A 41,710-nucleotide genomic window follows, 5' to 3' on the forward strand; every position below is an offset into this window, starting at 1 on the left:
GCCAATAGGACTTACTCGTCTAGCCGCCGCGGGCGGCGAGCGCGGCGCCCATCGCCTCGACGATGCGCACGAGCACCGGCTCCGGGGTGGCGACGTTGAGCCGCACCGCGCCGCGGCCGGCGTCGCCGCACCGGGCGCCGTCGACCAGCGCCACGCCGGCCCGCTGGAGGAAGAGGTCGCCGGGCTGGTCGACGCCGAGGCCCTCCAGCCAGGCCAGGTAGGTGCCCTCCGGCGGGGTGTACCGGACGCCGGGCAGGTGCTCGCCGACCAGGCCGGACAGCCGCCGGCGGTTGCCGTCGAGGACGGCGAGGGCGTCGTCGAGCCAGGGGCCGCCCTCGGTGTAGGCGGCGACGTTCGCGACGACGCCGAGGGTCGACGCGCCGTGTTCGGCGTGCCCGCCCACCCGGGCCCACCGCTCGGCGTCGGCGTCGTTCGACAGCACGAGCTGGGCGCACTTGAGGCCCGGTAGGTCCCAGGCCTTGGACGCCGACGTCGCGGTGACCGTGTGCCCGGCCGTGAGCTCACCCAGGGAGGCGTAGGGCACGTGCCGGTGCGGGCCGAACACCAGCGGCGCGTGGATCTCGTCGGCGAACACCCGGCCGCCGTGCCGGTCGACCACCTCGGCGACGGCGAGCATCTCCGCGGGTCCCAGCACCCGGCCGATCGGGTTGTGCGGGTTGCAGAGCACCATCAGCTCGCCGCCGGCGGCGAAGGCGGCGTCGAGCGCGTCGAGGTCGTAGACGAACCGGTCGCCGTCGCGGGCCATGGGCACCTGGAGGACCTCGCGGCCGAGCGTCGGAGGCAGTTCGAGGAAGGGCATGTACGCAGGCGTGGGCAGGACGACCGGCGAGCCCGGCGTCGTGAACCAGGTGATCGCCGCCTCCAGGCCCGCGAGGACGTCGGCCAGCGGGCGCACCCGCTCGGGCGGCACGTCCCAGCCGTAGCGGCCGCGGGCGAAGTGCACCCACGCCCGGGCCAGGTCCGCGGCCAGCCAGTCGGGCAGGTAGCCGAGCAGGCCGCGGTCGACGGCGTCGTGCAGCGCGCGGGTGATCGCCGGGGCGTGGCCGAGGTCCATCTCGGCCACCCACGCGCCGAGCGCGCCGGGGTACCGCGTCCACTTGAGCCCGCCGCGCGCCCGCAGCTCCTCCACGATCCCGTCGGCCCCGTCGTCCGCCACGTGCCACCTCCGCCGGTCCCCCGATCGGGTCCGATCCTGCCTGGCCCACGGCCGGCCTGCGACGATCCGGCCGTGCGGGTGCTCGTGGTGGTCAACCGGTCGGCCGGCACGGCGGGCGACGGCGCGCTGGCCACGGTCCTGGACGTGCTCCGCGACGGTGCCGACGTCGAGGTGGCCGCGACGGCCGGGATCGCCGAGCTCGAGCGGGCCGTGGCCGGGCGCGGCGACCGCAGGCCGGTGGTGGTCGGTGGCGACGGCTCGGTGCACGCGGCCGTCGCCGCCCTCGACCGCGCCGGCGGCCTCGACCCGGACCAGCCGATCGGCCTCGTCCCGCTGGGGACGGGCAACGACCTGGCGCGCGCTCTCGGGCTGCCGCTGGAGCCCGTGGCGGCCGCGCGCGCGGTCCTGTCCGGGGTGCCGCGGGCGCTGGACCTGCTGCGCGACGACGCGGGCGGGGTCGTCGTCAACGCCGTCCACGCCGGCGTCGGGGCGCAGGCAGGGCTGCAGGCCGAGCGGCTCAAGGACCGGCTGGGGGTGGCGGCCTACCCCGTCGGGGCCGCCGTCGCCGGGATGACCACCGCCGGGTGGCGGCTGCGGGTGACCGTCGACGGGACGGCGGTCAGCTCGCCGACGGGCTGGACCGCCGACGGGGACACCGGCGTGCTGATGGCCGGCGTCTGCAACGGCCCCACGATCGGCGGGGGCACCGCGCTCGCGCCGGGTGCCCGGCCCGACGACGGCCTCGCCGACGTCGTCGTCTGCACCGCGACGGGCCCGGCGGCACGGGCCGCCTTCGCCGCGGCCCTGGTGGCGGGGCGGCACACCGAGCGCGACGACGTCGCGGTGGTGCGGGGGCGGGAGGTGTCGGTGTCGGGCGACCCGGTCGAGTTCGACGCCGACGGGGAGCTGCAGTCCGCGGTGGCGGCGCGCACCTGGCGGGTCGAGCCCGGCGCCTGGTCGGTCCTGGTCCCCGGCTGATCCGCGTCCCCGGGTGATCCGCCGTCAGCCCCGGGGCGACCAGCCGAGCCGTGGGCCGAGGCGTTCGGCCGTGTCGGTGAGGATCTGCCGGTAGTCCTCGTCGGCGAAGCTGAACGGCAGCGCGAAGACCACCTCGGTCACCTCGCGGAAGCCGGCGTGGGCGTACAGCGCCTCGGCGATCCGCTCGGACGTCCCCAGCAGGTCGCGGGCGAACAGCAGCCGCGCCGGGCCCTGCGGGCTGCGGGTGCGCGGGGTGCGCGCCTCGACGTAGGCCGCGTACCTCGCCTGCTGGTCAGCGGTCGCGGTGTCGGTGGGGATGACCACGAGTCCCTGGCTCACCCGCCCGGCGGGGTTGGCCGCCCGGAAGGCCTGGACCTGCTCGGCCTGGATCGCCGCGAAGTCGGCCGGGTCGCCCTCGGCCTTCACCACGCTGCTGGTCAGGAAGTTCATGCCGGCCTGCCCGGCCCACTGCGCCGAGCGCAGGCTCGCCCCGCCGTACCAGAGCCGGGCGCGCAGGCCGGGGGAGTGCGGCTGCACCCGGTCGGAGAACTCCTCGACGACGCCCTCGCGGCCGGCGAAGGTGCTGGCCCGCTCGCCGGCGACCAGCCGCAGCAGCCGCTCGACGCGGGTGTAGGAGAAGTCCTCCACCTCTGCGGTGTCGGGGTAGAGGGCCTCCCGCACGTCGTCCCAGCGCATCGGCGGGCCGACGCTGACGCCGGGGTTGAGCCGGCCGCCGGAGAGGACGTCGACGGTGGCGAGGTCCTCGGCCAGCCGCAGCGGGTTCTCCCACGCCAGCGGGGTGACCGCGGTGCCCAGGGCGATCCGCGACGTGCGCTGGGTCAGCGCGGCCAGGACGGCGACCGGCGAGGAGATGCCGTACTGCAGGTGCCGGTGGCGCAGCCACGCGCTGTCGAACCCGAGCCGCTCGCCGAGCTCCACCACCCGCAGCGTGGTCTCGTGGCCGGGCCCGGGGTCGGCCGGGTCGAACGTCCCGATGGTCAGGAAGCCGAGCTGCTCCAGGGGCGTGCCGGGGGCGGGCATGCGCCGATCCTGCCCGCAGCCCGGTACAGCCCGGCTCAGCGGGGGAGGCGGCCCAGCAGGTGGAACTCCGGGTTGGGCGGGATGGCGGCGAAGTGCGCGAGCCGGTTGGAGAGGGCGAAGAAGGAGGTGATCGCGCCGACGTCCCACACGTCGTCCTCGGTCAGGCCGTGGGCGCGCAGCCGGTCGAGGTCCTCGGCGGTGACCGCCGCGGGGTCGGTGGCCAGGCGGACGGCGACGTCGAGGACGGCGTGCTGACGCGGGTCGAGCGGGGCCTTGCGCCAGTCGACGGCGACGAGGTCGGCCAGGTGCGGGTCGCGGGTGCGGATGCGGGCGATGGCGCCGTGCGCGACGACGCAGTAGGCGCAGTCGTTGGCCGCGCTGGTGGCGACGACGATGAGCTCGCGGTCGCCGGTGGACAGGCCGGGGGTGTCCTTGTCCATCAGTGCGTCGTGCATGGCGAAGAAGGCGCGTGCCTCGGCCGGCCGCCACGCCAGGGCGGCGAAGACGTTGGGGAGGAAGCCGGACCGCTCCTGGACGTCGGCGTAGCGGTCGGCGAGGTCGTCGGGCAGGTCGGCCGGGTCGGCGACGGGGAAGCGGCTGACCGGGGTCGGCTGGGGCGTGTCGGTGGTCACGGGGGCAGCCTGCCGCGCGGGCGGCCGTCGCGGCAGCCCGGCGCGGCGTCGGTGCATTCGGCCGGGGATGCGGCCCGCCGCAGGGATCCCGGCGGCGGGCACGGGTCCAGGGCACGGGCCGGCTCCAGCACCGGCCCCTCACCCCGGCCCGTGGGTGTCCACCCGCGGAGGACCGGCACTGCGTGACGATCATGGAGCTGGATCGGCGACACGCCGTGGGCGATCGGCGTGTCGCCACCACGGCTCCGTGATCGCCGGGACGTCCCCGCGGGACGAGAACGGCCGGACGCTCCAGGAGAGCGGTGGCCGGCACGGCCGGGGCCCGAGAGGCGCCGGCCCCTCCGAGGGGACGAGCAGCGGTGTCGGCCGCGCCCCTGCCCACCGCCGTCCTGCGGGTCGGCCGGGTGACCGGGCGACGCGGCGCGCGAGCACGTCCTGGGCGGTCACGGCGTCGGCCGCGACGCCTCCTCGGGCGTCCGGACGGGACGGCCCGGGGCTACGCGCCGGAGGGTGCGGTACGCACCGACAGGGTCACCCCGTCGGCCAGCCGGTAGGGCGCGGTCCCGACCAGGTCGCCGACCACCCGGCGCAGCCGGGACACCTCGGCGCGGGCGGACACGACGTGCTGGTCGTCGCCGAACAGCCCGCGGCTCAGCGCGCCGGCCGACAGTCCGCCCCGGCCGGCGGCGGAGACCAGGACCAGCACCTGCGCCTGCCGCCGGGTCAGCGCGGCCGACCACGGCTGCCCGCCGGCGGACACCCGCAGGACGGGGGAGCCGGTGAGGTCCAGCTCGGCGGTCACCGGCGCCCGCGGGCCGCGCGGGCGCACCAGCCAGCCCTCGGCCAGCCGCTCCGGCGTGCAGAGCCCCAGCCCGGCGACGGCCATCACCCGGTCGGTCCGGGGTGCGGCCAGCCGCGCGGGCGCGGAGACACCCGAGGCGGAGGCCACCCAGCCGTCGTCGTCGAGGAGCAGCGACGGCCCCCGGACGCCGGCCAGGACGGGGTCGGCGCTGCGCCGCAACCGCTCCAGCCGCTGCTCGTGCCGCCACGCCAGCCGCGACTCGGCCAGCCGTACGGAGGTCTCCACCAGCGCGCCGATGGCCGGGTGCAGGGTCAGCGCCGGCCCGCTGACGTCGACGACACCGAGCAGCTCCCCGGTGACCGGCGAGTGGATCGGCGCGGCCGAGCAGTACCACGGGTGCTGCGCCTGCTCGAAGTGCTCGGCGGAGAACAACTGCACCGGCGCGGCCTCCGCCAGCGCCGTCCCGATGGCGTTGGTGCCCACGGCCGCCTCGGTCCACGTCGCGCCCTCGGCGAAGCCGAGCCGGTCGGCGCGCAGCCGGGTGGCCGCCGCGCCCTCCCGCCACAGGACGACGCCCTCGGCGTCGGTGACCACCACGAGGAAGTGGGAGGCGTCGGCGACGCTGACCAGCACCTGGCGCAGCTCGTCGACCACCAGCGACAGCGCCGAGTGCCGCCGCCGGGCCTCGACGGCGTCCAGCGGCAGCGGGTCGCGGGCGTTGGGGCGGCCGGGGTCCAGCCCCATGCCGAGCACCCGCGACCACGAGCGCTGCACCACCTGGCGGGGGGCGACCGGCGGGGGGCTGCCGCCGATGACCGCGTCGTGCACCCGGGTGAGGACGCGGGCGTGCCGGCTCAGGTCCGTCCCGGGCGAGACCGCCGACCAGCCGGCCACCAGCACCTCCGTGCAATCCGCTGCAACGCTCCCGCCCGCGGCCGTGGTGCGCTGTGCTCTCCATCACACCATGCGCACCACCGCATGTCAGGGACGACGGCGAGGAGCCCTCCATGACGCAGACCCTCGACGCACCACCGCACGGCGCCGCCCAGCGGGCACAGGACTGGTTCACCGGCTTCGAGGAGGCGCTGCGCACCCGCGACGTCGACCGGGCCGCCGGGATGTTCGCGCGCACCAGCTTCTGGCGCGACCTCGTGGCGTTCAGCTGGAACATCACCACGGTCGAGGACCCCGCCGGCGTCACCGACCTGCTCACCGCCACGCTCGACCGCACCGACCCGTCGGGCTTCACGGTCAGCGAGGAGCCCGAGGAGGCCGACGGCGTCACCTCCGCCTGGTTCACCTTCGAGACGGCGGTCGGCCGCGGCAAGGGCCTGGTCCGGCTCGTCGAGGAGGACGGGCAGCCGCGGGCGTGGACGTTCCTCACCACGCTGTACGAGCTGAAGGGACACGAGGAGCCGCGCGGCCCCGCCCGGCCCAAGGGCGCCGAGCACGGGGTCAACCGCGAGCGGCTGACCTGGGCCGAGCGCCGGGCGCGTGAGGACGCCGAGCTCGGCCGCACCACGCAGCCGTTCGTGCTCGTCGTCGGCGGCGGGCAGGGCGGCGTCGCGCTGGGCGCGCGGCTGCGGCAGCTCGACGTGCCGGCGCTCGTCGTCGACCGGCACGCCCGGCCCGGTGACCAGTGGCGCAGCCGCTACAAGTCGCTGTGCCTGCACGACCCGGTCTGGTACGACCACCTGCCCTACCTGCCGTTCCCCGACAACTGGCCGGTGTTCGCGCCCAAGGACAAGATCGGCGACTGGCTCGAGTCGTACGTGCGGGTCATGGAGATCCCGTACTGGGGCAGCACCGAGGTGCGCAGCGCCACGTACTCGCCGGAGGACGGCGAGTGGACCGTCGAGGTCGTCCGCGACGGCGAGCCGCTGACCCTGCGCCCGAAGCACCTGGTGATGGCCACAGGGATGAGCGGCAAGCCCAACGTGCCCGAGATCCCCGGCCAGGACGTGTTCCGCGGCGAGCAGCACCACTCCTCGGCGCACCCCGGCCCCGACGACTACACCGGCAAGCGGGTGGTCGTCGTCGGCAGCAACAACTCCGCCTTCGACATCTGCGGCGCGCTGTGGGAGCACGGCGCCGACGTGACGATGGTGCAGCGCTCCTCGACGCACATCGTCAGGAGCGACAGCCTCATGGACATCGGCCTGGGCGCCCTCTACTCCGAGCAGGCGGTGGCCGCCGGCGTCACCACGGAGAAGGCCGACCTCACCTTCGCGTCCATCCCCTACCGGGTCATGCACGAGTTCCAGGTCCCGCTGTACGAGCAGATGAGGGAGCGCGACGCCGACTTCTACGACCGGCTCGAGAAGGCCGGCTTCTGGCTCGACTGGGGTGACGACGGCTCCGGCCTGTTCATGAAGTACCTGCGCCGCGGCTCGGGCTACTACATCGACGTGGGCGCCGCCGACCTGGTGGCCAACGGCGACGTGCGGTTGGTGCACGGGCAGGTCGACCACCTCACCGAGGACGCCGTCGTCCTGGACGACGGCACCGAGCTGCCGGCCGACCTGGTCGTCTACGCCACCGGCTACGGGTCGATGAACGGGTGGGCCGCCGACCTGATCAGCCAGGAGGTCGCCGACACGGTGGGCAAGGTGTGGGGGCTGGGGTCGGACACCACCAAGGACCCCGGCCCCTGGGAGGGCGAGCAGCGCAACATGTGGAAGCCCACCCAGCAGGAGGCGCTGTGGTTCCACGGCGGCAACCTGCACCAGTCGCGGCACTACTCGCTCTACCTGGCGCTGCAGCTCAAGGCCCGGCAGGCCGGCATCCCGACGCCGGTGTACGGCCTGCAGGAGGTGCACCACCTGCGCTGAGCCGCCGTGACCGCCCGGCGCCGGGGACGCCTCGTGCTCCCCGGTGTCGGTGCTCGTCCGCCGGCGCCCGCACGAGCTGACCCGGGTGGGGGCGTCCGGTCAGCCACCGAGGTGCAGCACCGTGAGGGTCCCGTCGTCGAGGTTGGTCACGTAACCGCGTGAGCCGTCGGGCAGCACCGCGACCGACGTCGGGGTCTTGCCCATGGGGAGCGTCGTCGTGACGCTCCAGTCGTCGGCGGCGATCACCGAGAGCGTGTGCGCGTCGACGTTGGTCACGTAGGCGAAGTGACCGTCGGCCGACCAGGTGATGTCCTGCGGGCCGTCCCCGACCGGGATGCTGGTGGTGACCGTGTTGCTGTTCGTGTCGATCACCGTGACCGTGCTGGCTTCGTAGTTGACGTTGGCCACCAGCGGCCGGTCCGGGTGCACCGCCACTCGATGCGGACCCGCGTCGACCGGCACCTCCTGGAGCACGGTGTCCGTCGTGGTGTCGATGACCGAGACGACGTCGGAGGTGTGGTCGGCGAGGTAGCCGCGTGCGCCGTCGGGGGTGAACTCGATGGAGTGCGGCAGGGGCGCCGCCGGGATCTCGGTGAGGACCTCGTAGGTCCTGGTGTCGATGACCGCAACCGCGTTCGGGTCCTCGACGGGCAGGTAGACCCGCTCCCCGTCACGGGTGACCGCGGGCGACCACGGCTTGCCGTCCAGGGGAACGGTCTTCACGATCTCCCGCGTCCTGGTGTCGAGGACGCCGAACGCCCCGACGTCAGTCTCCGGGTCGTACAGGCTCAGGTACGCCGTCCGGCCGTCCGGGGAGAACGCCACGAACTGCGGCGGGCCCACCGGCACGTCGAAGTGCCCGGTCACCTGGTTGAGTCCGACGTCGACGACCGTGATCACGCGAGCCCCACGGTTGGCGACGTAGAGCTGACGCCCGCTCGGCGTGGCCACCACGTAGCCCGGGGTCTCCCCCACGGGGATGGCCGGACCGACGGCGGGGATCGGCACGCTCGGGGACACGGGCGGCGGGCCGGGGCTGGTGGGCTCGGCAGGCCCCGGAGTCTCGCTGTCGGACGCCACCGGCGCGGGCCGGTCGTCCGGCCCACCGGGCTGTTGCCGGTCGGTCACCCACAGGACGGCCGAGGCGACCAGGCCGACCAGGAGCACGACCGCGGCGACGACCAGCAGGAACCTCCGCGACGGCCGGCGAGCCGGCGTGGGCGGGGTCGCCCCCGTCGGCGGGAGGAGCGGCGGGGAGGGCGGCGACGCGGACGAGGACCCCTGGCCCGAGGCAGCCGCGCCGGTCCCGGCCGCAGGGACGCCGGGCGGAGCAGCCCGGGTCGTCCCGGCCGGCTTGTGCCGGGTGGACGTCCGGGGTGCTGCCGGCGCGGCCCCGCCAGCACCCTCTCCTCCGGCCGGCCTCCCCTGTGCACGGGTGCGCGGTGCCGCCGTCTTGCGTGGGCGTCCGGGTTGCGGGGTCGTGGCCGCCGCGGAATGGCGGGAGGGCGCCCCGTCCCCGGGCCGGCGCCGCTCGCCCGGCCGACGCGCAGGAGGGGGTGCCTCGTCGTCGCTGCGGTCGTGCTGCGTGCCGCTCGGCGGGTCCCCGCCCACGTGCGCAGGTGGGCCGGGGGCGGCGGGGCTCCCGGGCTCCGCTCGCGCCGGAACGGGAGGTCGCACCGCGTGGGGCGGTAGTCCGACGTCTGGCCCCGCGCCGGAGGGGTCCCCGAGGACGGGCTGGTGGGCGGTCCCGGGGGCAACGGGGACGTCCCCTGTGACCGGTGCGCTCCCGGCGGTGTCCGGCGGGTCGGCGACGTCGAAGACGCGCCCGTCCGGGGCGCGCAGGTACAGCACCGGGGTCCCCCACTCGACCTCGTTCGGCTGGAGCCGGATCGCCTTGCGGGCCTCGGCGATCGCCGCGTCGAGGGGGTAGCCGTCCGCGACGGCCTCGTAGAACCCGCGGGTGAAGACGATGGCGGCACGGTCGGTGATCTCGAACTGCATCGCGACCACGGCGGGGATGCCCTGGTGGACCAGGCTCTGCGCGGTCCCCGAGTAGGGGTCGGTGCGGCCGCCCCGGGCACCTTCGCACGAGTTGAGCAGGGCCAGGCGCAGGGTGCGGTGGTCGTGCAGGAGGGCGCCGAGGTCGGAGCCGCTGATGGGCTGGGCCCGACCGGTCGGGCCCTCCATGGCCAGCTGACCGTCCCCGAGCTCGGCGTCGTACCGTCCGTGGCCGATGTAGTGGAAGACGTGGTGCTGGCCCCGGCGCAGCTGCCGTTGGAGGAGGCCCAGGGTCCCGCTGGGCACCCGCTCGAGGACCACCCGCCCGGCGCGTTGCAGCTCACCGAGCGCCTCCTCCAGCCGGCCCCACTCGGCCTCCACGTCCAGGGGCGGGAAGTCGGTGGGGCTGGCGACCAGCACCAGGACCCGCAGCGGCGGCTGCACGGGCAGCGGGCGGATGCGGCCGGGCAGGTCGAGGTAGCGCACCACCGGCGTCCACTCCGACAGCGCCAGGAACCGTCGGGCGTCACCGTCGTAGAGGTACTCCCAGGGCAGGTCGGCCAGCTCGGGCGAGTCGGTCAGCCGCAGCCGCACCCGCAGTCCGGCGTCCCGGCCCTCCGCCTGGTCGAGGCTCGCCGTCAGAGCGCTGTGCACCTGGTCGTGGAAGACGGCCTCGAACAGCCGGGCACCGAAGTCGCGGACCGCGGTGGCCTCCGGCGCTCCCTCGCTGCGCACCAGGTGCCGACGCGGCCGGCCGATGCGCAGCAGGAAGTTCTCCACCTCGAGGTCGGAGAACGGGATCGTGACCGGCACCGGACGGGTCTCGCCCACCGGGGAGTTCAGCACCCGCGCCCGGTAGCTGCCCGGCGACGCGGGTTCGAGCAGCACGTCGAAGTCCAGATAGGTCCGCTCGGTCACCCGGTCGCTCCGCCCGCCGCGGTGCGGTCCTCGACCGGCACCAGCGCGGTGCCGCCGCTCTCCAGCGGGAGACCCCCCAACCGCTCGACCATGACCGATCACCCATCCGCCGGCCGGGACGCCGCCGCCCTCGGTCCCTGAGCTCCGGAGAGGCGCCCCTGACACGCCGCTGCGGGATCCGGCCGTGCGTCGACGTAGGCGTGGTCCTCCCCGCTGACACCGACTGCGGGCACGACCACGGGTGACACGTCTCCCCTTCCGGATCACATCCGTCCGAATGACACACCGACGACGCTAGGGAGGTCCCCGGTGGTCGTCCAGCGAATTGACGCGTGGGGACACGCTGCGTGATGGGAGTCGACGCACCACTCCACGGCGCCGCCAGCGGGTGTTGGTCCGCCCGCGCCCGCACGTACTGACTCGGGGAGGGGTGTCGCCCTACGCTCCCCGTGCACGCGGTACCCGTGAGGAGAACCGGGGGGTCTCGCCATGCCGCTGCTCGCCGTGCACCTGCGCTGGGAGGACGTCGGCCCGTCGGCGGCCGACCGCCTCCGCCGCCTCCTGGCCGCCGGCCGGGGCCGCGCCGTCGGGGTCTGCCTCGCCGCCGAGACGCGGTCGGTCGGGGACGACCTGTACTGCACCGAGACCTGGGCGGACGACGACGCGGCGCGGGTCCGGCTCGCCGAGCTCCCGGCCCTGTCGGCCGCGGCGGGGCTGGACGCGCCGACCGCCGTGGTCGTGGTCTGGCCGGCCGCCGGCGGGGACCGGGCCGTCCCCTCCGCCGCTCGACCGGTGCGGTCGGCTCCCCGCCGCTAGGGTCGGGCCGTCCAGGCGGCCGGGGACCGGGGGTGAGTCGTCCCGCATGAACCTCGAGAAGGTGGTCTTCGGGTTCTTCGTGGTGCTCGCCGCCACGCTGAACTTCGGCTTCTTCCTCGGCGACATCGACGACCCCGTGCTGCACAACGTCTACGAGCTGTTCGCCGCGGTGGTGGTGAACCTGATCGCCACGGTGCTCAAGTTCGGCGACCGGACGCAGATCGGCGCCGTCCACCTGTCCACCAGCCTGGTGGCCGACCTGCAGCTGATCGCGGCCTCGCTCACCTGGGCCTGGGCCGCCTACATCTCCAGCGACGGGCTGACCGCCGGTGCGACGGCCAGCATGGTCTCGCTGTCGGGGGGCGCTCTGCTGGCCAACCTCGTCTCCATCGTCCTGCTGGTCGTGGAGACCGTCTCCTTCCAGCGGCACTGACGATGGCCAGCGCAGCCAGCGGGAGGGCGCCCGGCCGGCGCGGGCGGCGGCGGATGCCGGTCGTGCCCCGGGCGGAGGGATCGGCGACGGTCTTCGTGGTCCTGCGGCGCATGCGCGTCCCGCTGATCACGCTCATCACGATCTTCGCGATCAGCGTGCTCGGTCTCTCGCTGGTGCCCGGGCAGGACGCGAACGGGCAGCCGGCGCGGATGAGCATCTTCGACGCCTTCTACGTCATGAGCTACACGGCGACGACGATCGGTTTCGGCGAGATCCCGAACGCGTTCACCTACGCCCAGCGGATGTGGGTCACCGGAGCGATCTACCTGACCGTCATCGGCTGGGCCTACGCGATCGGCGCCCTGCTCGCGCTGCTGCAGGACCGGGCGTTCCGGCAGGCGCTGGCGCTGCGGCACGTCTCGCGCAAGGTGTCGGCCCTGCGCGAGCCGTTCCTGCTCATCGCCGGTTACGGGCAGACCGGCGAGACACTGGGGCGCTCCTTCGACACGCTCGGCCGCCGCTTCACCGTCGTCGACATCGCCGACGCCCGCATCGACGCCCTCGAGCTCAACACCTCCCACGCCGACGTCCCCGGGCTGGTCGGGGACGCGCGCGACCCGCACGTGCTCGGCGTCGCCGGCCTCGGGCACCCCTACTGCGAGGGCGTGCTGGCCCTCACCAACGACGACGAGGCGAACCTGGCGGTCACGATGGCGGCTGCGCTGCTGCGCCCCGACCTGACCGTGGTCACCCGCACGACCTCGTCGGTGGTGGCCGAGCGGATGGGCACCTTCGGCGCCCCGACGGTCATCAACCCCTTCGACCGCTTCGGCGACCACCTGCGGCTGGCCCTGCGCGCCCCGTCGTCCTACCAGCTGACCACCTGGCTGGAGAGCGGCCCCGGCGCCGCGCTGCCCCCGCGGGCCGACGCCCCGGCCCCCGGCCGGTGGGTGGTGGTCGGCTACGGCCGGTTCGGCCGGCAGTTCGCCGCCGACCTGCGCGCCGAGGGCCTGGAGGTGACCACCGTCGACCCGAACGACGACGAGGCGACGATCGTCGGTGACGCGTCGGACCCGGAGGTCATCCGGCGGGCCGACCTCCCGGCCGCGGTCGGCCTGGTCGCCGGCACGGACAACGACACGACGAACCTCTCGCTGATCGCCGAGGCACGGCGGGCCAACCCGGACCTGTTCATCGCCGCCCGGCAGAACCAGCCGACCAACGCGGCGCTGTTCACGACCATGGAGCCCGACGCGCTGCTCGTCCCCACCGACGTCGTGGCACACGACGCCTACGCCCGGCTGAGCACGCCGCTGCTGTGGCGCTTCCTCCGCGAGCTGCCGCAGCAGACCGACGAGTGGGCGGGCGGCGTCGTCGACCGGCTGGTCGACGCCTGCGGCCACCACCTCGAGGCGCTGTGGAAGCTCCGGCTCACCGACACCGAGGCGCCGGCGCTGCAGCCCTGGCTGGCCGCCGGCCGGTTGGAGCTCGGTTCGCTGCTGCGCAGCCCGGCGCGCCGGGACGAGCGGCTGGCCGTGGTGCCCCTGCTCGTGCTGCGCGGCGAGGAGGCGCTGGTCGGCCCGGGCGACGACCTGGTGCTCGCACCCGGCGACCAGCTGCTGTGCGCCGGGCGGGCCGGCATGCGCCACGCGCTGGAGACGACGCTGCTGGTCGACGGGATCGCCGAGTACCTGGTCACCGGCCGCCAGGTGCCGACCAGCTGGATCTGGCGGCGGCTGTCGCGGCCGACACCGGTCCCGGAGCCGACCGCCGCACCCTGAGCCTCCCGGAGCGTGGCGGCGCGTCGCCGCGTGGACCGCCGCGGTCGCGGGTAGGGGCGGGTCTGGTACGGGGGTACCCGCGACTGGGGGAGACACGTGGCTGACCGAGGGCTCGCCCGACGGGTGATGGACGTCCTCCCCGGCCGGGGCGACGCGGTCCGGGCGCCGGAGCTGCGCAGCGACGAAGGCCGCTCCGCCTCGCGCCTGGAGCTCTTCTTCGACCTGGCCTTCGTCCTGGTCGTGGCGGAGCTGGCGATCGCGCTGCGCGAGGACGTGACCTGGCACGGCTACACGGTCTTCGCCGGGCTGTTCGCCACGGTCTGGTGGTCGTGGATCAGCTCGACCCTCTACGCCAACCGCTTCGACCACGACGACGTCGTCTACCGGCTCTACAAGCTGGGCAGCATGGCCGCCGTCGTCGGGCTGGCGGCCTCGGCGTCGGAGGCGACCGGCAAGCGGTTCGCCGTCTTCGTGGTGTGTCACCTCCTGCTGCGCCTGATGCTGATGCTGCAGTACCACCGCGCCTACCGGCACGTGGTCGAGGCGCGGCCGCTGACCCGGCTCTACCTGGCCGGCGCGGCCGCGGGCGCGGTGCTCTGGGCGGTGTCGCTGGCGGTGCCGCGGCCGGCCGCGTTCGCGCTGTGGGCCGCCGCGATCCTGGTCGAGGCGCTGGTGCCGCTGCTGGCCACGCGGTCCTCGGCCGACGTGCCGCTGCACGTCGAGCACCTGCCCGAGCGGTTCGCGCTGTTCACCATCCTCGTCCTCGGCGAGCCCATCGCCGGGGTCGCGCACGGGCTCTACGACGCCGAGTGGTCGGGCCCGGCGCTGCCGGTGGCGGTGCTGGCGTTCGTCCTCGCGGCGGCCCTCTGGTGGACCTACTTCGACCTCGCCGGTGCGCGGGCCAAGCGGCTGCTCAGCGAGGCCGGGGAGTCCAACGGAGCGCACTCGCACGACGTCTACGTCTTCGGGCACCTGCCGCTGACCCTCGCGCTGGCCACCGTCGGCGCAGGGGTCGAGCTCGCCGTCGTCGAGGCCGCGGCCGGTGAGGTCCCGACGGGGACCCGGCTGCTGCTGGCCGGCGGGGTGGCGCTGTTCCTGGTCTCGGCGAGCGTCACGACGTCGGCCATGACCAGCTCCCGCCGCGGCTGGTGGTGGCCGGTGCTGGCCGCGGGGGTCGCGCTGCTCGACGTGCTGCTCGAGCTACCGGCCGTCGTCGTGGTCGGCGCCCTGGCCGGGCTGGTCGTCGTCGTGGTGGTGGCCGGCTCGGTGCAGCGGTCGGCGGGCGAGCTGACCACCGAGGAGGTCTGAGCCCGCTCACCCGATGAGCACCGCTCCGTCCCGGCTGCCGGAGCGGCGGGCTGCACCTCCGACCCTCGCGGGTCGCGCGTTCGTCGGGGGCCGGCGGGGGCATGCTCCGGGCAGGGACGGCCCCACGGACGACGGGAGGGTGGCATGGACCAGCAGGAGTGGACCCGGGTCGTGGAGGCCGCCACGCGGGCGCCGTCGATCCACAACACCCAGCCCTGGCTCTTCCGGGTGGACGGGGACCGGCTGGCGGTGCGGACCGACCCCTCGCGGGCGCTGGCCACCCTGGATCCCAGCGGCCGGCAGCGGGTCCTCAGCTGCGGGGTGGCCGTGGAGTTCGCCGTCGTCGCGCTGACCGCGGCCGGGTACGCCACCGAGGTCGACGTGCTCCCCGACGCCGGCGACCCCGACCTGCTGGCCACCGTGGCCGTCCCCGGCCGGTACGAGCCGGACGAGGAGGACGGGGTGCTCGGGCAGGCCATCGCCGCCCGGCACACCGAGCGGGCGCCCTTCCTGCCGCGGGCCGTGCCGGGCGAGCTCGTCGACCGGCTGCAGGCGACCGCCGGGGCCTTCCGCGTGTGGCTCCGCCCGATCAGCGGAGCCGACGAGGAGGTGGCCACGGTGTTCCTGCTCTCCCGCGCCGAGGAGATCGAGCAGGGCGAGCCGGAGTACCTGGCCGAGCTGGAGCGGTGGATGCGCACCGACCCCACGGCCGTCGACGGGATCCCGGTCGGCGCCGTGCCGGGCGAGGACCCGGCGACCCGGCCGTCGAACTGGCTGGTCCGGGACTTCGTCGTCGGTTCGCGCCCGGCCGGCCGGAGGCACGGGCTGGACCCCGACGCGCCGCCGCCGGAGGTGGAGCGCCCGGCCGTCGTGCTCCTCGGCACGGACGGCGACGACCGGCAGGCCTGGCTGACCGCCGGCCGGGCGCTGGGCCGGGTGCTGCTGGAGGCCACGGCCGCCGGGCTGGCGGCGTCCCCGCTCACCCAGGCGCTGGACTGGCCGGCGACGCGGGCGCAGCTGCGCTCCCGGCTCTCGCTCGGCGGGCACCCGCAGATGCTGCTGCGGCTGGGCTACCCGGCCGGCGACCGGGCCCCGTCGACCAACCGGCGCCCCGTGCCCGACGTCCTCACCTTCGCCGGGTGACGGCGCGGGCCCGGTCGGGGACCTCGGACCCTTCCGCGCAGTGGGCCTCCCGGGTGGGATGAGGGCAACCGGCCGCGCGGACCGGCGAGGAGGTGCGCCGTGGACCCGACGCCGCGGACGCCGCCGCAGGGTGGCGTCGTCGTGGGGGTGGACGGCTCGGCGTGCGCGCGGGCGGCGCTGGCCTGGGCCGGCCGCATGGCCGCGCGCGGTGGCCTGCCGCTGACCGTGGTACGGGCGTGGAGCATCCCGACGGCGCCGCGACCGGACTGCTGGGAGCCGGGCTACGTGCCGCCGGTCTGGGAGTACGAGCGCGCGGTGCGGGCGGCCCTGGCCGACGACGTCGCCGCGGCCGGCCTGCCCGAGGGGCTCGCCGTCGACTGCCGCGCCGAGCACTGCGCCCCGGTCGACGCGCTCGTCGCCGCCTCGTCCGGCGCCGACCTGCTGGTCGTGGGCGCGCGGGGCCGGGGTGGTGCACACGGGCGGCTGCTGGGGTCGGTCGGCTCGTCGGTGCTGCGGGCGGCGCACTGCCCGGTGACCGTCGTCCGCTCGGGTACCGCGCAGCGGCCGGGCTGGGCGGAGCGGGTGCGCGCCTAGACGGGGCGGCCCGCGCGGCCGCCGTCGGTACCGAGGACGCCCGGGCCGGTGCCCGGGCCGGGCGAGAGGAGAGGGACATGGACCCGTCGGAGTCCCGTGGGCCACGGGAGGGCGCGTGGGAGATGACGCCCGGGGAGAAGCTCATGGCGCAGTGGGAGGCGCAGCACGACGTCGCCGCCCGCGGGCACCGCTGCGACCCGCTCGGCGTCCAGCACCAGCTCAGCCGCGCCCGGGTCGCGGAGCGGACCCACGCCCACGCGCCGCACCCCCGCCGCACCGGTTCGACGGCGGCCGGGTCGACGCCGGGCACGCCCGCGGTGGGGACCGTGTCCGGGACCGCCGCGGCGACCCGGCCCCCGGAGGTCGCGTCCGCACACGAGACCCCCGCACACGAGACCCCCGCACACGGGGACCCTCGGCACGAGACCCCTCGGCAGACCCCTCGGCACGAGGCCCCTCGGCACGAGGCTCCCCGGCACGAGGCTCCCCGGCACGAGGCCCCGATCGAACGGCGGCACCCGTGGCTGCACCGGCTGACGCGTCGCGGTGGTCGCCCGTGACGTGACCGGCGTCGTCAGGGGCGGTCGTCCCGGCCAGGTGGCCGGCGGCCGGCTCACTCCCGACCCGGCCGCCGGGGCGCAGCCCGCGGCCGGCCGAGCACCGCCGCGGCGCGGGTGCCGCCGAGCCGGGCAGCCGTCCGCAGCAGGTGCGCGCGCTGGGCCGGCGGCAGGGCGGTGAACGTGCGGGCCATCGCCGCGGCCACCGCGGCGGGGGAGGAGCCGACGTCGAGGTAGGCCGCCCAGGTCCGCTCGGGCAGGGTGAAGAAGGCGGCGAAGAACGCGTCGGTGGCCGCGGTGTCCAGCGGCAGCAGCACCTCCAGGCCCAGCCCGAGCAGCCCGGCCGTCGTCCGGGGGCGGGCAGCCCGCACGGCCCCCCGAGCGGCCGGGGCCCCGCCGTCCGCCAGCGCCGCGGCGACCCGCGGGCCCAGCCGCAGCGAGGACGCGACGCTGTAGCCGGTGGCCGGGTGCACCAGCCCGGCCGCCGCGCCCACCGGCGTGCCGGCGCCGCCGGCCCGGGGCGGGGCGTCGAGCGGGATGGCCACCCGCTCGGGTCCGCCGGCGGGCCGCAGGCCGTGCGCGCCGAGCAGGGCGGTCAGCCGGGCACGGAGGTCGGCCAGCGGCACCGGCGGGCGGGCGGCCAGCGAGGTCGCCTCCAGCAGGACGGTCCCGTCGTCGAGCGGGAGGCCGTAGAGGAACGCCGGCGGCGCGGCCGGGTCGGCCAGCGCCGCCCAGTCCATGAGCAGCGCCCCGCCGGGCGGCACGAGGTCCTCGACCGGGCCGGCCACCACCTCGCCCCAGGCCCGCTGCTGCGCGGTGCCGGGGCCGCCGCCGCGCGCGTCGAGCACCAGGCCGGCGGCCAGCTCGCGCCCGTCGGCCAGGACGGCGACCTCGCGCCCGCCCTCGGCGCGCAGCCCCGTCACCCGGCCGGGCACGAGCTCCCCGCCGGACCCCTGCAACCGGTCGAGCAGGGCGGCGTGGACGACGTCGTTGCGCAGCCGCGCGTACCGCCGGGTCAGCCGCCGCTCCCCGCCCGCGGCGGTGCGCACCACGGTGGGGGAGTACGCCGCCGCGACGGCGGCCGGGTCGAGCCCGAGCCCGGGCGCCGCCGACTCCAGCTCGTCGGCCCACAGGCAGTAGGTGGCCGGCCAGGGCGACAGCGACCCGGCGACGACGGCGGTGCGCAACCCGGCGGCGGCGCAGGCGGCCGCGGCCGACAGCCCGGCCGGCCCGGCTCCCGCGACGACGACGTCGTGGTGGGGTGCGGGCACCGCCGCAGCCGACCACACGCGCCCGGGTCGCGCACCAGCGACCCCTCGACGCGACGGTGCCCGCCGCCCCCAGCGAGGGGACGACGGGCACCGTGCCGAGCGGGAGGAGGTCAGTGGGTGGAGCCCGCCGCCGCCTTGCGCAGCGCATCGCCGGCGTCGCGCTGGCCGGGGCCGGCGTTGGTCGCGTCGGCCGGCAGCTCGTCGTCGGACGGGCCGTCGTGGTCGTCGATCATGGTCGCCTCGTCGAACGGGGAGTCGCCCGACAGCGCCGCGGACAGCTGCTCGCGGTCGAGCTCCTTGGTCCACGTGGCGATCAGGACCGTGGCGATCGCGTTGCCGGCGAAGTTGGTCACCGCGCGCGCCTCGGACATGAACCGGTCGATGCCGACGATCAGGCCGACGCCGTCGAGCAGGTCCGGACGGTGGGCCGAGAGCCCGCCGGCCAGCGTGGCCAGGCCCGCACCGGTGACGCCGGCGGCGCCCTTCGATGCGATGATCATGAAGACCAGCAGGCCGATCTGCTCGCCGACCGTCAGCGGGTCGCCCAGCGCCTCGGCGATGAACAGCGAGGCCATCGTCAGGTAGATGGCGGTGCCGTCGAGGTTGAAGGAGTAGCCCGTCGGGACGACGATGCCCGCGACCGGCGCGCTGACACCGGCGTGCTCCATCTTGGCGATCAGGCGCGGCAGGGCGGTCTCCGACGACGAGGTGGAGACGATCAGCAGGAACTCGCGGCCCAGGTACTTCAGCAGCGAGAAGACGTTGATCTTGGCGACCACGCGCAGGATCAGGCCGAGGATGACGAACACGAACACCGCGCAGGTCGCGTAGAAGCCCAGCATGATGATCGCGAGGCTCTTCAGCGCGTCGATCCCGGTCTCGCCGACGACCGCGGCGATCGCACCGAAGGCGCCGATCGGGGCGACCCACATGACCATCGCGAGGATGCGGAAGACCAGCTTCTGGAAGTGGCCGATGCCGCGCAGGAGCGGATCGCCGGCGCGCCCCATGGCCTGGATCGCGAAGCCGGTGAGCAAGGCGACCAGCAGCGCCTGCAGCACCGAGCCCTCGGTCAGCGCCGACACCAGGGTGGTCGGGATCAGGCCGAGGATGAAGTCGGTCGTGCCGCCGGACTCCTCGGCCGTGCCGGCCAGCTCGGCACCCGCGCCGCGCAGCTCGTCGGACAGCTGCAGCCCGTCACCGGGGTGCAGGATGTTGCCCACGACCAGGCCGATCGCCAGGGCGACGGTCGACATGAGCACGAAGTAGCCGAGCGCCAGGCCACCGATGCGGCCGACCTTGGCCGCCTGCCGGATGGCGCCGATGCCCAGCACGATCGTGCAGAAGATGACCGGCGCGATGAGCATCTTGATCAGGCCCACGAACGCGGTGCCGAGCCACTTGAGCGAGACGGCGAACTCGGGGAACGCGAAGCCGACCGCGATGCCGAGGACGACGGCGGCGATGACGGCGATGTAGAGCCAGTGCGTGCGATCACGCTTGCCGGCCGCTGTGCCAGCTGCCATGAGTGCTCCTGGTGAGTCGAGACGGCGCCCGGGGCCGGGCGGTGGTCGCTCCCAGTGGGCCGGACGCCGTGACGGGGGTCACGCATGCGTTCATTGCGTTCACGAGGTGGACCCCGGCGACCGAGGCCTCCGTGTCGGGCCGCCGGGCGGGGACACTGCGGAGCGTGCCGATCCTCCCCCGCCGGACGCGGGCCCGCAGGGGGACGAGCCTGGCCCGGCAGTTGCTGTGGCTGCAGGCGCTCGTCCTGCTCGCCGTGGTGGCGACGGCGACGGTGGTCGCCTACCTCGACGCCCGCGCGGCCGTGCAGCGCGCCGCCGAGCAGCGCACGACCGCCGTGGTCGAGAGCCTGGCCGACTCGCCGCTGGTGGTGGACGCCGTCACCGCCGCGGACCCGACCGCGGTCCTGCAGCCCTTCGTCGAGCAGGTGCGCACCGACACCGGGCTGTCCTTCATCACCGTGATGGCGCCCGACCGCACCCGCTTCACCCACCCGGACCCGACGCAGATCGGCCGGCCCTTCGTCGGCACGATCACGCGCGCGCTGGCCGGCGACACCTTCACCGAGACCTACACCGGCACGCTCGGCCCCTCGGTGCGCACCACCGGCCCGGTCCTGGACGCCGACGGCGCCGTGGTGGCGCTGGTGTCGGCCGGCATCACCGTCGACGTCGTCGGGGCCGACCTCGCGACCGCCGTCCCGGGGATCCTCGGCACCGCGGCGGTGACGCTGGCGGTCGGCGCGCTGGGCAGCTGGGCGGTCAGCCGCCGGCTGCGCCGGCAGACCGGCGGCCTCGACGCGACGACGATGGCCGCGATGCTCGAGCACCACGAGGCGGTGCTGCACGCCGTCCGCGAGGGGCTGCTGCTCCTGGACGGCGAGCAGCGCGTGCGGCTGGCCAACGACGAGGCGCGGCGGCTGCTCGACCTCGACGGCGACCCCGCCGGGCGCCGGGTCGACGAGCTGGGCCTGCCGGCCGAGCTGGCGCAGGCGCTGGCCCGGCCCCAGCGCGGCGTCGACGAGGTGCACCTGACCGACACCCGCGTGCTGCTGGTCAACCGCTCGCCCACGCGCGCCTCCGGCCGGGACGCGGGCTCGGTGGTCACCCTGCGGGACCACACCGAGCTGCAGGCGCTCACCGGCGAGCGCGACAGCGTGCGGGCCTTCGCCGAGTCGCTGCGCGCCCAGGCGCACGAGGCGGCCAACCGGCTGCACGCCACCGTGTCGCTGGTGGAGCTCGGCCGCAGCCGGGAGGCGGTCGAGTTCGCCACCGCGCAGCTGGCCTCGGCGCAGCAGCTCACCGACCGGGTGGTGGGCGCGGTCGAGGAGCCGGTGCTCGCCGCGCTGCTGCTCGGCAAGGCCGCCACTGCCGCCGAGCGCGGGGTCCACCTCGACGTCGACCCCGGCACGGCGGTGGGTGTCACCGGCATCCCGGGGGGCGACCTGGTCACCGTCGTCGGCAACCTGCTCGACAACGCCATCGACGCCGCCCTCGCCGGCGAGCCGCCGCGCGAGGTGCAGATCGGCGTCTGGGAGGACGGCGACCGGCTGGAGGTCCGCGTGGAGGACAGCGGTCCCGGGCTGACCGAGGAGGAGGCCCGGCTGGCGTTCCGGCGCGGCTGGTCGACCAAGACCCACCCGGACGGCGCCCCGGCCGGCCTGGGCCGCGGGCTGGGCCTGGCCCTGGTCGAGCAGGTGGTCCGCCGGCACGGGGGCACGGTGGCGGTGCGGCCGGGCCCGGGCGCGGAGTTCCGGGTGTCGCTGCCGCTGGCCGCGCCGGCGCAGGTGCGCGAGCGGGTGACCCCGTGATCAGCGTGCTCGTCGTCGAGGACGAGCCGGTCGCCGCCGAGGCCCACCGCGCCTACGTCGACCGCACCGACGGGTTCACCACGGTCGGCGTCGCCGGCACGGGCGCGGCGGCCCTCGCCGCGCTGACCCGGACGACGGTCGATCTGGTCCTGCTCGACCTGCACCTGCCCGACGCCTCCGGCCTGGACCTGTGCCGGCGGATCCGGGCGGTGGGCGCCGACGTCGACGTCCTCGCCGTCACCTCGGCGCGGGAGCTGGCCACCGTGCGGGCCGCGGCGGTGCACGGCGTCGTCGGCTACCTGCTCAAGCCGTTCACCTACCCCGCACTGCGGGACCGGCTGGTGGCCTACGCCGAGTACCGCGCGCGGCTGACCGCGGGCGGGGACGCCGCCGGGCAGGCCGAGATCGACCGGGTGCTGGGCACCGTCCGCCCGGCCCGCGCGGCGCCGCTGCCCAAGGGCATGGGCCGCGAGACGCTGGACGCCGTGGTCGCCGTCGTCCGGCAGGGAGCGGCGGTGTCGGCGGCGGAGACCGCGGAGCTCATCGGCGCCTCGCGGATCACCGCCCGCCGCTACCTGGAGTACCTCGCCGAGGCGGGGCTGGTCGACCGCGTGCCCCGCTACGGCGGCGCGGGCCGCCCGGAGCTGGAGTACCGCTGGCGGTGAGGAGGCGGCATGGATCCCGCACCGGTCGCAGTGCCCGTCCCCGGGGCCGTCCTCCCCGGGGACCTCGCCGTGCCGGCGGCCGCCCGCGGGGTGGTGCTCTTCGCCCACGGCAGCGGCAGCAGCCGGCAGAGCCCGCGCAACCGCCAGGTCGCCGAGGCACTGCGGGGGGCGGGCTTCGGCACCCTGCTGCTCGACCTGCTCACGGCCGCCGAGGAGGAGGTCGACGACCGCACCCGGGAGCTGCGCTTCGAGGTCGGGCTGCTCGCCGGCCGGCTGACCGCGGCGGCCGACTGGCTGTCCGGCGCCGCGGCCGGCCTGCCGCTGGCGGTCTTCGGCGCGAGCACGGGGGCGGCCGCCGCCCTGGTCACCGCGGCCGACCGGCCCGAGCGGGTGCGGGCGGTCGTGTCCCGCGGCGGCCGGCCCGACCTCGCCGCCGACGCGCTCGACCGGGTGCGGGCGCCGACGCTGCTGGTCGTGGGCGGCGCCGACGAGCAGGTGCTCGCGCTCAACCGCGCGGCCGCCGCCCGGCTGGCGGGGCGGTGGGAGGTCGCGGTCGTGCCGGGCGCGACCCACCTGTTCCCCGAGCCGGGCGCCCTGGAGCAGGTCGTCGACCTCACGACGGGCTGGCTGTCCCGGTGGCTGCCGGCGGAGCGGCCGACCGGTCAGGCGGGGTCGCCGTCCACGTAGACCCAGCAGCCGTCCACCCGGCGGAACCGGCTGTGCTCGGCCTGCAGGTGGTCCGCGCCGCCGGCGCGGGCGTGCGCGCGGAAGGTGACCGTGTCCTCGGCGTCGAACAGGCCGCCGCCGGTGGTGGCCAGCACCTCCAGCCCCGTCCAGCGCACCGCCGGGTCGAGCTCCAGCGACCGCGGCCGGGTGCCCGGGTCCCAGGTGGCGAGCAGGTACGCGGGGTCGCCGACGGCGAAGGCGCTGTACCGCGAGCGCATCAGCTGCTCGGCGGCGGCGGCCGCCGTCCCGTCGTGCAGCCGCCCGCAGCACTCGCCGTAGGGCAGACCGGTGCCGCAGGGGCAGCGCTTCGGGGTCACTCGGTCAGTGTGGACCTGTGCTGGGGGGCGGGATCGGGGGTGCCCGTCAAGGCGTCTCGAATCTGTTGACAGCCGCCTGACCCGCGGGTTCGGGGTCGTGCACCGCCCTACTGATCCACGCTCCGATGGCGGCGAGGTCTCGATGGATCACGATCCTGGTGGTGACCGCCTGAGTCGTACCCGTGAACCGGAACTCGGGAGGTCACATGCGGGTATGGCTTGGGTCGGTGGTGTGGGCAGCCGTAGGTGTCGCAGTGAGCATCGTCGGCCCCGTCGCCGATCGGCCGCTGTGGCCATGCGTGGCACTGGCTGGCGCTTCTCTGTTCGGGGCCGTCCTGATGCTGCCGCTTCGCGAGCCTGACGGGGGCCCCATCCAGCACCTTCATCACAGGGGACGCGGACGGCTCGACGTTCAGCCGAGTGGACGCTCAGGCGGACATCTTCATCGACGGGTCGGCCCGGCGTACGCGCCTGTTCGACGTGATCTCCCGGCCGCCGACACGGCGGCGACCCTGATGCCGATCCGTTCCTCTCGCTGCCGGGCGTGTGGTCCAACCGCCGAGACGACTCGCTCCATCGCGAAGCGCGACGACATCGCCCTGTGCGGCTGCGGTGCGTGGCAGCGGCGACAGATCGATGCGACGGCGGGGTTGCTCCGTAGCGGGGCCACTCGATGTGACGCTGACCAACCTCGACACCGTCAATTGCGCTACTGCCATCCGCATGGACGGCGGGCATGCGGTGGTTCGTGGACTGCGGGTCCTGGAGACACCGATCGCCGACGCGGACATGGTGGACCTCTGTAGCGGGTGCCCCGTGCCGGGGCGCTCAGTCCTCCGCGAGCCAGACGGCGGTGTCGGGCGGCAGGGCCACCGAGCGGCCGGGGGCGTGCACGCCGGCGCCGGAGGTCAGCAGCACCTCGCCGCGCGAGCGGACGAGCGCGGTGCCGGTGCCCATGTTGACCACGCAGCGCACCGTCCGTCCGCCGCCGGTGCAGCGGACGGTGAGGACGTCGCCGCGGGTGCTCACCGTCGCCTCGCCGGTGCCCAGCGCGGGGTGCTCGGCGCGGATGGCGAGGGCCTCCCGGTACAGGTGCAGCACCGAGCTCGAGTCACGGGTCTGCCGCGACACCGCGTGCTGCCGCCAGGCCGCCGGCACGGGAAGCCACGGGCGGGCCGCGCCGGCGGGGGAGAAGCCCACCCCGGCCGAGGCGTTCCACGGCATCGGCACGCGGCAGCCGTCGCGGCCGGCGCGCTCGCCGTTGCTGCGGAAGAAGATCGGGTCGCGCTTGGCCTCGTCGGGCACGTCGGCCTGCGGCAGGCCGAGCTCGTCGCCGGCGTAGACGTAGGCCGAGCCCGGCAGGGACAGCAGCAGCAGCGCGGCCGCGCGGGCCCGGGCCAGGCCGGTCTCGCCGCCGCCGAAGCGGCTCACCATGCGGTCCTTGTCGTGGTTGCCCAGCACCCAGGAGACCGGCGCGCCCACGCGGCCGAAGGCGTCGAGGGCGCTGCCGATGGCCTCGGCGAAGGCCGGCGTCGACCAGGAGGACTTGAGCAGCCGGAACGACAGTGACTGGTGCAGCTCGTCGGGCCGGGAGTAGAGGGCCACCTCGTCGAGGTCGGCCAGGCAGACCTCGCCGACCAGCATGGTGCCGGTGTACTCGTCGCAGACCGACCGCCACCGGCGCCACACGTCGTGCACCTCGGGCTGGTTCCAGGTCATGGCCTGCTCGGGACCGTGGCCGAACAGGGTGGGGGAGTAGCTGCCCGGGTTGTCGCGCAGGCCGGCGTCCTTGTACAGCCCGTAGGCGACGTCGACGCGGAAGCCGCTCACGCCGCGGTCGAGCCAGAAGCGCAGGGTCCGCTCGAAGTCGTCGGCCACGACGGGGTCGCGCCAGTTGAGGTCGGGCTGCTCGGGTGCGAACAGGTGCAGGTACCACCGGCCGTCCGGGGTGCGCGACCAGGCCGGGCCGCCGAACAGCGAGCGCCAGTTGTTCGGCGGCTCCTCCGACGGCGGGGCGAAGTGGTAGCGCGACGCCTCGGGGCAGCCGGGGTCGGCCAGCGCCGCCTGGAACCAGGGGTGCCGGTCGGAGGTGTGGTTGGGGACGACGTCGAGCACCACGCGCAGACCCAGCTGCCGGGCGTCGGCCACCAGCGCCTCGACGTCGGACACGTCGCCGTACTCGGGGTCCACCGCGCGGTAGTCGACGACGTCGTAGCCGCCGTCGGCACCGCCCGAGGGGTAGTGCGGGTTGATCCACAGCGCGTCGACGCCGAGCCAGGCCAGGTAGGGCAGGCGGGCCCGCAGTCCGGCGAGGTCGCCGATGCCGTCGCCGTTGCCGTCGGCGAACGAGCGCAGGTAGACCTGGTAGACGACGGCCGAGCGCCACCACGGGTCCTCGGCCGACTGCGCCGGGGACGAAGGCCAGACCACCTGCTGCGTACCGGCAGCGGCGCCGGCGGCGACGAGTCGAGCGGACATGACCCTCTGATCGGCAGGCGGCCGGCTCCTGCTGCGGGGCGGGAGTCGACGAAAGCCACGCCCGTGGTTGGCAGATGTGCACCATGTCGGGTGCCCGAGGGTGCGACGTCCTGCCGGGGGGTCCGGCCCGCCCTACGCTCCCGCCGACCACCGAGCGAGGGGGACCCGTGCGTCAGCTGTTCACGAACTTCAGGAACTTCGCCTTCTCCGGCAGCCTCGTCGACCTCGCCGTCGGCCTGGCGATCGGCGCCGCGTTCGCGAGCGTGGTCGCGTCGCTGGTCGGCGACGTGATCCTGCCGCTGGTGGCCGCGCTGTTCGGGCAGCCGGACTTCGACGCGCTCGTGCTGACCGTGAACGGCTCGCAGATCCGCTACGGCTCGTTCCTCACCGCGCTCGTGTCGTTCCTGCTGCTGGCCGTGACGATCATGTTCCTCGTGCAGGCGATCCGGCGGGCGACCGGCCGGGAGACCGCCGGCGCCCAGGGCAGCCGCGAGTGCGACCACTGCAAGAGCTTCATCCCGGTGGACGCCTCGGTCTGCATGTTCTGCACCCGCGACGTGCAGCCGCTGGCCGGGTGACCCGGGTGTGCCGACCGCGACGGGGCTCACCCCGCCGGCCGGATGGCCGGACGGGCGGACGGCGTTGCACCAGCGCACGGAAGTCACGAGTCGCCGACGAGGCGGCAGGGAGCACCACACCATGAGCCACGCGCTGTCCACCCGCCCGACCACCTGTCTGCGTCACCCCCGGCACGTCTGGATCGCCAGCTGTGCCGACTGCACCGCCTGGTACCTCGCCGGCCTCAAGGCCGGTCGCGGGGAGCAGGCCCCGGTGTCCGGTCCGCGTCCCGGCGGGGAGCCCGCCGGGCAGACCGCGTCCGTGGCCTGAGCAGGGACCCGCTGCCCCCACCGCTCGCGGTGGGGACCGGTCCGCTCGGCGGCGTCGCCGGCCCCGGTCCCCACCCCGCAGTGGATCCCGCCTGCCCGGGGAGCGGGCTCGTCCCGGCCTGGTTCACTGGCCGTTGAACGTTTGACGACAGGCGGGCGTCCCCCGCCGACGATCCGGAGGGAGACCGCCGTGCACCTCGGCGTCGACAGCTTCGTGGCGGCGGTGACCGACCCCTCGACGGGGCACGTCGTCGGCCCCGCGGAGCGCATGGAGCACCTGCTCGAGGAGATCGAGCTGGCCGACCGGGTGGGGCTGTACTCCTTCGGCATCGGCGAGCACCACCGGCCCGAGTACTACGACTCGGCGCCGCCGGTGATCCTCGCCGCGGCGGCCGCCCGCACCTCCCGCATCCGGCTGGGTAGCGCCGTGGCCGTGTTGAGCGCCGCCGACCCGGTCCGGGTGTTCCAGCAGTTCGCCACGCTCGACCTGATCGCCAAGGGCCGCATCGACCTGGTGGTCGGTCGCGGCTCGTTCACCGAGGCGTTCCCGCTCTTCGGGCTGTCGTTGGCCGACTACGACGAGCTCTTCGACGAGAAGCTCGACCTGCTGTTGCGCATCCGGGCCTCGGAGGAAGTCACGTGGTCGGGGCGGCACCGGCCGGCGCTGACCGGGCAGGGCGTCTACCCCCGCCCGGTCCAGGACCCGCTGCCGATCTGGGTCGGCGTGGGCGGCTCGCCGGAGTCCTTCGTCCGCGCCGGGCTGCTCGGCCTGCCGCTCATGGTCGCGATCATCGGCGGCGAGCCGCGGCAGTTCGCGCCCCTGGTCGACCTCTACCGCCGTGCCGGCGCCCAGGCCGGGCACGCGCCCGAGGCGCTGCAGGTCGGGCTGCACGTGTTCGGCTACGTCGCCGAGAGCACGCGGGCCGCGGCCGACACCATCTACCCGGGCTGGCACGAGATGTTCGCCAAGATCTCCCGCGAGCGTGGCTTCGCCCAGCCCAGCCGTGCCCAGTTCGACGCCACGAGCGGCCCGAACGGCGCCTTCTTCATGGGCGACCCCGACTCCATCGCGGCGAAGCTGCAGCGGGTCTCCGAGCAGCTGGGCGGGGTGCAGCGCATCTCGCTGCAGATGACCAACCCACGCCTGGCGCACGCCGACCTGCTGCGCGGCATCGAGCTGCTCGGCACCGAGGTCGCCCCGCAGGTCGCCGACAGCTGACGGTCCGGTGGGGCCCGCTCAGGGCCCGACCGGGCGGCGACCGGTGAGGGCCAGCAGCCGCTCCTGGGCGGTGCTGCCCTCGTCGGTGGGCAGCGCCGCGGCGTACATGCCCGTCTGTGCCAGCTGTTCGCCGAGCGCGCGCACGCCGCGCAGGGTCACCTCGGCCGTCTCGGGGTCGAGGTCCGTGGCGCCGCCGACCGCGGTGGCCAGGTCCCAGCCGTGCAGCAGGGGCTCGATGACGGCGGTGTCGAGCAGAGCCGGCAGGGGGAGCTCGCCCAGGGGCGTGCGCAGGACCGCGTCGTCGGTCACCGCGGCCAGCGCGGCAGCCACCTCCTGCCGGGCCCGCCGCCAGGCCGCCGCGGGGTCGGGGTCTGCGGGGCCTGCGGTCCCGGGCCGGGGAGGTGCGCCCCGGAGCATCGCGGTCACCTGCGCCTGACCGTCGGCCAGGTGGCCCAGCAGCTCGCGCACGTCCCAGTCGGGGCACGGTGTGGCGAGCCCCCACTGCGCGGGCCGGATGCCGGCGACGACGTCGTCCACGCGGTCCAGTGCCCGCAGGTACCGGTCGCGGGCCGTGCTCACGCGTCCACCCGCAGGTGCGCGCGGAGCGCGTGCCAGGCCGCGTCGGCGACGACCGCGGCCACCGCGCCGGCGGGCTCCTCGCCACCGGCGGTCAGCCAGCCCCGCGCGACGTCGTTGGCCGGCCCCAGCCACAGCGCGTTGACGACGGGCAAGGCGGGCTGCCCGCTCCACCCGTGCCGTCGCAACCAGGCCGCCACCTCGGCGAAGAAGCGCCGGCTGTCCTCGACCACCTCCGGAGGGACCGCGGCCCGCAGTGCAGGCGGCCGGGCGGAGAGCAGCAGCACCGCGACCCGCGGGTTCTCCCGCACCCAGGCCAGGTGGCGGACGACGACGCCCCGCACCCCCTCGCGCGCGCCCGTCGACATGCGCAGCTCCACCAGCAGTGCGCCGTCGTGCTCGACGAGACCGGCGGCGACCACGGCCGACTCGAGGTCCTGCCGGGTGGGGAAGTGGTGGAACAGGCTGCCGTTGCTCACCCCGGCGCGCAGCCGGACCTCCTGCATCGAGATCTCCTCCCACCCGCGGTCACGGGCGCCAGCCAGTGCCGCCCGGACGATCGCGTCCCTGCTGGTCGAGCCCCTCGCGTTCACGGAGTAGCACTCTAGAGCAACGCTCTACCAGGAGGAAGGTGTCAGCTCCCGGCGAGCAGCCCCCGGACGGCGTCGAGGTCGTCGGCCTCGGCCGGGGTCTTGTCCGGCCGGTAGCGCACGACGCGGGCGAACCGCAGCGCCACCCCGCCCGGGTAGCGGGGACTGCGCTGGACGCCGTCGAGGGCGACCTCGACCACCAGCTCCGGCCGCAGCCGCACGCCCCACGCCGGCGTCTCGGCGGCGAGGCCGGGGAAGGTCGCCGTCTGCCAGTCGAGCAGCTCGTCGGTCATGCCCTTGAACGTCTTGCCGACCATCACCGGCTCGCCGCCGTCGGGGTCGCGGGCGCCGAGGGAGATGTTCGACAGCTTCCCGGTGCGGCGGCCGTAGCCCCACTCGGCGGCCAGCACGACCAGGTCGAGGGTGTGCACCGGCTTGACCTTCTGCCACGCCCGGCCGCGCCGGCCAGCGGCGTAGGGCGCGTCCAGTGCCTTGACGACGACGCCCTCGTGGCCGGCGGCCAGCGCGCCGTCGAGCACGCCGGCGGCCTGCTCCTGCGTCGGCCGGCGGACGCCGGGCATCCGCAGCGGGGCGTGCTCGTCGGCGGCCAGCAGCCCGGCGAGCGCGTCGAGGCGGACGGCCAGCGGTTCGTCGACGAGGTCGCGGCCGTCGAGGTGCAGCACGTCGAAGAGGAACGGGCTCAGCAGCACCGCGGCAGTCCCGTCCCCACCCGTCCCGGCGCTGCCGAAGCGGCTCATCGTGTCCTGGAACGCCCGCGGGGCGCCGTCGTCGTCCAGTGCGAGCGTCTCGCCGTCGAGGACGGCCCGCTCGCACGGCAGGGCACGGACGCGCTCGGCCAGCTCGGGGACGGCGCCGGTGACCTCGCGCAGCGTGCGCGTCCACACCCGGACGTCGTCCCCGTCGCGGTGCACCTGGATGCGCGCTCCGTCGAGCTTGTACTCGACCGTGACGTCGGCGCCGAGATCGGCGAGCACGGCGTCCAGCGAGGAGCCGGGGCCGGCCAGCATGGGCCGCACCGGGCGGCCGACCTCCAGCCGCACCTCCGCCAGCGCACCGGCGCCGCCGGTCAGGGCGGTGGCCGCCGTCCCCGGCAGGGAGCCCGACAGCATCGCGGCCCGGCGGACGAGTCCGGCGGGGACGCCGGCCGCCGCGGCCACCGCGTCGAGGACCACGCCCTCGAGCGCCCCCTGCCGCAGCTCCCCGGCGAGCAGGCGGACGAGGAAGCGCTGCTCGTCGGCGGTCGCGGCGGTCATCAACCCGGACAGCGCGGTCTCGCGGCGGGCGGCGGACCCGGCGCCGCCCTCGGCGGCGAGCGCGGTGAGGGCGGCGTCGACGTCGGCCACGGTGAGCGCCGGCGCGGACGCGGGGTCGGACGTGAGCCGGGTGAGCGTCCGCCAGCCGACACCCAGGCGCCCCTGCAGCGTGTCACCGGCCAGCCAGGCGGTCACCGGCGCCACCTCACCGGGCTCAGCCCTGCGCAGGACGTCGGCGATCGCCCGCGCCTTGGCCGTGCGCGCGCGGGTGGCCGCCACCGCGGCGGAGGCGGCGACGACGTCGGCGAGCAGCACGCGAGCACTCTCGCACCCGGGGCCGACACGAGCCCGGGTCCGTGCACTTCCGCGGATGTGCACGGTCGTCGTCCCCGAGCGAGGGGTCAGCGGCGTGGCAGGGCGAGCGCGGCGACCAGGCCGGCGGCCACCACCGCCGTGCTGGCCGCGAACGCGACCTGGTACGAGGCCACGTCGGTGAGCCAGCCGGCCACCAGCGGACCGGCCACGGCCCCGAGGTCGGCCGACATCTGGAACACCGCCACCACCCGGCCGCCCCGGACCGGGCTCACGTCGCCGACCAGGGCCGCGGGCACGCTGGCGAGCAGCGCGGCGGCCAGGCCGTAGGTCGCCATCGACAGCAGGAACACACCGGTCGCCGGGGGCAGTGCCAGGAGCGCCAGCGCGGCCGTGCCGGTCGCCGTCCCGAGGAGCAGGCTCGGCCGCCGTCCCCAGGTGTCGGCCAGCCGGCCCGAGCGCAGCAGCGCCAGCGCCTGTGCCGCCGAGCCGGCCAGCAGGCCGGCGCCGGCCCAGGCCGCGCTGCGGCCCAGTTCCTCGGTGACGTAGATCGGGACCAGCGAGTTGCGGACGCCGAACAGGACCCAGCCGACGCCGAGGTTGGTGACCAGGGCCGCGACGTAGGCGCGCGAGCGCAGGGCCGACCGCAGCGGTACCGGGCCGGAGGCGGGGTCGCCGGGGACCCCGGCGGGTGCCGCGGCCCGCTCGGTCGCCGACGGGCGCAGCAGGACCAGCGCCACCACGCCGGCGACCAGCAGGGCCACCGCGTAGAGGAAGAAGGGCAGGCGTGGCGACACCTCGGTGAGCAGGCCACCGGCCGCGGGTCCGGCGATGCCGCCCAGGATGAAGCCGCCCTGGTAGGTGGCGGCGGCCCGGCCGCGGGAGGCGGCGGGCGCCACCCGCAGCAGCAGCGCCAGCGCGGCCACGGTGAACATCGCGCTGCCGACCCCTCCGGCGGCGCGCAGCCACAGGAAGACGGGGAACGAGGTGGCCAGCCCGGCCAGGCCGGTGGTGACCGCCACGACCGCCAGCCCGGTGGCGAGGACGACGCGCTCCCCGAGGCGCTCGACCAGCGAGCCGCCGCCGAACGCGGAGACGAACCGGAAGAACGCGAAGGCGCTCACCGCGAGGCCGACCGCGGTCGTCCCGACGCCGAAGGACCGGGCGAACAGCGGGATGGCCGGGGCGACGATGCCGAACCCGAGGGCGACGACGAAGGCGACGACGGCGAGGACACCGACCTCGCGGGGGAGCCCGTCCACCCCCCGTCCCCGCACGGGCCGATGCTCGCAGGCGGTGCCGACGCCCCGGCGGGCGGTCCGGCCACGGGGCGGTCACGGTCCGGCGTGGTCACGGCCCCGGGACCCGGGTAGGGCGGAGCCGTGGACGTGCGCAGACTCGTGCTCGGTGACTGGACGCCCGTGGTCAGGGACGGCATCGACGTCCTGCGGCTCGTGATCCTGGGCGGCGCGGTCGCCTACGCCGTGGCGGGCCGGACGGGCGCCGCGGCGGTGCTGCTGGTCATGGGGGCGGTCACCGTCGTCGCGCGGCTGGTGAACCTGCCGCGGGTCTACGACCTCGCGGTGACGGCGGGGATGGCACTGCAGGGGTTCGGCGAGACGCTGGGGCTCTACGACCGGTTCGTCCGCTTCGACGACCTCGTGCACTTCACGCTGCCCATGCTCACCGCGCCCGTCGTCTACATCGCCCTCGCCCGCCTCGACGTCGTCCCCGACCCCCGGGACGAGACGCACCTGCGGCACTACGTGGGCATCGCCGTCGTGACCGCGGCCCTCGGCGTCACGGTCGGGGCGCTGTGGGAGGTCTACGAGTGGCGCTCCGACGCGTGGCTGGGCACCCAGCTCTCCGAGGGCAACGACGACACGAACGGCGACCTGGTGCGCGACACCCTGGGCTCGCTGGCCGGCGCGGCGCTGCTGGTCGTCTGGGCACGCTTCGGCTGGGGCTCGGTCCGGCGGATCCCCGGCGTGAACACCCACGAGGAGGTCAGCGCCTGACGGGCGGGTACGGGGGAGCCGTGCTCACCCGTCGTGACCTGCTGATCGCGGCCGGCCGGGTCGCCGGCGCCGGACTGCTGGCCGGGTGCGGGGTGCAGGTGCCGGGCGCCCCGCCCCGGACCGGGGACGCGGCCACCCTGACCGCACGCCCGGGAGCCGCACCCGACGTGCCGGCCCCGCCTCCGGGCACCCACCCGCTCGGCCTCGAGCAGACCCGGGACCCGCTGCTGCACGTGCCGGCGACGGGGGTGGCCGGGCCGGTGCCGCTGGTCGTCGTCCTGCACGGCGCGGGAGGGGATGCCGAGTCCGGGCTCGCGCTGCTGCGCTCACTCGCCGACGAGCGGGGGCTGCTCCTCCTGGCCCCCGCGTCCCGCGAGTCGAGCTGGGACGCCGTCGTCCGGGGCTACGGACCCGACGTGGCCGTGGTCGACCGGGCGCTGACGGAGGTCTTCGCCACCGTCCCGGTCGACGCCGGGCGGGTGGCCGTCGCCGGCTTCTCCGACGGCGCGACCTACGCCCTCGGCCTGGGACTGGCGAACGGCGAGCTGTTCCGACGGGTCGTCGCCTTCTCCCCGGGGTTCGTCCCCCCGGCACCGCGCGCCGGGCGACCGACCGTCTTCGTCTCCCACGGGACCGACGACGACGTCCTGCCGATCGACCGCACGAGCCGCGAGGTCGTCCCCGCCCTGCGCGACGACGGGTACGACGTCACCTACCGGGAGTTCGGGGGCGGCCACGTGGTGCCGCCGGAGGTGGCCCGGGAGGCGGTCGACTGGCTCGGGAGCAGCCGGGACTGACGCAGCGCTCAGCCGACCTCCTCGGCGAGCCGGCGGACCGGGGCGGACCAGGCGGCGGGCGCGGTCCAGACGAAGCTGTGCGCCCCGGGCACGGACCCGAACCGGCCGTCGCGGGCGAGGCCGGCCAGCGAGCGGGCCCACTCCTCGGTGCACAGCAGGTCGTCCTCGCCGTGCAGCACCAGCACGGGGACCGGGACCTGTGGGACGACGTCCTCGAGCCGGTCGGTCAGGTGGACCCGCACGGCGTGGACGACCCGGCGCATCCCGGCCCGCTGCCGCTCCGGCCGGTGGGCCTCGTCGAGGTCCGAGGGCTCGAGCCGGTGGTTCCGGTACCAGGCCCGCAGCACCCCGCCGAGGGTCCGGAACCGCGGGTCGACCGTCGGGCTGGCCAGCACCAGGGCCCGCACGCCCGGGGGACGCCGGAGCGTGGCCCGCGCGGCGACCTGGGTGCCGCCGGAGTGCCCGGCCAGCACCACGCGGCCCGGCCCCGCAGCCGCGAGCCAGGACACCACGGCGTCGCCGAACTCGACGACGTCGAGCTCGTGCGGCGGCTCGCCGCTGCCCGAGAAGCCCGGCAGCTCCACCAGGTGGGCGCGGGTCCAGGTCCCCAGCGCCCGCAGCCCGGGGACGAGGTAGTCGGCCACCCCGATGCCCTGGACCAGCACGACCTCGGCGACCCCGTCGCGGGGCCGGCCCACCGACCGGCTGCGCACCCGCCCGTACGGCGTCTCCCGTTCAGTCGTGTCCAGCTCCGTCGACAGCGGGCACCTCCAGCGGGCCGAGTGGGGCGCGGCGTGCGTGCCGGGACGGCGCGCACCGACGGCCAGTGTGGCCGCTGTCGGGCACCGGGTGCGCGGCGAGCGTGTGCCTGGTTGGCTGCCGACGGCGGCTCAGCAGACCGGCCGCCGGGGTCACCGAGGGGAGCAGCCCGTGGCCAGGACCATCGCAGGCATGTCCAAGCAGACGCTGGCGCGGGCACTGGGCGGCGCCGGAGCGGCGTTCGGGGCGGTCAGTGTCGTCGCCCCCCGAGTGGTGGCCACCGGGTACGGCGTCCCGCCGACGCCGCAGGGACTGCAGCTGCAGCGCCTGTTCGGCAGCCGGGCGCTCGCCCTCTCCGTCTCGGCGCTGACCGCGCGCACCGCGGAGGAGGTCGACCGGGGACTGGCCCTGGTCGCCGCCGCGAACCTCCTCGACGTGCTCACCGCGCTGGGGGCGGCCCGCGGGTCGGGCCGGGCCACCACGGTGCGGGCGGTGGCCAGTTCGGCCGTGTACGGCGCGGCCGCGCTGGCGGTCCGGGCGATGGAGGACTGACCGCGGGACCTGGACGCTGCCCGGTCAGGCCACCGCCGGTGGGCTGGCGACGGCCGCAGCGGTCACGACCGTCGGAACACCCGCCCAGGACGGACGGCGCACTCGGCCGCGTGGCTGCGCGCGAGGCTCGCCAGGGGTGATCGGGCGAGACCGCACGGTTGCGCAGGGTCACCGACAGGCGGTGCCGAGCAGGTGCGGCCGGTCCGCCCGGGGAACGCCGGGGTAGGTGGTCGGCTCCGTACACACCTCTCACCAGGAGTGACACATGGCAGAGCAGCCAGCGACGACGAACGTCTCCCAGCCGGTCACCGACGACAGCATCAAGGTCCGCCAGCTGAGCCACTACCAGTTCTCCTGGACCGCCCAGGAGCCCGGCTCACCGGGCGTCTACACCCTGCAGCTGGTGCTCGACCAGGGCGCCTGGGAAGAGGTCCTCACCCTCTCGCCCGACGACGCGGACGCCCTGCAGGACATGCTCCGCGACAGCGGCGTCGTCCACTACGACGTCGGCCGCCGGGTGCTGATGTTCGGCACGACCCCGGTCTCCGGCTGACCCGACCGGGCGGTCACCGCTCGTCCGGGTAGGGCGGGGCGCTGTCGGCGACGACGGCGCCCCGCTCGCCCAGCGGCCGCTCGGGCCCGACCGTGGAGTCCCGGGACGTCTGCCGTTCGGCCTCGGCGTTGACCACCGCGCCCAGGACGACGAGGAACACGCTGAGCCACAGCCACGCCATGCTGATCGCCACGCCGGCCAGCGAGCCGTAGGTGGCCTGGTAGTTGCCGAGGCTCTGCACGTAGGCGAACAGCGCGGCCGACGTCGCCAGCCACAGCACCGTCGTGAGCACCGCGCCGCCGCTGATCCACCGCCAGCGCGCGTCCTTCCGGTCCGGCGCGCACCGGTAGAGCACGGCGAGCACCGTCGTCATCAGCAGGGCCAGTCCCAGCCAGACGGCCGCCGGCGTGACGGCGCGGACCGGGCCGGGTGCGCCGTCGAGCGTCTCCGACACCAGGCCCGCCACGGTGATCACCGCGCCGAGCAGCACCGCCCCGCCGAGCACCAGCACGAGCCCGAGCCCGCTGCGGCGCAGGAAGCTGCGGGTCTCCTCCTCGTGGTAGGCGAGGGTCAGCGCGTCGACGAGGTAGGTGGCCGCGGTGGTCGCCGTCCACAGCGCCGCGGCAAGTCCGCCGAGGCCCCGCCAGGTGAGCACCTGGCCGGAGGCGGCCGTGATGGTGGTCAGCTGCTCGGCGACCAGGGGCTCCAGGTCCGTGGGGAGCATGCCGGCCACCGCCGACAGCTGCTCGAGCGCCTCCGCGGGAGTGGTGACCGCGCCGTAGATCGACAGCGCCGTCACCAGCACCGGGGCGATCGACAGGATGGCGAAGAAGGCGACCGCGGCGATCAGCGCCATGAGCCGCTCGTCGAACGAGTGCCGGACGGCGCGCCGCACCACCCGCCACCAGCCCCGCGGCGGGATGTGGTGCGGCGAGACCGCGTCGTGCGGGCCCACCTGGTGCGGCACCGCGCCGCCGGTCACCGCGCCGTCCGGCCGGGGACCTGCCGACCCCACCGGTGTGCCCGTCCCGGCCCCGACGCCGCGCGCCTCCGCCATGGGGGGAGTGTGCTCCGGCTCCCGGTCCCCGGCACGCTCCCGACCGGTCCTCCCCACAGGGGATCCCCGGACCGGTACCCCGGCCCGGGACCGGGGTCGGTTCCGGGCGCTCCCCGATGTGCCGGGGCACCCGCTCCCGGCAGGCTTCCTGCCATGACATCGACCCCGTTCCCCACCCCCGAGACCGTTCCCCCGCAGGCCGTCCCGCCGCAGACCGTCCCCCCGCAGACCGGGCGGCCCCAGCTCCGGCGCAGCCGCACCGACGCGGTGCTCGGCGGCGTCAGCGGCGGCCTGGCGGCGCACACCGGCACCGACCCCGTGCTCTGGCGGGTGGCGTTCGTCGGGCTCACCGTCGCCGGTGGCGTCGGCGCCCTGCTGTACCTGCTGCTGTGGGTCCTCGTGCCGCAGGAGCCGCTCGGCCCCGGCGAGACCGCCCGCCCGGTCGACCGCTTCGTCGACGACCTGCACGTGCGACTCGCCGGCCCCACGGCCCGGCGGGACTGACCGGTCGCTCAGCCGGCCAGGTGCGCCTGCTTGGGCGCCAGCCCCTGCAGCGCCTCGGCGGCCACCCGGTCCCGGGACGCGCCGGAGGCGGCGACCACCGCGGCACCGACCAGGCCCTCGACCAGCGGCGCGGGGGAGAGCACCACCCGCGCCCGCTGGTCGTCGTCGAGGAACTCCAGCGCCGTCTCGGCCGACAGGACGGCGCTGCCGAGGTCCATGAGCACGACGACGCCGTCCCCGCCGTCCACGGCGGTGACCGCGTCGGCGATCGCGGTCGCGTCGGTGCCCAACCCGCCGTCGACGTCGCCGGCCGCGATGCCCACGGCGAGCTCGCGGCCGGGCAGCATGCCGCGCGCCAGCTCGACCGCCGCCTCGGCCAGCGCACGGCTGTGCGAGACGACCACCAAGCCGACGGTCACGAGCCGCCGGCCAGCGCGGTCGCGGCGGCCTGCACCAGCAGCGCCGCCGAGGTGGCGCCCGGGTCGGCGTGGCCGGCGCTGCGCTCGCCCAGGTAGCTCGCCCGGCCCTTCCGGGCGACCAGCGGCACGGTCGCGTCCCGTCCGCCCGCGGCCGCCTCCGCGGCGGCCCGCAGCGCGTCGGGCAGGTCGCGGCCCTCGGCCAGCGCGGCGTCGAGTGCGTCGCAGGCGGGCGTGAGCGCGTCGAGCATCGTCTTGTCGCCGGGCTCGGCCTTGCCGCGGGCGGCCACGCCGTCGAGCCCGGCCCGGACCGCGGCGGCGAAGGCGGAGGCGTCCCCGCCGTCGAGCGCGCCGGCGGCCCGGAGGAAGAACGTGCCGTACAGCGGGCCGCTGGCGCCGCCGACCGTCTTGATCAGCGTCGTCGCCACCGTCTTGAGGACGGCGGCGGCGTCGTCGGCCGGCCCGCCCTCCAGCGCGGCGACCACCGCGGTCATGCCGCGGTCGAGGTTGGCACCGTGGTCGGCGTCGCCGATGGCGGCGTCGAGGCGGGTCAGCTCGTCGCGCTGCTCGTGCACCAGCCGGGCGAACTCGGTGACCCAGGCGGTCAGGCCCGCGGCGTCGACGGCTGCTCCCGCGGCTCCGGCCACGCTCAGCCGCCCCAGCGCAGCGCCGGGGTGCGCACCGGGGCGTCCCACAGCCGCAGCAGCTCGTCGTCGGCCCGCAGCAGGGTGACCGAGCAGCCGGCCATGTCCAGGCTGGTCATGTAGGAGCCGACCAGGTTGCGCGCGATGCCGACGCCGGCCTTCTCCAGCACGGCGGCGACCTCGGCGTACATCAGGTACAGCTCCAGCAGCGGGGTGGCGCCCATGCCGTTGACGAAGGCGATCACGCCGTCGCCGCCGGTGAGGTCGAGGTCGGCCAGGATCGGCTCGACGAGCATCTCGGCGACCTCGCGGGCCGGCGCCAGCGGCACCCGGCGCCGCCCGGGCTCGCCGTGGATGCCGATCCCGATCTCCATCTCGTCCTCGGGCAGGTCGAACGTCGGGCGGCCCGCGGCCGGGACGGTGCACGAGGTCAGCGCCATGCCCATGCTGCGGCCGGTGGCGTTCACCCGGCGGGCGACGTCGGCGACCTCGGCCAGTGGCCGGCCCTCCTCCGCGGCCGCCCCGGCCAGCTTCTCGAGCAGCACGGTGACGCCGACCCCGCGCCGTCCGGCGGTGTAGGTGCTGTCCTGCACGGCGACGTCGTCGTCGGTGACGACGGCGACGACCTCCGTGTCGGACTCGGCGGCCACCAGCTCGGCGGCCATCTCGAAGTTCATGACGTCGCCGGTGTAGTTCTTCACGACGTGCAGCACCCCGGCGCCGCCGTCGACGCCCTGGGTCGCGGCCACCACCTGATCGGGTACGGGGGAGGTGAACACCTCGCCGGCACAGGCGGCGTCGAGCATGCCGGCGCCGACGAAGCCGGCGTGCATCGGCTCGTGGCCCGACCCGCCTCCGGAGACCAGGCCGACCTTGCCGCGCACTGGTGCGTCACGGCGGAAGACGACCCGGTTCTCGGAGTCGACCCGGAGCTCGGGGTGGGCGGCGGCCATGCCGCGGAGCGCGTCGGCGACGATGTCGGCGGGGTCGTTGAGCAGCTTCTTCACCGGGGGCTCCTGGCGTCGGCCCTGCGGGGAGTGACCGCGGTCACGGGACGTCCGGAGGCTAGGGAGCGGGCACCGGCCGGCACAAGACCGGGCCGGGGCCCGTCCGGTGTCCGTGCCGGCCGGCTCGGCGACACTGGTCCCGTCATGGGGACGGCGACCGGGGCGAGGACGGGAGGCGGCAGGCCCGGCAAGCCCCTGCCCGACGTGGTCGCCCCGGACCTCGACGTCCTGTTCTGCGGCATCAACCCGTCGCTGCTCTCGGCCGCCCGCGGGCACCACTTCGCCCGCCCGGGCAACCGGTTCTGGCCCGCGCTGCACCTGGCCGGGCTCACCCCGCGCCGGCTGGCACCGGAGGAGGACCGGGAGCTGCTGCGGTACGGCCTCGGGGTGACCAACCTCGTCGACCGGCCCACCCGGACCGCCGCCGAGCTGCGGCCCGACGAGCTGCGCGACGGCGCGGTGGCGCTGGCCGCCCTGGTGGCGCGGTACCGCCCGCGGGTCGTGGCCGTCCTCGGCATCACGGCCTGGCGGCTGGCCACCGGCGAGCGGGCCCGGGCCGGCTGGGGCCGGCAGCCCCACCGGCTCGGCGGCGCGGAGACGTGGGTGCTGCCCAACCCCAGCGGCCTCAACGCCGCCTACCAGCTGCCCGACCTCGCCCGGCTCTACGGCGGGTTGCGGACGCCTCCGGACCAGTCGCTCGGCTCACCGTCCGGCCGGTAGCGGCTCGGACTCGCCGGCCAGCTGACCGACCAGCGCGACCGCGGCGTCGAGGTCCAGACCGGACCCCTTGGCCACGGCGGCGGCCAGCGCGGCCGGGTCGAGGGCGGCCTCGACGGCCGTGACGTAGCGACCGCCGTCCACCGGGTCCATCCGGAGGGGGTCGTAGCCGACCAGCCGGGCGGTGGACCGCACCGCACCCAGCAGGACGGCGCCGGTGCGGGCCCGGCCGGCGGCGGTGGCGGCACCGACCGCGGTGAGCAGCCCGGCCAGCGTGCCGGTGGCGTCGCCCTCGCGGTGGGTCAGGTCGACCATGCGCCACAGGTCGCCCAGCGCCTCGTCGGCGCGGCCGAGCTCGGTGAGCACCTTGGCGCGGATCCACAGCACCGACGAGTGCGCCCACGAGTGGCCCAGGCCGAGCGCGAGCTGTTCGGCCCGCGCCAGGTGCTCCAGCGCTCCCTCGGCGTCGCCGGCCACCCGGGCGAACTGGCCCAGCGTCATCGCGATCTCGGCCTGCACCCACTCGATGCCCGAGGCCTGCGCCAGATCCAGGCCGCGGGCGATGTCACGGGCGGTCTCGCCATCGGGGTCGGCCTGACCCAGCAGCGCCCGGACGAACCCGCGCAGCACCAGGGCCAGCGCCAGCACGCCGTCGTGCTCGTCGGGGGCCGCGGACACGATCTCGTTGGTGCGCGCCCAGATCGAGGCCACGTCGCCCGAGAGGTAGGCCAGCAGCGCGTCACCGAGCAACGCGCCGCTGCGCACCTGCGGCGGTGCGTCCGGGGTGGCGTCCAGCGCGCTGGACAGCCAGCGGCGGCCCTCCTGGACGTGACCGCGGCGGTACCACCACCACGACAGCGCGGCGCCGATCCGCAGCGCCAGCTCGCCCTGGCCGGTGGCCAGCGTGTGCGTGAGCGCCGCGCGCAGTGCTGGCTGCTCGGCGTCGAGCAGCCGGGCGCTGTCGGTCCACCCGGCGCGCCGCAGCGTCGGCTCCAGCCGCTCGGTGAGGCCGACGACGTAGCCGGCCAGCCGGTCCCGCAGCCGCCGCGCGTCGGCCTCGGGAAGACCCTGCTCGGCGTACTGCCGCAGCGTCTCGAGCACGCGGTGCCGGCCCGTCCCGTGGTCGAGCTCGACCAGCGACTTCGACACCAGCACCCGCAGCAGCTCCCGCGCGCCGCCGCCGACCTCCGGCCCGGCCACCGCCTCGACGGCCTCGGCGCCGAAGCTGCCCGGCAGCACCGCCACGGCCTGGAACACGGCCAGCTGGGGTGGGGTGAGCAGGTCCACGCTCCACCGGACGGTGGCCGCCAGCGTCCGCTGGTGCGGGACCGCGGTGCGCCAGCCGCCCGACAGCAGCGCGAAGCGGTCGTCGACCCGCCCGGCGACCTCGGCCAGCGGCAGCGTGGTCAGGCAGGCCGCGGCCAGCTCGACGGCCAGCGGCAGTCCGTCGAGGGCCACGACCACGTCACGGACCCGCGCCAGGTCCTCCTCCGACGGTTCGGCCAGGTGCGGGGCGACCAGCCGGGCGCGGTCGAGGAAGAGCCGCTCGGCGTCGCTGCCCGGGGCGCCGGCCGGCATCGGCCCGCACGGCAGCACCGCCTCGCCGGGCAGCCCGAGCGGCTCGCGCGAGGTGGCCAGCACCTGCAGGTCGGGACAGCGGGGCAGCAGCGCCGCGCACACCGTGGCGGCCGCCTCCACCACGTGCTCGCAGTTGTCGAGCACGAGCAGCAGCGGCCGCTCCTGCAGGGCGGTGGCGACGGCGCCGAGCGGGTCCCCGGCGGTGAGGCTGACCCCGAGGACGGTGGCCACCTGCGCGGCGACCAGGTCGGGGTCCTCCACCCCGGCCAGCTCGACCAGGGCGGCGGGCGGGGCGCCGTCGGGACGGCGGCGGGCGGCCTCCAGGGCCAGCCGCGTCTTGCCGCTGCCGCCGGGCCCGACCAGCGTCACGAGCCGGCAGCTGCCCAGCGCGGTGGCGACGGCGGCCAGCTCCCGGGTGCGGCCGATGAAGGCGGTCAGCGGCACCGGCAG

40 protein-coding genes are annotated in these 41,710 nt (G+C 76.1%); 21 read left to right on the top strand and 19 right to left on the bottom strand.

What is annotated here, in order from left to right:
* Positions 1–19 precede the first annotated feature (19 nt).
* Positions 20–1,177 carry a MalY/PatB family protein gene (locus tag ABQ292_RS13860; RefSeq protein ID WP_369207288.1) on the bottom strand — a complete coding sequence of 386 codons (1,158 nt, stop codon included), beginning with the start codon at positions 1,175–1,177 and terminating at the stop codon, positions 20–22.
* A 72-nt stretch (positions 1,178–1,249) separates the two neighbouring features.
* On the opposite strand from ABQ292_RS13860, the gene ABQ292_RS13865 reads away from it, so the two are divergent.
* Complete coding sequence (locus ABQ292_RS13865) at positions 1,250–2,155, top strand: diacylglycerol/lipid kinase family protein (protein ID WP_369207290.1); 906 nt, start codon at positions 1,250–1,252, stop codon at positions 2,153–2,155.
* Positions 2,156–2,179: 24 nt separating this feature from the next.
* On the opposite strand, the gene ABQ292_RS13870 is transcribed toward ABQ292_RS13865, so the two are convergent.
* From ABQ292_RS13870 to ABQ292_RS13880, 3 genes are all read right to left on the bottom strand, one after another.
* On the bottom strand, positions 2,180–3,196 hold the full coding sequence (locus ABQ292_RS13870; RefSeq protein WP_369207292.1) for an LLM class flavin-dependent oxidoreductase: 1,017 nt from the start codon (positions 3,194–3,196) through the stop codon (positions 2,180–2,182).
* A gap of 35 nt (positions 3,197–3,231) precedes the next feature.
* A complete protein-coding gene (locus ABQ292_RS13875) occupies positions 3,232–3,828 on the bottom strand; it encodes a peroxidase-related enzyme (RefSeq protein WP_369207294.1) in 597 nt (198 codons plus the stop codon).
* 496 nt (positions 3,829–4,324) lie between these two features.
* Positions 4,325–5,524, bottom strand: a complete 1,200-nt coding sequence (locus ABQ292_RS13880; protein WP_369207296.1) for a GAF domain-containing protein — start codon at positions 5,522–5,524, stop codon at positions 4,325–4,327.
* A 113-nt stretch (positions 5,525–5,637) separates the two neighbouring features.
* Here ABQ292_RS13880 and ABQ292_RS13885 point away from each other — a divergent pair, with 113 nt between their 5' ends.
* Positions 5,638–7,461 carry a flavin-containing monooxygenase gene (locus ABQ292_RS13885; protein WP_369207298.1) on the top strand — a complete coding sequence of 608 codons (1,824 nt, stop codon included), beginning with the start codon at positions 5,638–5,640 and terminating at the stop codon, positions 7,459–7,461.
* A 99-nt stretch (positions 7,462–7,560) separates the two neighbouring features.
* Here the strand turns inward: ABQ292_RS13885 and ABQ292_RS13890 are convergent, their stop codons facing one another.
* Positions 7,561–10,377: a CHAT domain-containing protein gene (locus ABQ292_RS13890; RefSeq protein WP_369207300.1), complete on the bottom strand. Its 2,817-nt coding sequence runs from the start codon at positions 10,375–10,377 to the stop codon at positions 7,561–7,563.
* A 489-nt stretch (positions 10,378–10,866) separates the two neighbouring features.
* On the opposite strand from ABQ292_RS13890, the gene ABQ292_RS13895 reads away from it, so the two are divergent.
* From ABQ292_RS13895 to ABQ292_RS13925, 7 genes are all read left to right on the top strand, one after another.
* Positions 10,867–11,193, top strand: coding sequence for a hypothetical protein (locus ABQ292_RS13895; RefSeq protein ID WP_369207302.1), 327 nt, complete (start codon positions 10,867–10,869; stop codon positions 11,191–11,193).
* A gap of 46 nt (positions 11,194–11,239) precedes the next feature.
* A complete protein-coding gene (locus tag ABQ292_RS13900) occupies positions 11,240–11,626 on the top strand; it encodes a DUF6394 family protein (protein ID WP_369207304.1) in 387 nt (128 codons plus the stop codon).
* 53 nt (positions 11,627–11,679) lie between these two features.
* On the top strand, positions 11,680–13,407 hold the full coding sequence (locus ABQ292_RS13905; RefSeq protein WP_369207306.1) for a potassium channel family protein: 1,728 nt from the start codon (positions 11,680–11,682) through the stop codon (positions 13,405–13,407).
* Positions 13,408–13,503: 96 nt separating this feature from the next.
* Complete coding sequence (locus tag ABQ292_RS13910; RefSeq protein WP_369207308.1) at positions 13,504–14,715, top strand: low temperature requirement protein A; 1,212 nt, start codon at positions 13,504–13,506, stop codon at positions 14,713–14,715.
* A gap of 144 nt (positions 14,716–14,859) precedes the next feature.
* A complete protein-coding gene (locus ABQ292_RS13915; RefSeq protein ID WP_369207310.1) occupies positions 14,860–15,858 on the top strand; it encodes an Acg family FMN-binding oxidoreductase in 999 nt (332 codons plus the stop codon).
* A gap of 99 nt (positions 15,859–15,957) precedes the next feature.
* Complete coding sequence (locus ABQ292_RS13920) at positions 15,958–16,452, top strand: universal stress protein (protein ID WP_369207312.1); 495 nt, start codon at positions 15,958–15,960, stop codon at positions 16,450–16,452.
* Between the two features lie 77 nt (positions 16,453–16,529).
* Positions 16,530–17,012 carry a hypothetical protein gene (locus ABQ292_RS13925; RefSeq protein WP_369207313.1) on the top strand — a complete coding sequence of 161 codons (483 nt, stop codon included), beginning with the start codon at positions 16,530–16,532 and terminating at the stop codon, positions 17,010–17,012.
* A gap of 53 nt (positions 17,013–17,065) precedes the next feature.
* Here ABQ292_RS13925 and ABQ292_RS13930 read toward each other — a convergent pair whose 3' ends face one another.
* Both ABQ292_RS13930 and ABQ292_RS13935 read right to left on the bottom strand, forming a co-directional pair.
* Positions 17,066–18,280, bottom strand: a complete 1,215-nt coding sequence (locus ABQ292_RS13930) for a lycopene cyclase family protein (protein WP_369207315.1) — start codon at positions 18,278–18,280, stop codon at positions 17,066–17,068.
* Between the two features lie 110 nt (positions 18,281–18,390).
* Positions 18,391–19,806: a cation:dicarboxylate symporter family transporter gene (locus ABQ292_RS13935; protein WP_369207317.1), complete on the bottom strand. Its 1,416-nt coding sequence runs from the start codon at positions 19,804–19,806 to the stop codon at positions 18,391–18,393.
* A gap of 164 nt (positions 19,807–19,970) precedes the next feature.
* On the opposite strand from ABQ292_RS13935, the gene ABQ292_RS13940 reads away from it, so the two are divergent.
* From ABQ292_RS13940 to ABQ292_RS13950, 3 genes are read left to right on the top strand one after another with little or no spacing between them, the layout of a single operon-like run.
* A complete protein-coding gene (locus ABQ292_RS13940; RefSeq protein ID WP_369207319.1) occupies positions 19,971–21,614 on the top strand; it encodes a sensor histidine kinase in 1,644 nt (547 codons plus the stop codon).
* Positions 21,611–22,279: a response regulator gene (locus ABQ292_RS13945; protein ID WP_369207321.1), complete on the top strand. Its 669-nt coding sequence runs from the start codon at positions 21,611–21,613 to the stop codon at positions 22,277–22,279. The genes ABQ292_RS13940 and ABQ292_RS13945 overlap by 4 nt, the downstream gene beginning before the upstream one ends.
* A 9-nt stretch (positions 22,280–22,288) precedes the next feature.
* Positions 22,289–22,966 carry a dienelactone hydrolase family protein gene (locus ABQ292_RS13950; RefSeq protein ID WP_369207323.1) on the top strand — a complete coding sequence of 226 codons (678 nt, stop codon included), beginning with the start codon at positions 22,289–22,291 and terminating at the stop codon, positions 22,964–22,966.
* On the opposite strand, the gene ABQ292_RS13955 is transcribed toward ABQ292_RS13950, so the two are convergent.
* Together ABQ292_RS13955 and ABQ292_RS13960 are read right to left on the bottom strand one after the other, a co-directional pair.
* Positions 22,942–23,322: a YchJ family protein gene (locus ABQ292_RS13955; RefSeq protein WP_369207325.1), complete on the bottom strand. Its 381-nt coding sequence runs from the start codon at positions 23,320–23,322 to the stop codon at positions 22,942–22,944. The genes ABQ292_RS13950 and ABQ292_RS13955 overlap by 25 nt on opposite strands.
* A gap of 828 nt (positions 23,323–24,150) precedes the next feature.
* Positions 24,151–25,800: a glycoside hydrolase family 13 protein gene (locus tag ABQ292_RS13960; protein WP_369207327.1), complete on the bottom strand. Its 1,650-nt coding sequence runs from the start codon at positions 25,798–25,800 to the stop codon at positions 24,151–24,153.
* Between the two features lie 167 nt (positions 25,801–25,967).
* On the opposite strand from ABQ292_RS13960, the gene mscL reads away from it, so the two are divergent.
* The 3 genes from mscL (at position 25,968) to ABQ292_RS13975 (ending at position 27,906) form a co-directional block, all read left to right on the top strand.
* A complete protein-coding gene (gene mscL, locus ABQ292_RS13965; RefSeq protein ID WP_369207329.1) occupies positions 25,968–26,378 on the top strand; it encodes a large conductance mechanosensitive channel protein MscL in 411 nt (136 codons plus the stop codon).
* Positions 26,379–26,499: 121 nt separating this feature from the next.
* Positions 26,500–26,688: a hypothetical protein gene (locus ABQ292_RS13970; RefSeq protein WP_369207331.1), complete on the top strand. Its 189-nt coding sequence runs from the start codon at positions 26,500–26,502 to the stop codon at positions 26,686–26,688.
* A gap of 189 nt (positions 26,689–26,877) precedes the next feature.
* Complete coding sequence (locus ABQ292_RS13975; protein WP_369207333.1) at positions 26,878–27,906, top strand: LLM class flavin-dependent oxidoreductase; 1,029 nt, start codon at positions 26,878–26,880, stop codon at positions 27,904–27,906.
* Positions 27,907–27,924: 18 nt separating this feature from the next.
* Here the strand turns inward: ABQ292_RS13975 and ABQ292_RS13980 are convergent, their stop codons facing one another.
* The 4 genes from ABQ292_RS13980 to ABQ292_RS13995 form a co-directional block, all read right to left on the bottom strand.
* The gene (locus tag ABQ292_RS13980) at positions 27,925–28,485 is read right to left on the bottom strand and encodes a TIGR03086 family metal-binding protein (protein WP_369207335.1); all 561 of its coding nucleotides are present in this window, start codon (positions 28,483–28,485) and stop codon (positions 27,925–27,927) included.
* Positions 28,482–29,075: a TetR/AcrR family transcriptional regulator gene (locus ABQ292_RS13985; RefSeq protein WP_369207337.1), complete on the bottom strand. Its 594-nt coding sequence runs from the start codon at positions 29,073–29,075 to the stop codon at positions 28,482–28,484. The genes ABQ292_RS13980 and ABQ292_RS13985 overlap by 4 nt, the downstream gene beginning before the upstream one ends.
* A gap of 41 nt (positions 29,076–29,116) precedes the next feature.
* A complete protein-coding gene (locus ABQ292_RS13990; RefSeq protein WP_369207339.1) occupies positions 29,117–30,661 on the bottom strand; it encodes an ATP-dependent DNA ligase in 1,545 nt (514 codons plus the stop codon).
* Positions 30,662–30,747: 86 nt separating this feature from the next.
* On the bottom strand, positions 30,748–31,920 hold the full coding sequence (locus ABQ292_RS13995) for an MFS transporter (RefSeq protein WP_369207341.1): 1,173 nt from the start codon (positions 31,918–31,920) through the stop codon (positions 30,748–30,750).
* 120 nt (positions 31,921–32,040) lie between these two features.
* On the opposite strand from ABQ292_RS13995, the gene ABQ292_RS14000 reads away from it, so the two are divergent.
* Positions 32,041–32,676, top strand: coding sequence for a DUF2238 domain-containing protein (locus tag ABQ292_RS14000; protein ID WP_369207343.1), 636 nt, complete (start codon positions 32,041–32,043; stop codon positions 32,674–32,676).
* A 20-nt stretch (positions 32,677–32,696) separates the two neighbouring features.
* The gene (locus ABQ292_RS14005) at positions 32,697–33,473 is read left to right on the top strand and encodes an alpha/beta hydrolase (protein WP_369207345.1); all 777 of its coding nucleotides are present in this window, start codon (positions 32,697–32,699) and stop codon (positions 33,471–33,473) included.
* A gap of 8 nt (positions 33,474–33,481) precedes the next feature.
* Here ABQ292_RS14005 and ABQ292_RS14010 read toward each other — a convergent pair whose 3' ends face one another.
* The gene (locus ABQ292_RS14010) at positions 33,482–34,186 is read right to left on the bottom strand and encodes an alpha/beta fold hydrolase (protein WP_369207347.1); all 705 of its coding nucleotides are present in this window, start codon (positions 34,184–34,186) and stop codon (positions 33,482–33,484) included.
* A 238-nt stretch (positions 34,187–34,424) separates the two neighbouring features.
* Between ABQ292_RS14010 and ABQ292_RS14015 the strand changes: the two genes are divergently transcribed.
* Together ABQ292_RS14015 and ABQ292_RS14020 are read left to right on the top strand one after the other, a co-directional pair.
* Entirely contained in the window at positions 34,425–34,784 is a 360-nt protein-coding gene (locus ABQ292_RS14015; RefSeq protein ID WP_369207349.1) for a hypothetical protein, read from the top strand.
* Positions 34,785–35,049: 265 nt separating this feature from the next.
* On the top strand, positions 35,050–35,337 hold the full coding sequence (locus ABQ292_RS14020) for a hypothetical protein (RefSeq protein ID WP_204694274.1): 288 nt from the start codon (positions 35,050–35,052) through the stop codon (positions 35,335–35,337).
* A 13-nt stretch (positions 35,338–35,350) separates the two neighbouring features.
* Here the strand turns inward: ABQ292_RS14020 and ABQ292_RS14025 are convergent, their stop codons facing one another.
* Complete coding sequence (locus ABQ292_RS14025; RefSeq protein WP_369207351.1) at positions 35,351–36,394, bottom strand: YihY/virulence factor BrkB family protein; 1,044 nt, start codon at positions 36,392–36,394, stop codon at positions 35,351–35,353.
* Positions 36,395–36,547: 153 nt separating this feature from the next.
* On the opposite strand from ABQ292_RS14025, the gene ABQ292_RS14030 reads away from it, so the two are divergent.
* Positions 36,548–36,898 (top strand): PspC domain-containing protein, encoded by a 351-nt coding sequence (locus ABQ292_RS14030; protein WP_369207353.1) that lies wholly within the window; start codon positions 36,548–36,550, stop codon positions 36,896–36,898.
* An 8-nt stretch (positions 36,899–36,906) separates the two neighbouring features.
* Here ABQ292_RS14030 and dhaM read toward each other — a convergent pair whose 3' ends face one another.
* The 3 genes from dhaM to dhaK are packed head-to-tail and all read right to left on the bottom strand — an operon-like array spanning position 36,907 to position 38,965.
* Entirely contained in the window at positions 36,907–37,302 is a 396-nt protein-coding gene (dhaM, locus tag ABQ292_RS14035; RefSeq protein WP_369207355.1) for a dihydroxyacetone kinase phosphoryl donor subunit DhaM, read from the bottom strand.
* An 11-nt stretch (positions 37,303–37,313) separates the two neighbouring features.
* The gene (gene dhaL, locus ABQ292_RS14040) at positions 37,314–37,961 is read right to left on the bottom strand and encodes a dihydroxyacetone kinase subunit DhaL (protein ID WP_369207357.1); all 648 of its coding nucleotides are present in this window, start codon (positions 37,959–37,961) and stop codon (positions 37,314–37,316) included.
* A 2-nt stretch (positions 37,962–37,963) separates the two neighbouring features.
* Positions 37,964–38,965 carry a dihydroxyacetone kinase subunit DhaK gene (gene dhaK, locus ABQ292_RS14045; protein WP_369207359.1) on the bottom strand — a complete coding sequence of 334 codons (1,002 nt, stop codon included), beginning with the start codon at positions 38,963–38,965 and terminating at the stop codon, positions 37,964–37,966.
* 204 nt (positions 38,966–39,169) lie between these two features.
* On the opposite strand from dhaK, the gene mug reads away from it, so the two are divergent.
* Positions 39,170–39,685, top strand: a complete 516-nt coding sequence (gene mug / locus ABQ292_RS14050; protein WP_369207361.1) for a G/U mismatch-specific DNA glycosylase — start codon at positions 39,170–39,172, stop codon at positions 39,683–39,685.
* Here the strand turns inward: mug and ABQ292_RS14055 are convergent.
* The coding region (locus ABQ292_RS14055; protein ID WP_438940591.1) for an ATP-binding protein at positions 39,668–41,710 on the bottom strand (2,043 nt) is incomplete at its 5' end. The two genes, mug and ABQ292_RS14055, sit on opposite strands and share 18 nt — an antisense overlap.

The sequence above is a fragment of the Geodermatophilus maliterrae genome, from assembly GCF_041018925.1.
Classification (GTDB): domain Bacteria; phylum Actinomycetota; class Actinomycetes; order Mycobacteriales; family Geodermatophilaceae; genus Geodermatophilus; species Geodermatophilus maliterrae.

Excerpts from the sequence above, each read along its gene's own strand:
- ABQ292_RS13870 (WP_369207292.1), bottom strand. The coding sequence starts at position 3,196 with ATGCCCGCCCCCGGCACGCCCCTGGAGCAGCTCGGCTTCCTGACCATC.
- ABQ292_RS13885 (WP_369207298.1), top strand. The coding sequence starts at position 5,638 with ATGACGCAGACCCTCGACGCACCACCGCACGGCGCCGCCCAGCGGGCA.
- ABQ292_RS13895 (WP_369207302.1), top strand. The coding sequence starts at position 10,867 with ATGCCGCTGCTCGCCGTGCACCTGCGCTGGGAGGACGTCGGCCCGTCG.
- ABQ292_RS13900 (WP_369207304.1), top strand. The coding sequence starts at position 11,240 with ATGAACCTCGAGAAGGTGGTCTTCGGGTTCTTCGTGGTGCTCGCCGCC.
- ABQ292_RS13905 (WP_369207306.1), top strand. The coding sequence starts at position 11,680 with ATGCCGGTCGTGCCCCGGGCGGAGGGATCGGCGACGGTCTTCGTGGTC.
- ABQ292_RS13915 (WP_369207310.1), top strand. The coding sequence starts at position 14,860 with ATGGACCAGCAGGAGTGGACCCGGGTCGTGGAGGCCGCCACGCGGGCG.
- ABQ292_RS13925 (WP_369207313.1), top strand. The coding sequence starts at position 16,530 with ATGGACCCGTCGGAGTCCCGTGGGCCACGGGAGGGCGCGTGGGAGATG.
- ABQ292_RS13935 (WP_369207317.1), bottom strand. The coding sequence starts at position 19,806 with ATGGCAGCTGGCACAGCGGCCGGCAAGCGTGATCGCACGCACTGGCTC.
- ABQ292_RS13950 (WP_369207323.1), top strand. The coding sequence starts at position 22,289 with ATGGATCCCGCACCGGTCGCAGTGCCCGTCCCCGGGGCCGTCCTCCCC.
- ABQ292_RS13960 (WP_369207327.1), bottom strand. The coding sequence starts at position 25,800 with ATGTCCGCTCGACTCGTCGCCGCCGGCGCCGCTGCCGGTACGCAGCAG.
- ABQ292_RS13970 (WP_369207331.1), top strand. The coding sequence starts at position 26,500 with ATGAGCCACGCGCTGTCCACCCGCCCGACCACCTGTCTGCGTCACCCC.
- ABQ292_RS14015 (WP_369207349.1), top strand. The coding sequence starts at position 34,425 with ATGTCCAAGCAGACGCTGGCGCGGGCACTGGGCGGCGCCGGAGCGGCG.
- ABQ292_RS14020 (WP_204694274.1), top strand. The coding sequence starts at position 35,050 with ATGGCAGAGCAGCCAGCGACGACGAACGTCTCCCAGCCGGTCACCGAC.
- ABQ292_RS14025 (WP_369207351.1), bottom strand. The coding sequence starts at position 36,394 with ATGGCGGAGGCGCGCGGCGTCGGGGCCGGGACGGGCACACCGGTGGGG.
- ABQ292_RS14030 (WP_369207353.1), top strand. The coding sequence starts at position 36,548 with ATGACATCGACCCCGTTCCCCACCCCCGAGACCGTTCCCCCGCAGGCC.